Raw genomic sequence first — 56,382 nt, forward strand, 5'->3', positions numbered from 1 at the left:
GGCTTCGGCCGGGTTTTTTTATTGCCCACTCGAACCCCAGCTTGCCCCCTCGTTCAGCGGCTTGCCCAACGAGCAGCAGACAGAGCCCCCCACGCAAGCCGCCAGCAGATCAACGCCCTCCACCGTAGCACTTAGCATCCTGTACGCCACCAGCCACGCGCCGTACAATGCCGAGCCATAAAAATCCCTTTGCAAACGACAGAACGGCCCATCATGCGTACCAGTCAGTTCCTGCTTTCGACCCTCAAAGAAACGCCCTCCGATGCCGTGGTGATCAGCCATCAGTTGCTGCTGCGCGCCGGCATGATCCGCAAGCTCGCCTCAGGCCTGTACACCTGGCTGCCAATGGGCCTGCGCACGCTGCGCAAGGTCGAAAGAATCGTGCGCGAAGAGATGGACGCAGCCGGCGCACTGGAGGTGCTGATGCCCGCCATCCAGCCTGCCGAGCTGTGGCAGGAGTCGGGCCGCTGGGTGCAATACGGGCCGGAGCTGCTGCGCGTCAAGGATCGCCACGACCGCGAATTCTGCGTAGGGCCGACCCACGAGGAAGTGATCACCGATCTGGCCCGCAACGAGCTGAACAGCTACAAGCAGTTGCCGCTGAATCTGTACCAGATCCAGACCAAGTTCCGCGACGAGATCCGTCCGCGTTTCGGCCTGATGCGTGGCCGCGAGTTCATCATGAAGGACGCCTACTCCTTCCATGCCGACCAGGCTTCCCTGCAGCAGACCTATGACCGCATGCACCAGGCCTACTGCAACATCTTCACCCGTCTGGGCCTGAACTTCCGCCCGGTGGTGGCGGACAACGGCTCCATCGGCGGCGCCGGCTCCCACGAGTTCCACGTGCTGGCCGAATCCGGTGAGGACGATATCGTGTTCAGCAACGCCTCCGATTACGCTGCCAACATCGAGAAGGCCGAAGCCATTCCTCGCGAGTCAGCCCGCCCGGCGCCGAGCGAAGAGCTGCGCCTGGTCGACACCCCGAACGCCAAGACCATCCAGCAACTGGTCGAGGGCTACGACCTGCCCATCGAGCGCACCATCAAGACGCTGATCGTGCATGCCGAAGAAGAAGGCAAGCTGATCGCGCTGATCGTTCGTGGCGATCACGAGCTGAACGAGATCAAGGCCGCCAACCAGCCTGGCGTCGCCAGCCCGCTGGTAATGGCCTCGGACGCCGAGCTGCGCGATGCCATCGGAGCGGGCGCAGGCTCCCTGGGCCCGCTGAACCTGCCGCTGCCGATCATCATCGATCGCTCCGTAGAACGGATGAGCGATTTCGCCATTGGCGCCAACATCGACGACAAGCACTACTTCGGCGTCAACTGGGAGCGCGACCTGCCGGTACCGACCGTCGCCGACCTGCGCAACGTGGTGGCAGGCGACCCGAGCCCGGACGGCAAAGGCACCCTGGAAATCAAGCGCGGCATCGAAGTCGGGCACATCTTCCAGCTGGGCACCAAGTACAGCGAAGCGATGAACTGCCAGGTGCTGGGTGAGAACGGCAAGCCGGTCGTGCTGAGCATGGGCTGCTACGGCATCGGCGTATCTCGTGTGGTGGCCGCTGCCATCGAGCAGAACAGCGACGAGCGCGGCATCATCTGGAACGATGCCCTGGCACCCTTCCAGATCGCCCTGGTTCCGCTGCGCTACGAAACCGACGCGGTACGCGAAGCGACCGACAAGCTGTACGGCGAACTGACCGCAGCCGGCTTCGAAGTTTTGCTCGACGACCGTGACAAAAAGACCAGTCCGGGCATCAAATTCGCAGACATGGAACTGATCGGCATTCCGCATCGCATCGTGGTCAGCGACCGCGGACTGGCCGAGGGTAACCTGGAGTACAAGAGCCGCCTGGAAACCGAGGCTCAGCCAGTCGCCGTCGGCGAGATCCTGTCGTTCATCCAGAACCGTATCCGCCGCTGACCCGCAAAGAGCCGTCATGTTCAAGCGAAGCACCCTACGCCTTTTCGGCGCCACCACCTGTGGCGCCTTCTTTCTCGCTGGCTGCGCCAACCATCTGCCGCAGCGCAGCGAGCATGAGGAACGCGTCGAACGCAAACTGCTGAGCCACAGCCTGCAGATCGACGTAGGGCAGCCCGAAGTGCTGGAGCTGCCCCAGCGCAGGGTGCGCGTGCATGAGCAGAAGGTCTTCGAGGTGACGCCGTTCGAGGTCACCCGCCATTACGACCGCTACACGCCTTACCAGCCGTGGCGCGAGATTTATGAAATCCCGTTGGGCGCGGTGGCCATCGTCGGTGGCGTCGGCGCCAACGTGCTCAACGTGGTCGCGCTCGGGCGCATTCCGGACACCGCCACCAAGGATTGGATCAGCTATGGCGTGGCGGGCATCAACCCGTTCATGAACGTCGAGTCCAACGGTCGCTCCCAGCAGAACCTGGCCGGCATCGACGAAAAGCGCCAGGAAACCCGTACGGACTACTCCAGCCTGCCCTGGGCCGAACGCCCCGTCACCATAAAGGCCGGCGCGCAAACCCACGAGCTGCTCACCGACCGCAATGGCGTACTGCGCCTCAACCTGCTCGATGGCCCGTTCGCCGACCAGGACATCGCCCGCGTCGGCACCCTGCTGCTGACCGTGACCGACGAGCAGGATGCCACCAGCGCCGAGGCGACCCTGATGGTCAGCCGCACCCTGCGTGGCAAGCTGCGCGAAGCCCATGACCTGATCTACGACGACCTGGAGGGAGCCGAAGTCGAACAATGGGTGCATCGCGTCAAGCGTCTGTCCGACCTGGGTCTGGAGGAAGAAGCCAGCGAGCTCGAGCAGAGCCTGATCGAACTGACTCGCAACGACCCGGAGCTGCAGACTGAATTTCTGCGCTCGCTGACCCAGAACGCCGGGCGCCTCGCCGCCGACCCAGGTGAAGACTGACACCTAGCGCTGCACGATGAACCCCTGAGCGCCCTCGATCGGGCGCTCCTGCAGCGTCACGGCAAGTACGCGGGCACCGGGCGGCCCATGCTCCAGCCATTTGGCCAGCGAGCGGACTGCATCGCTTTCACCCTCGAACAGAACTGCCACGCGACCGTCAGGCAGATTGCGCACCCAGCCCGATAACTGCAAACGCGTGGCCTCTGCGGCCGTACTCTGGCGAAAGCCGACACCCTGCACGCGCCCTTCGACATATCCGTGCAGACAAACGCTGGTCATGAAATCAGCTCTCCTGGCGCAGCGCTGCAAGCCGCGCCTTCAGGCCTTCGGCGTCCTGCTCGCCGAGTAGGCGCTCACGCACCTTGCCCTGATCATCAACGATGTAGGTGACCGGCAGCGCATCGCTGGGCGGCAGTCCGTAACGCTCCGCCGGGTCCTTGGCCAGCACCGTGAACTCGATGCCCAGCGCCTCGGCCGCCTTGCTGAGCTCCTCGCCCTGCAGGCCATCGAAGTTCACGCCGAACACACCGATCGACTGTTTCTCCAGTTCCGGCGCCAGGGCGTTCAACTCGGGAATCTCGGAGCGACAGGGGCCGCACCACTCGGCCCAATAATTGATAACCAGCCACTGGCCTTCAAGGCGCTCAACCGCTACCTTCTGCCCATGCTGGTCGACACCGACGTCATCCGTGCAACCTGCCAGCACCACGCCGGCGATGAGCACCATCATGAGCCGAATGACTGACGGAAGTCGCTTTACCATGGAAATGGTCCTCGTACCGATAAGGTTGCTATGACACTGGATGCACTGCAGCTCGATGTACCCGACGCTATTGACGCTGACCCGCTCGACCAGGCAACCCTGGGCAGCAGCCTGAGCGCGGCTCGCCAACTGCCAGCCGAGGCTGGCCTGCTGGAGCTGACAGCCCTGCTCGCGCGCTTCAATCGCAGCGCGATGACCTTACTCGAAAGACAACGGGCGCTGCAAAATTTCAGCGATGAGTATCGCCACTATAGTGCGCAGCGCTCTCCTGCAGCAGCCGCCGAACAAACGCAGCTGTGCAGCGAGCTCGCCATCGGCTACAAGCGCCTGCTGCTGCAGATATTGCAGGGCCACAAGCCCTCCCAGCCGCACTTGGCCTGGTGCCTGTACATGGCTCAGCACTTCATCGCCCAGACTCTGCTGCGACATTTTCAGCAATACCGTGAGCCGAATGCCGACCTGTGGCGCGACAGCCATCTGCTGTACTGGCTTGGCGAGCGCCATGGCTGCCTTGACGAACCGGTGGCGGCAGCATTCACCCCCACGCCCGCCGACACCTTGCGGGGGCTCTATCAGCAGACGCTGCTGCTGGCGCTGAGCAATCCCCCGCACCTGCACCCGGATGAATGCCTGCGACTGTTCGCTGCTCTGGCGCCGCTGGCCGCTCTCGCGCGCCTGCTGCCCTGGGACGCGGAGGACAAATCCGAAGGCCCGCTCATCGACCTGCAACGTGCACAGGCATGCCTGACCTACCAGCAACGCCCCCAGGCAGGCAGCGAAACCGTGCGGCGCCTGGAGCTGGGCGCGCTGCTCGTCGCGCTCGGCGAGCCCGCACCACTGCGCAGCGCTGGAGAGCGCGACCTGCTCGAACGCGTGCACCATCACTGGCTGGGTACCGAACAGCGCCGACATTCGCGCACCCCGCAACAAAGCGACTGCCGGCTGGCCATCGGCATCCCGGCCATCCACGCACAGCTTCTCGAGCAGCGACCGCAGTGCACAGCAGCGCAGATTCTCGATATCGGCCCGGGCGGTGCCCGCCTTCTGTGCCCAGCTCACGCTGCCCACAGCTTACCAATCGGCCAACTGGTGCTACTGATCGCCGACAGCGACGTGCTGGCATTGGTGTGCTGGCGTCACCTCAATAGCGAGGGCCTTCACCTGGGCCTGCGTTACCTGAAGGGTCTAGCGCAGCCGACCTGGCTCAGGCGCGCCCCCAGCAGCCAGCCGCACCTGGGCATCCTGCAGAGCACACCCAAACCTCGGGAGGGCTGGCACCACGGACTGTGGGTGCCGCACAACCAGTTCAGCGACGGCGAAAACCTTTGGCTGCAGTTGCCCAACGCGGTCAACCAGAACCGCCTGCAGTTGCCCACATGCAACCTGGCCAGTGCCACGGTAAGCCGCCACCCCCTGGAACTGCCCTGATTGAGAACTCGATCACGCGCAAGGGCGGCCTGGCGCACAGTTTGATCGAGAGCATCCTTCTTATACTTCCCCGCTGACGTTCTTCGCCAGCCAGGGAATTCGCATGCCTAACGCCCACGACACACTGATCGGCCAAGTACCCGCGCACCTCATTCAGAGCGCTCAACTACAGTTGACCGAGTACGACGGGCGGGTCGCGGAGTTCAACGTGGCCGCCTGGCTGCACCTGCCGGGCCAGGCAGGCAGCCTGGTATCCCTGCAGGTTCGCTATCGCGATGGGAATCAGCTGCGTTCGATCAATCTGGATCACGCCAAGGTAGGCGTTCAGGACAGGATCCTGCTTTCCGGCATCGCGCGCCTGCCGGTGACCCAGCGCATCGAAGACATGCAGATACGCCTGCGCTCAGCGCAGTCCCAGGTCGAAGTGAAAGTCGAGGAGCTTTTCGTGCAGGCCGCCGAGCCCACGATCGCGCAGACGCGCGCCAGTCAGGCCAACGCCTGACCAATTCTCGCCGGCGACTCGCACGGCTCGCGCGGCGCCTCGCCTGTTAGCGGAACATCATCCACTGTGCCTGCCAGCGACTCGGGCCAGCTGCTGAAGCGCAGCCCGGTGATCCGGTTGAGATTCTCCAGCGCCCGCTCGCTATCTCGCCCATGGAGCATCACGACCTTGGAGGATGGTTTTGGCATTGCACGTACTCTTGGTGAGGCGAGATCGACTGCACGTAGCATAGCCAGAAACATGCCATGTTACTGACGCCAACACGCCGGCACCAAAGGATGGCATCGGGCTATCAACCTGACATCCGTGAGTGACGATAAACGTCACTTCCTGTCACTGCCCCGCCCCTCCAGCCAATGGGCCAAGCTGTCACCGAATAATAGGCTTTGCTCTTCATGCAGGCGCTTTAACGCTTCACGCAGTGCCGGATACCAGGGCTCATCCAGCTCGTCGGGCAGCTGGCTCAAGTGCGGCAATAGCCACGGGCTGCGCTCGAGCAACTGCTGCAGCGAGTAATGCGACAGATCGCGACTGAGCATCCAGCTATCGCCGCCGGTGCTGGCGACCAGGCGCTGGCTTTCCAGAAAGCTCAGCACCTCTTCCCACTCATGCTCGGGCAGCAACCAACCCTGGCGCTGTATATCCCGGTGGCGAACCTTGAGCCCGGTGCGCTGGCGCGCGTGGAACACCCGCAGGATGCCCAGCAACACCAGCGCCCTGGGCATCGCGCGCTTGCGCCATTGATGGGAAACGCCGAGGTTGCACACCAGCTCGGCCCCCAGCAGCACGATCAGCCAGCACAAGAAGATCCACAGGAGAAACAGCGGCACCGTGGCGAAGGCACCGTAGATCAACTGATAGCCCGGGAAGAACCGCACGTAGAAACCGAAGATGGCCTTGGCCAGCTCCAGCAATATCGCCGTGAACAAACCGCCCCACAGGGCGTGACGCAACGGCACCCGGGCGTTGGGCACCGCCGCGTACAGCAGAGTGAACGCCGCAACGCTGAATAAAAGAGGCGTGAAGCGCAGCAACGTCTGGGCACCGACCACCGCATCCGGACCGCTGAGCAGCGACAACGAGGCAACGTAGGTGCTGATCGCGAAGCCGGCGCCCAGCAGCATCGGCCCGAGGCTGAGAATCGCCCAGTACAACAGGAAGGTGGCGATACCGCGACGCGGCTGGCGCACCCGCCAGATGGTGTTGAAGGTGCGCTCGATGGTGACCAGCATCCAGAAGGCGGTGACCGCCAGCACCGCCACCCCGATCCAGGTCAGCTGCCGCGCCTGGGTGGTGAAATTGCGCAGGTACTCCTGCAGCGTCTCGCCAGCAGACGGCACGAAATTATGAAAGATGAACGCCTGGATCTGCTCGCCAGTTCCCTGGAAGGCCGGTACTGCGGAAAGCACGGCGAAGGTCACCGTCATCATCGGTACCACGGCGAACAGCGTGGTATAGGTCAGCGCCGCCGCGTTATCGGCACCGCGATTGTCGAAGAAGCGCTGCCAGAGGAATCGCCAGAATTCGAGCCAATCGTGCAAACGCTGCTGCATACCCACCTCACAAGGGCAGTCGGAAACGTGCGCATCATCGTCAGGCCGGCGCCATCAGGGCCGCAGGCAATGCAGACGAGCGGGAGAAGCTGGCCACAAGCCATTGTGACCGACGCATTACAGACGCTGGCTCGACACTTAGGTTCGCCCTGATTGCCGCACCCCGTTCAGCGCGAGCCGCCGACGCGGTTAGAATAGCCGCCATCTGCCGCCAGAAGCGACGACTGCCATGACTGAATTGACGCTTTATCACAACCCGCGCTGCTCGAAATCCCGCGCTGCCCTGCAACTGCTCGAAGAGCGCGACCTGCAGCCGGTCGTCGTGCACTACCTCGATACGCCGCCCAGCGCCGCAGAACTGCGTGAGGTTCTGAACAAACTCGGCCTGCCGCCCCGCCAACTGCTGCGCAGCGGTGAGGACGAGTATCGCGAACTTGGCCTGGCCAACCAGGCGCTGAGTGACGAGGACCTGATCGAGGCCATGGCCGCCCATCCGCGCCTGATCGAACGCCCGATCCTGATCGCCGGGGAACGTGCCGCGATCGGTCGGCCGCCGGAAAACATCTTGGAGCTGCTGCCATGAGCACGCCTTACATTCTGGTGCTGTACTACAGCCGCCACGGCGCCACCGCCGAGATGGCCCGACATATCGCCCGTGGCGTAGAAATGCAGGGCCTCGAAGCGCGCCTGCGCACCGTGCCGGCGGTTTCTGCCGAATGCGAAGCGGTCGCCGACGGCATTCCTGCCGAAGGCGCCCCCTACGCCAGCCTCGACGATCTGAAGAACTGCGCCGGTCTGGCGCTGGGCAGCCCGACGCGCTTCGGCAACATGGCCGCGCCCATGAAGTACTTTCTCGACGGCACCAGCAACCTGTGGCTGACCGGTAGCCTGGTCGGCAAGCCCGCGAGCGTCTTCACCTCCACCGCCAGCCTGCACGGCGGCCAGGAGAGCACGCTGCTGTCGATGCTGCTGCCGCTGCTGCACCACGGCATGCTGGTCGCCGGCCTGCCCTACAGCGAATCCGCGCTGGTCGAGACCCGCGGAGGTGGCACGCCATATGGCGCCAGCCACCATGCCGGCGCCGACGGCAAGCGCGCCCTAGATGAGCATGAGATCACCCTGTGCCGCGCTCTCGGTCAGCGGCTGGCGAGCATCGCCCTCAAGCTGAGCGACGGCCGTGGCTAAAACCGCCAGAGCGCTGCCGAACGTGGACTGGCTGCTGCCGCGCCTGCGCATCAGTCGCTACCTCAGCCTGGCCAGTTTCGTGGCGTTGGCGGCGCTGCTGCTGATCTGGAACCTGGGCTACGCCGCCGTTCCCAATTCGCTACTGTGGGCTGTGCTGGCCTTCCAACTGCTGCCGTTGCTGCTGCTCGCCCCCGGCCTCATCGGCGGCCACCCACGTACGCACTCGTGGGCCTGCTTCGTGGTGAACCTGTATTTCATCCAGGGCGTGCTAGCCGCGTTCGATCCTTCCAAGCGGCTGTTCGGCTGGCTGGAAATCCTGCTCAGCCTGACGTTGTTCATCAGCGCGCTGCTGTATACGCGCTGGTGCGCGCAGTACCAGCGTGTCGGCAGCGTTGAAGAAAGCGGCAAACAATAGAAACGATCCTAGACGGTAACTGAACTACCAGTCCAGGGTTTCCTTGAGGAAGGGAATGGTCAGCTTGCGCTTTTCCTGCAGCGAAGCCTGATCCAGGCGCTCGAGCAAATCGAACAGCGCGTTCATGCTGCGCTCGCCGCGAGTGAGGATGAAACGCCCCACGTCGTCACTCATATGCAGGCCGCGCCGCGACGCTCGCAGCTGCAGGGCACGCAGCTTGTCCTCGTCGGACAGCGACTGCAGCTGGAACACCAGGGCCAGGGTCAGGCGCGATTTGAGGTCGGGCAGCTTGATCGACAATTCGCGGGGCGATGCATTGGCGGAAAGCAGCAGACGGCGACCACTATCGCGCAGGCGATTGAACAGATGGAAGAGCGCTTCTTCCCAGGCGCGCTGGCCGGCAGCAGCCTCCAGATCATCCAGGCAGACCAGCTCGAACTGCTCCAGATTGTCGAGAATCGCCGGGCCATACTGCACCACCTCGGCCAGAGGCAGGTAGACGGCGCGCTCGCCGAGCTGCTCGAAGCGCAGGCAGGCCGCCTGCAGCAGGTGGCTGCGCCCGACACCCTCGCCACCCCACAGGTAGATCAGGCTCTCCGTCCAGCCCGCCTCGGCCTCGCACAGACGCTCCACGTACCCAAGGGCAGCGGCATTGGCGCCCGGGTAGTAATTGGCGAAGGTGGCGTCGTCGCGCAGACGCACACCCAGAGGCAGTTGAATCGGCTTCATGCTGGAGAGGATGGCTCGTCGGAGCCCGCTTGGCGCTCTGAATAAAGGTGGCGCAGTTTATACCCTTGGCGGCCGCCTGTCATTGCCGCACTTTCCAAGGCAATACAACAGGTTAGCCGCCCACGGCGGGTATCAACGCGCTTTGCGGCCCGGCTTTGGCTGAACCGTAGCCTGCCCCGCGTAAGCGTCGGACCGTTTGTAAAGTTCATGCACGTGGCGCAGCAGCACCATGATCACCGCGGCCACCGGCAGCGCCACCAGGATGCCGGTGAAACCGAACAGCTGGCCGCCGGCCATGATCGCGAAGATCACCGCCACCGGATGCAGGCCGATGCGGTCGCCGACCAGCAGCGGCGTCAGCAGCATGCCTTCGAGCAATTGACCGACCACGAACACGCCGGCAATCATCAACAGCGGATAAGGGTCGCCGCCGAACTGGAACAGCCCCGCCAGCAGCGCACTGCCGATACCCACCACCACACCGAGGTACGGCACGATGCTCGCCAGGCCAGCCAGCAGGCCGATCAACAGCCCCAGTTCCAAGCCGATGGCCATCAGGCCGACCGCATACATCGCACCGAGCGCCAGCATTACCAGAAGCTGACCGCGCAGGAACGCGCCCAGCACCTCGTGGCATTCACCGACCAGTTTCACCACCACGCCCTCGTTGTCGCGCGGCACCAGGCCGCGCAGCTTGCTGACCAGTAGGTCCCAGTCGCGCATCAGGTAGAAGCTGACCACCGGAATCAGCAGCAGGTTGGCCACCCAGGCCACCAGGGCCAGGCTCGACGCGGTGACCTGCGACAGCACCAGCCCGGCGATATCGGTGGTTTGCCCCAGGTGACCGGACAATGCCTTTTTCAATTCATCGAAGCGCCAGAAGCCCTCGTTCAGGCCGAGCTTGACCTGAACCCACGGCAAGGCCTGGTTCTGCGCCCAATCGAGCATCTGCGGTAGCAGTTCGTATAGCCGTACCAATTGCTTGCCGAGCATCGGAATCAACACCAGCAAAGCCAGGGCCATCAGCAGGGTGAACAGGCCGAATACCACGATCACGCCCCAGGTACGCGACAGCTTGAGGCGCTCCAGGCGATCGACCAGTGGATCGCCGAGGTAGGCGATCAGGATGCCCATCAGAAACGGCGAAAGAATCGGATGCAGCACGTACAGGAAGCCGCCCAGCACCAGCACGGCAGCGATCCACAGCCAGCGAGACGAAACGGGCATGCTCGATCCTCAGAAGCGAAAGTCAGGTCGGTGCGCACTCGCAAAACGACCTCGGCCATGGCCGAGGTCGTCGAAAGCGAAGCGGTTCAGTTGGCGGGCAGTCTACCAGCGAAAGTACAGAACATCGCCAGATGCATTGGCCGGTGCCGTTGGTGGCGCAGCCTGAGGTTCCACCGGCGCCTGACTGGCATCGACGGGTGCCTGGGGCTCGGCGGGCGCCGGCGCCTCGACGGCCAGTTCGGCAGCCGACACCTCGTGCAACTGCAGCAGGCCCAGTTGGGTGCGCAGCTGCTCGGCACTGGCGTTGACCTTGTAGATCAGCCGGTCGGCCTGCACCGACTGCAGTTGGGCGCCAAAGGGTTCGAGCACCCGCTGCAGCTCGGCGTAGCGCGACAGATCGGCGCCGATGATTTCCACCGTCTGCGTCGAACTGGCGCCCGGAGCGACGACGAAACGTGGAGCCAGGCGCTCGCTCACCGCCAGCAACACCGCATCGGCCAGCGCGGCCTGATCGGCGCCCTCGGCCTTGCCCTGCTCGCGCTCGTCGCCCAGCCACAGTTGCCAGCTGGCTTGCCACTTGCCGTCCGCTTCACTGGCGCGCACGGCCAGCAAGGCGTCGGCCCCGTAGCGCTCGGATGCCGAACGCAGCTCACCCGGATCCTTGGCACCAAGTGCCTCCTTGGTCGCCACCAGTTGCTCGCTGAGGTCGGCCAACGGCAGGCGCAACGGCAGGCCACGGTGCTGGGCCGCCTCGCGCAGCGGCTCGGCAGCGGCCTGGCCGTCACCGACCATGTTCGCGCCATCGACCGTCTCGTTCAGCCACCAGGCGAGAATCGCCGGGCGGTTGACGCCCCAGAGCGGCAAACCGGCCTGACGCAGGGAGCGATCGGTGGACACCGCATCGAAATCGACCACCAGGTGATCGCCCTCGTAACCGTACTGGCTGATGATCTGCTGCGGATCCTTGCGCAACTCCGCCAGCGTCGAGCCCTTGGCCGCATCCGGTTTGCCGGTCAGGCGCAGTACCAGCGTCTCGACCGCCCGCTGCAGGGCGGCATCGCGCTCCTCGGGCTGCTGGCTGGCAACCGTCTCGCGCACCTGATAGAGGTCACTCACGGTCGCTGCCAGGGTCGGCAGGCTCAAGAGTGACAGGCAGAGAAGCAGGGGGCGGAAGCTCGGGCGCATGAACGGAAAACTCTCGGCTTAAGAAGGCGGCGCGCGGTAACAGGCCGTGGCGCTATACCTTAGGGGCTGTTGCCATGGCATCGCAAGCCACGCGGCCATCAGCACTCAGGTAGGCTTGCGTGTGACCCGCCAGGGCCGGCCAGGTTTCACGCCGCCTGGCGACCCGTACTCGGCACGGTGGCTGGCCGCTGCCGGGCAAGCCTGATAAAATCGCGCGCCTTCGCAGAACGGCCCCAAGGGGCCGACGCTATTCCGACTTTCCCCTTCCAAAGGCCTGGATCTATGAGCAAGCAACCCTCCATCAGCTACAAGGACGCAGGTGTGGACATCGACGCAGGCGAAGCCCTGGTCGAACGCATCAAGGGCGTAGCCAAGCGCACCGCCCGTCCTGAAGTCATGGGTGGCCTGGGCGGCTTCGGCGCCCTGTGCGAGATCCCGGCCGGCTACAAGCAACCGGTGCTGGTGTCCGGCACCGACGGCGTAGGCACCAAGCTGCGCCTGGCGCTGAACCTGAACAAGCACGACAGCATCGGCCAGGACCTGGTCGCCATGTGCGTCAACGACCTGGTAGTCTGCGGCGCCGAGCCACTGTTCTTCCTCGACTACTACGCCACCGGCAAGCTGAATGTCGACGTGGCCGCCACCGTGGTCACCGGCATCGGTGCCGGTTGCGAACTGGCAGGCTGCTCGCTGGTCGGTGGTGAAACCGCCGAGATGCCGGGCATGTACGAAGGCGAAGACTACGACCTGGCCGGTTTCTGCGTGGGTGTGGTCGAGAAGGCCGAGATCATCGACGGTTCCAAGGTCGCTACCGGCGATGCACTGATCGCCCTGCCCTCCTCGGGCCCGCACTCCAACGGCTACTCGCTGATCCGCAAGATCCTCGAAGTATCCGGCACCGATATCGAAAACACCCAGCTCGACGGCAAGCCCCTGGCCGACCTGCTGATGGCGCCGACGCGCATCTACGTCAAGCCGCTGCTGGAGCTGATCAAGAACACTGGCGCAGTCAAGGCCATGGCCCACATCACGGGCGGCGGCCTGCTGGACAACATCCCGCGCGTACTGCCGGACAACGCCCAGGCAGTAATCGACGTGGCCAGCTGGCAGCGCCCGGCAGTGTTCGACTTCCTGCAGGACAAAGGCAACGTCGACGAGCATGAAATGCACCGCGTGCTGAACTGCGGCGTGGGCATGGTCATCTGCGTCGCTCAGGATCAGGTCGACACCGCCCTGCAGAGCCTGCGCAGCGCCGGTGAGCAGCCCTGGGTGATCGGCCAGATCGCCGCAGCAGCCGAAGGCGCCGAGCGCGTCGTGCTGAACAATCTGAAAACCCACTGATAGGCACCTAATGCCGCGATCCTGCAATGTAGTGGTGCTGCTGTCGGGCACCGGCAGCAATCTTCAGGCGCTGATCGACAGCACCGCTGACGGCGAGAACCCGGTGCGCATCGCCGCGGTGATCGCCAACCGCAGCGACGCCTACGGCCTGCAACGTGCGCAGGCCGCCGGCATCGCCACCCGGGTACTCGAGCACGGCGATTATCAGGGCCGCGACGCCTTCGACGCCGCCCTGATGGAGGCCATCGACGGATTCGATCCGCAACTGGTCGTGCTCGCCGGCTTCATGCGCATTCTCACCCCTGCCTTCGTGCGCCACTACCATGGTCGCCTGCTGAACATTCATCCCTCACTGCTGCCACGCCACAAAGGCCTGCACACTCATCAGCGCGCGCTGGAGGCCGGCGACACCGAGCACGGCTGCAGCGTGCACTTCGTGACCGAGGAACTCGATGGTGGCCCTCTGGTCGTACAGGCAGTAATCCCGGTACATTCGCAAGACACGGCCGCCAGCCTGGCGCAACGGGTTCACGCCCAGGAACACCGGATCTACCCGCTGGCCATACGCTGGTTCGCCGAGGGGCGTTTGCACCTCACGGAGGCCGGTCCCCAGCTCGACGGTGTTGCTCTGCCGGCCACCGGTTACCCCATCAATAGCAAGGAGACTCCATGCGCCGCGCCTTAATGCTTGCCCTGGCGTTGTTCAGCCTGCCTGCCCTCGCCGCAGAGCCGAAGCCCTTCTCCGCCAGCTACACCGCCGACTGGAAACAGGTTCCCGTCAGTGGCTCCGCCGAACGCAGCCTGCAGAAGCTCGAAGACGGGCGCTGGCAGTTGGTGTTCAAAGCCTCCATGCTGGTCGCCGGCTTGACCGAGCAAAGCACCTTCTCGGTCGAAGGCGATACCTTCCTGCCGCAGAGCTACAAGTTCGAGCGCAGCGGCCTGGGCAAGAGCAAGGACGTCGAGTTCGATTTCGACTGGTCGCAAAAGCAGGTGATCGGCAGTGATCGCGGCGACCCGGTGCGCTTCCCGCTCAACCGTGGCATGCAGGACAAGTCGACCTACCAGCTGGCCCTGCAGCACGACGTGGCCGCTGGCGAGAAAAGCATGAGCTATCAGGTGGTCGATGGCGACGAAATCGAAACCTACGATTTCCGCGTGCTCGGCGAAGAAGTGGTGCGCACCGCTGCCGGCCTGATCGACGCCATCAAGGTCGAGCGCGTACGCGACCCCACGCAAAGCAGCCGCAAGACCATCCTGTGGTTCGCCAAGGACTGGGATTACCTGCTGGTTCGCCTGCATCAGGTCGAGAAGGACGGCAAGGAATACCAGATCATGCTCAAGTCGGGCACCGTCGATGGCAAGACCGTGGAAGGTCGCCGCGACTGACCTGACCGCCACACACCAAAAAACCGGGGCTTGCCCCGGTTTTTTTATGCCTGGGATTCAGCTGCTGTCATCGAGAATTTCCAGAAAGCGAAGCGGTCGGGAACTTGTAACCAATTAATACAGTCACAAAATATGTCGTTGCTTAGCAGGCTAAGCACGAGCGCAACCGCCTTGCGCAGCATTTGTCCGGCAATACTGGAGAAATAGAATGAGCGTACTAGTAGTGACCGAGCGTGACGAACACCATATGTCCCACGAAGCCCAGGCCGAGGGCCTGCGGGTCTGGGATGTGTACCAGAACGATCAGCTGGTCGGCATCTTCCCCTCCGAGGAGGAAGCGGTCGCGTATCAGGCAGAGCTGAAAGCCCATGACCATGAGGCAGCTCATTCGGAATAAATCGAAATCCCATGAAAAAGCCCGCGATCGCGGGCTTTTTCATGCCTGGAGGTTCACCACATCAGGTCATCGGGCACCTGATAGGCTGCATACGGATCGTCCTCGTCAGGCGCCTCGGTTGGCGTGTTGAGCAGCAGCACACGCTGCGGATCACGCTCCTGAATGCGCAGCGCCGCCTCACGCGGGATCACTTCGTAACCGCCGCCATGACGCACGATGGCCAGCGAGCCGCGACTGAGCTTGTCGCGCATCAATGCGTTGACCGGCAGGCGCTTGACCTTCTTGTCATCGACGAAGTTGTAGTAATCCTCGGTGGTCAGCTTGGGCAGGCGCGACGCCTCGATCAGTTGCTTGATCTGCGCAGCACGGGCTTTCTGCTCGGCCTTTTCCTGCTGCTGACGATTGAGTTCCTGATCACGCGCGGCCTTCTCGGCCTTGGCCTGCTGGGCCGCGAGCTGGCTGCTGTTGTCTTCTTCAGCCTGGCCTTTCTTCACCATGCGCTGCTGTTTGTGCTGTTGCTTGCTGGCCTGCTTGACCTGCTTCTCGTTGACCAACCCGGCTTTGAGCAACTGGTCACGTAGTGAAATCGCCATAACCTACCTATGCGCAGACAATTTAACGGGATGGGACAAACCCATCTGACTTGGGGCTTTCAGCAGCCTGACTGCCGCTCACTTTTCTTGGCCTCGCCCCACAGGGCATCGAGCTCATCCAGGGTGCAATTCTCGATGGGCCGCCCGGCTTCGCGCAATGCCTGTTCGATGAAGCGGAAGCGCCGCTCGAATTTGCCATTGGCCGCCCGTAATGCGGCCTCGGGATCGACTTTCAGGTGGCGGGCCAGATTGGTGGCGCTGAACAGCAGATCACCGATCTCCTCGGCGACGGCTTCAGGGTCGTTCTCGCTGATCGCTTCGAGCACTTCATCGAGCTCTTCGCGCACCTTGTCGAGCACCGGCAAGGCATCCGGCCAGTCGAAGCCGACGCGGGCCGCGCGGCCCTGCAGCTTCTTGGCACGGCTCAGGGCCGGCAGCACGTTCGGCACGTCATCGAGCAACGACAACTGCTGCGGCGCCGCAGCACGCTCTGCGCGCTCCTCGGCCTTGATCGCTTCCCAGCGCTGTTTGACCTCGGCTTCGCCGAGGCGTGGCTGATCAACCGGCCCATACAGATCGCCATCGGGAAACACGTGGGGGTGGCGGCGCACCAGCTTGCGGGTGATGCCATCGACCACCGCGGCAAAATCGAAGCGCCCCTCCTCCTCTGCCAGTTGGCTGTAGTAGACGACCTGGAACAGCAGGTCGCCGAGCTCGCCCGGTAATTCGTCGAAAGCGCTGCGCTCGATGGCATCGGCCACTTCGTACGCTTCCTCAAGGGTGTGCGGCACGATGCTGGCGTAGGACTGTTTCAGATCCCATGGGCAGCCATGCTGCGGGTCGCGCAGGCGCGCCATCAGATTGAGCAGGTCAGGGAGTTGGTACATAAAGGGTCCAGTGAATGCGGGCACGAAGGTTCGTCACTTCGTGCCCGTTTACGACTCAAGGCGCTCGGTGGCGACGTGCCTCGATGATATTGGGCAGTTGCGACAGGCGGCCCAGCAGCCTGCCCAGCGCGTCCAGCCCTGGAATTTCCACGGTCAGCGACATCGACGCCGTGTTGTCTTCCTTGTTCGAGCGGGTATTGACCGCCAGCACGTTGAGCTTCTCGTTGAGCAGCATCTGCGTCACATCGCGCAGCAGACCGGAACGGTCGTAGGCACGAATGATGATGTCCACCGGGTAGGTCTGCACCGGCACCGGCCCCCAGCTGACCTGGATGATCCGCTCCGGCTCGCGGCTGCCGAGCTGCAGCACCGCCGCACAATCCTGGCGGTGAATGCTGACGCCGCGGCCCAGGGTGATGTAACCGACGATGGGGTCGCCCGGCAGCGGCTGGCAGCAGCCGGCCATCTGGGTCATCAGGTTGCCCACGCCCTGGATCTGGATATCGCCTCGCTTGCCCGGCTTGAAGCCCTGGGCCTTGCGAGGAATCAGCTCGAGCTGCTCGTTGCCGCGCTCCGGCTCGACCAGTTGCTGAGCCAGGTTGACCAGCTGCGCAAGGCGCAGATCCCCCGCGCCCAGGGAGGCGAACAGATCCTCGGCGGTGCGCAGGTTGGCCTTCTCGGCGAGCTTCTCGAAGTCCACCGGTGGCAAGGCGACGCGGGCCAGTTCACGTTCGAGCATGGTCTTGCCGGCGGCGACGTTCTGGTCGCGGTCCTGCAGTTTGAACCAGTGGACGATCTTCGCCCGCGCCCGGGAGGTGGTCACGTAACCCAGGTTGGAGTTCAGCCAGTCACGGCTCGGCGTGCCCTGCTTGCTGGTGATGATTTCCACCTGCTCGCCGGTCTGCAGACTGTAGTTGAGCGGCACGATGCGCCCGTTGATCTTGGCACCGCGGCAGTTATGGCCGATCTCGGTGTGTACGCGGTAGGCGAAGTCCAGCGGCGTGGCACCCTTGGGCAGGTCGATGGCGTGACCGTCCGGGGTGAACACGTAGACCCGGTCAGGCTCGATATCGACGCGCAACTGCTCGGCCAGGCCGCCGATGTCGCCCAGCTCCTCGTGCCACTCGAGCACCTGACGCAGCCAGGAAATCTTCTCTTCGTAATGATTGGAGCCGGATTTGACGTCGGTACCCTTGTAACGCCAGTGGGCGCAGACACCCAGCTCGGCTTCTTCGTGCATGTTGGAGGTGCGGATCTGCACCTCCAGCACCTTGCCTTCGGGACCCAGTACCGCCGTGTGCAGCGAGCGGTAGCCGTTCTCCTTGGGGTTGGCGATGTAATCGTCGAATTCCTTGGGGATGTGCCGCCACAGGGTGTGCACGATACCCAGCGCGGTGTAGCAGTCGCGCACCGCCGGGACCAGCACGCGCACTGCGCGCACGTCGTAGATCTGGCTGAACTGCAGGCCCTTGCGCTGCATCTTGCGCCAGATCGAATAGATATGTTTCGCCCGGCCGCTGATGTCCGCCTTGATGCCGGTGGCTTCGAGTTCCTCGCGCAGTTGCTCCATCACTTCGTTGATGTAGTGTTCGCGGTCCAGGCGGCGCTCGTGCAGCAGGTTGGCGATCTGCTTGTACTGCTCCGGCTCCAGGTAGCGGAAGGACAGATCTTCCAGCTCCCACTTGATATGGCCGATGCCCAGGCGGTGAGCCAGTGGCGCGTAGATGTCGAAGACCTCGCGGGCCACGCGCTGGCGGCGCTCCTCGTCGGTGTCCTTGACGGCGCGGATCGCGCAGGTACGCTCGGCCAGCTTGATCAGCGCGACGCGCACGTCGTCGACCATGGCCACCAGCATCTTGCGCAGGTTGTCGACCTGGGCCTGGGAGCCCAGCACCGTGGATTCACCGCGCGGGTTGAGGCTGGCGCTGATGGCCGCCATGCGCAGCACGCCCTCGATCAGCTTGGCCACCACCGGGCCGAAACGCTGACGCACGTCAGCCAGGGGAATCTTGCCTTCGCGCACGCCGCGGTAGATCACGGCGGCTACCAGGGAATCCTGGTCGAGCTTGAGGTCGGCGAGGATCTCGGCGATCTCCAGACCGGCGCTGAAACTGGACGCGCCTTCGGTCCACAGATTCTGCGCGGCATTGGCCTGTTGCTCGGCCGCCCGGGCGAATTCACAGGCGGCGCGCAACGCATCGCGATCGAGCGCCGGGTCGACACTCGTGACGTGCTCCAACCAGGCCTCGAGATTGATACTGCCATCGTCGTTGATGGGCTGGTGCACTCTAACCTGAACCATCTTTACCTTCCCTATCGCGGGGCACGCCCCGCTGAATGTCGCCAGGCTTCTGCGAGCCGGTCGGTTGACCAATCGGCGCAATCCCTATGCGCCACATCACTTGCCTTCAGCGCTCGAACAGCGCCATCGCTTCCACATGGGCCGTCTGTGGAAACATGTCCAGAATACCGGCTTTTTTCAACCGGTAACCTTGCTGCAACAATTCGCCACTGTCACGCGCCAGGGTGGTCGGGTTGCACGATACATAGACCAGCCGATCGGCGCCAAGACTGGCCATCTGCTTGACCACCTGCAGCGCACCGTCACGCGGCGGGTCAAGCACGATGGCATCGAAACCGCCGGCCGCCCAGCCAGTTCCGGCCAGCGGGTTGGACAGGTCGGCCTGGTAAAAGTGCGCATTGGCCAGGCCATTGCTACGGGCGTTTTCCGCCGCCCGCTCGACCATCGCCTGCACGCCTTCCACGGCAATCACCTCACGAGCGCGCTGGGCCAGCGGCAGGGCGAAGTTGCCCAACCCGCAAAACAGATCCAGCACTCGCTCGTCTTCACGCGGCGCCAGCCATTGCAAGGCCTGGGCCACCATGGCGGCGTTGACGGCCGCGTTGACCTGCACGAAATCGCCCGGTCGGTAGGCCAGCTCCAGGTTCCACGCGTCCAGCCGGTAGCCCAGCGACTGGCTGGCGCCTAGGGGTTGCGGCTCACCCTCGCCCTGCAGCCACAATTGCGCCTCGTGCACCGAACAGAACGCCTGCAGGCGCGCCGTGTCCACTTCGCTCAAGGGCTCGGTGTGGCGCACCAGCATGGCACTGGCGGTGCCCTGAAACAGTTCCACATGACCAATGGCACGCGGCGCCTGCAAGCCACCGAGCAGCGCCGGCAGTGCGCGCAGGATCGGTTGCAGCGGCTCGACCAGCACCGGGCACTCACTGATGGCGACGATGTCCTGGCTGGCCGCGGCGCGAAAGCCCACATCCAGGCGCTTGTTGCGTGCATCCCAGCGCACCGCAATACGGGCGCGGCGGCGGTAGGCGAACTCCGGGCCGGTCAGCGGCTCGGCCCAGATCTCAGGCTGCTGGCCGCCAAGGCGCTCGAGTTGTTCGGCGAGCTGGCGCTGCTTGAGCGCCAGCTGATCGCGATGGGAGATATGTTGAATGCTGCAACCGCCGCAGATGCGCGCATGTACGCAGGGCTCGGCGCGCCGCTCCGGGCTGGCCTGGAACACCCGTTCGGTGCGTGCGTCGATCACCTTGCTGCGGGCATCCAGCACCCGGGCTTCGATCTCTTCACCCGGCAGCGCGCCGCTGACGAACCAGGTGCGCCCGTCGATGAAGGCGATACCGCGTCCGTCGTTGGCCAGGCGCTCGATCTTCAGGCGCTGCTTCTTGCCCACCGGCACCTGGGCGGCACGGGTGCCGCCGCTGGGTTGAAAGCGCAGGCCGCCGTTCTTGCGGGCCATCAGTTCGCCACGGCGTCGTATACGCCGGTGGACAGGTAGCGGTCGCCGCGATCGCAGATGATGGCGACCAGCACGGCGTTCTCCAGTTCCCGGGACAGGCGCAACATGGCCGCCACCGCGCCGCCGGACGACACGCCACAGAAGATGCCCTCTTCGCGCGCCATGCGGCGCATCACGTCCTCGGCCTCGGCCTGGGCCATGTCGACGATACGGTCGACGCGCTCGGATTCGAAGATCTTCGGCAGGTACTCTTGCGGCCAGCGACGGATGCCCGGGATCGCCGCACCTTCCATCGGCTGCAGGCCGACGATCTGCACCGCCGGGTTCTGCTCCTTGAGGTAGCGCGACACGCCCATGATGGTGCCGGTGGTGCCCATGGAGCTGATGAAATGGGTGATCTGCCCGCCGGTCTGGCGCCAGATTTCCGGGCCGGTGCTGGTGTAGTGGGCGACCGGGTTGTCGCCGTTGGCGAACTGGTCGAGCACCTTGCCGCGGCCATCGGCCTGCATGGCCAGTGCCAGGTCGCGGGCGCCTTCCATACCCTCTTCCTTGCTGACCAGAATCAGCTCGGCGCCGTAGGCGGTCATCGCCGCCTTGCGCTCGGCGCTGGAGTTGTCCGGCATGATCAGGATCATTCGGTAACCCTTGATCGCCGCGGCCATGGCCAGGGCGATGCCGGTATTGCCCGAGGTGGCTTCGATCAGCGTGTCACCGGGCTGGATGTCGCCGCGCAGCTCGGCGCGGGCGATCATCGACAGCGCAGGGCGATCCTTCACCGAACCGGCCGGGTTGTTGCCTTCGAGCTTCACCAGCAGGGTGTTGCTGGTAGCACCGGGCAGGCGTTGCAGGCGAACCAGCGGCGTGTTGCCGACGCATTCGGCGATCGTGGGGTATTGCTGGGTCATGGCGTCGATCGGGTCCAGACGGCTGCAGGGGGCGGCCATGATACCGGCAAATCGACGCAACCCCTACTCCCCGCTGCGCGTGATAACGGGGCGCCGAACGGCGACCCGCTCGCGGCAAAGCCCGCACTCATCGGCCTTTGCGGCCACCGCACAGGAGCCAGCGAACCAGGCGATCTAAGCTGATAACCGAATCATCTAACGCCGCGTGATGCCGGCGATCACCGGTGTCCCGCTGACCGGGTCGCACATCAGCGTGCAGCGCACGTCATATAGCCGTTCGACCAGCTCCGGCGTAACGATCGCACCTGGCGCACCCTCGGCGATGATCTGCCCGGCCTTCATTGCCACCAGATGGTCGGCGTAACGGCAGGCGCTGGACAGGTCGTGCACCACCATGACCACCGTCTTGCCCGCCGCGGCGAGGTCGCGAATCAGCTCGAAGACCTCGATCTGGTGGCCGAGATCCAGCGCCGAGGTGGGCTCGTCGAGCAGCAGCAACGGCGTCTGCTGGGCCACCGCCATGGCGATCCAGGCACGCTGGCGCTGGCCGCCGGACATCGACTCCAGCGGGCGCTCGGCCAGCGCCTGCAGGTCGGCCACGCGCAGCGCTTCGTCGACGATCGCCTGGTCCTCGGCCGACCACTGGCGCAGCAGGCTCTGGTGCGGCTGGCGGCCGAAGCGAATCAGCTCGGAGACGGTCAGCCCGTCCGGCGCCGTGGCGTCCTGGGGCAGCAGCGCCAGTTGCCGGGCCACCTGTTTGGACGGCAGGCTACCGATAGCCTTGCCATTGAGCAGCACCGCGCCGGCCGTGGGCTTGTGCAGGCGCGACAGCCCCGCCAGCAGTGTGGACTTGCCGCAGCCATTGGGGCCGACGATGGCCGTAACCTGCCCCGGCGGGATGCGCAGGGACAAGTCGTCGATGATCGCCGCCTGCGGGTAACCCAGGCTCAGGCGCTCGGCCTGCAGGGTGACCGCGGCCTCGGGACGCGTGGCGAACAGGTTGGAGGTGGTCATTGGTTCAGCTCCACAGCAGCCGCACCCGCGGGGCGACCTTTCATGACAATTTGCGCGCGGGCTGGCGCAACAGGATCCACAGCAAGTAAGGCCCGCCCACCACCGCGGTGATCACCCCGACGGGAATCTCGATGGGCGCCAGCCACGTGCGCCCGACCCAATCGGCAACGGTCATCAACAGCGCGCCCGCCAGTGCCGAACAGAGCACCGGCACGCCACGGTGGCCGCCCAGGTAGCGGGCCATTTCCGGTGCGGCGAGCGCCACCAACCCCACCGGACCGGCCACGGCGACCGCCAGGGCGGTGAGCAGCACCGTGGTGATCAGCGTCAGCAGGCGCATGGCCTTCAGGCGCACGCCCAGGCCTACTGCCACGCTGTCGGAAAAGCGCATCAGCTCCAGGCGCTGGGCCAGGTACTTGACCAGCGGCAGGCTCAGCAGCAGGCCGGCGCCCAGCAGCCACACCGCCTGGGCGGGCCGCGCGTTGAGGCTGCCGACCGTCCAGGGATAGGCGACGTTGGCAGCGTCGATATCGGCTCGTGCCAGCATCAGGTTGGTCAGCGCGCCGAACACCGCGCCCACGGCGATGCCGACCACGATGAAGCGATAACCCCGCGCACCGGCGCCAGCGCTCAACCCGAAGGCCAGCACCGCGGCCGTGGTGGCGCCGGTCAGCGCCAGGGCGGAAGGCGCCAGGGTGGTCGGCACGGCGACGATGGACGCCACCGCGAAGGCCGTGGCGCCGTCATCGATGCCGATCACCCCAGGTGTGGCCAGACGATTGCGCGCCAGGGTCTGCAGCAGGCAACCGCCGATGCCGAACGCCGCGCCGGTAAGCAGGCCGGCGATCAGACGCTGCAGGCGCAGTTCCTGCACCAGAAACACATGCATCGGCTCGCCCTGACCAAAGGCAGCGGCCAGCGCCGTCCACGGCGACAAGCCGGCGGCGCCGGATGCCAGGCTGATACCGGTGATGATCACGATGACCAGCGAAAGGCCCAGGGCGGCGAACACGCCGCGGCGGTCGAGCAGCACGCGCAACGAGCCGAGCGCCAGCAACCAGTAGCCGTTGGGCGCTTTGAGTGCAGTCGCTGCTTTCATAGGGTCGGCAACCTGTGGCTGCGCACCACCGCGATCAGCACCGGCGCACCGATCAGCGCGGTCACCACGCCGATCGGCAGTTCGTAGGGGCTGACCAGCAGACGCGAGAGGATGTCGGCGAACAGCACGATGATCGGCCCGAGCAGCAGCGACAAGCCGATGGTGCGGCGGATGTCCGGCCCCACCAGGCGGCGCGCCACGAAGGGCACCACCAAGCCGACGAAGGCCATGGGCCCGGCCGCCGCCGTTGCGGTGCCGACCAGCACGGCGACGCCGAGCAAGGCGCCCAGACGGGTCAGACCGGGGTGATGGCCGAGACCGGTGGCCATCTTCTCGCCAAGGGCCAGGGCCGCCAGTGGACGAATCAGCGGCGCCAGCAGCAACAAACCGAGCAGCAGGCCAGGCGCGCTCCAGGTCAGCACGTCCTGGGGGCGACCTGCCAGGGCACCGATGATCCAGAAGCGGATCTCGTCGGAGCTGCGCTGGTCGTGCAGCAGAATCAACGTGCTGATCGCGGTGAGGATGCCCGAGAACGCGGCGCCGGCCAGCACCAGGCGTACCGGGTCGTCACCAACGCCGCGCACCTGGGTGACCAGCAATACCAGCAGGCAACCGGCCATGGCGCCAGCGATGGCCACGCCGAGGTTCAAGGTGGCCGCGCTGGCGCCCAGGCTGATCGCAACGACCACGGCGAACGAGGCTCCGGCGCTGACGCCGAGCAGACCGGGCTCGGCCAATGGGTTGCGGGTAGCGGACTGCAGCACCACGCCTGCTGCACCCAGGGCCACGCCGACCAGCACACCGAGCAAGGTACGCGGCAGGCGCAGTTCGAAGAGCACGAAGCGCGCCTCGTCATCCACGGCGCCAGCCAGCGCCGACAGGCTACGCAGGATGCCCACCTCCCCCGCACCGATCAGCAGGCTGGCGACGCACAGCAACGCCAGGGCAGCACTCACCCACGCCAGCGCAGCGGCTAGCGTCAGTCGAGCGGTTTTTGCCGCGTTGCTCATTGCGAGGCGACGGCCTTCTCCACGTCATCGAGAATCACGTTGGCAGCCAGCGGGCCTGCGCCGCTGCTCCAGATCTGCCCGTCGACGCTCTGCACATGGCCACTGCTGACCGCCTTGAGGCGCGCGAACGCCGGCTGCTGGCGCGCCTGTTCCAGCGCCTTGTCACCGTCGGCGTTGAGGGTGGCGAGAAACAGCCAGTCGCCGTCGATGCGCGACAGGTTCTCCAGGCTCAGGGCATCGCTATGGGGCTTGCTGGTCAGCTCGGCGGCCATGGCCGTGCCCTTGAACCCAAGCTGGCTCAGCAACTGGCCGACGAACAGATGTTGTGACATCACGCCCGGCCCCTGCGGGCTCCAGCGCACCACGGAAGCGACCTGGCCCGGCTCGATCTTGCCCTTGAGGCCTTCGATGCGGGCATCCACCGCGGCGATGGCGGCCTTGGCCTCGGGCTGCTTGCCCAGCGCCTGGCCATAGAATTCGACGTTGTGGCGCCAGTCGGAGAAGGAATTGCCCTTTGGCACCAGGGTCGGCGCGATCAGGCTGAGTTTCTGGTACTGATCCCGGGTCAGCTCCGGCGCCGCCAGGATCAGATCCGGTTGCAGGGCGAACACCGACTCCAGGTTGGTTTCCCGTGCGGTACCGACGATCTTCATGTCGCCTGCCTTGTCTTTCAGGTACGTCGACACATCGCTGCCGCCGCGGGTGGCCACGCTGCCCTGCGGTTTGACGCCGACCGCCAGGGCTACGTCCAGCGCATTCTCGCTCAGGGTCACCACGCGCTGGGGCGTGCCGTCCAGCTTGATCTCGCCGTAGGCGGTATCCAGGCTGCGCGACTCGGCCAAAGCAGCGCCCAATGGCAACAGGGCGAACAGGCCAGACAGCGCCAGCAGGCGCGAGCATCGAGATAGGCGAGCGATCATCAACATATCCTTTCTTCAACGGTAAAACGTGCCACCGCGTCTAATGACCGTGGCACGGCAGCGGCAATACTGCCGCACAAATGCGTGGGATTTTCATTTACATATGTAAATCCCGGGCGATTCACTTCGAGATCCAGCGGGTAATCACCTCGTCATCCCCGGCACTCAGGCGCAGCGCCGGGCCCAGCGAGGCAGGCAGCATCGGCCCATGGCCCAGGTCGGCGTAGCGCTTGTAACGAACCGGGCCGTGGCCGGCAGTCGCCAGTTGCTCGGCGAGCCGTTCGGCGGCATTGGCCGGCAGGGCCGCAACGGCTTCACGGCGGGCACGTACCTGCGGGTCTTCGTTCTTGCCGGCTGGCGGGCGTTCGCGAACTGCGCCACCGGTCAGCAGCGTCAGGTCGAACGCTTGCGGGCGGGTGAGAAACGCCCGGGCTTCCTGAAGAATGAAGCCGCCCTGCCACCACAACGACGGATCGGCGGCGATATAACGCTGGAAGCTCGCCGGCCGGGTGAACAGCGCGTGCAGCGTCAACAGGCCACCATAGGAATGCCCCCACAGGCTCTGGCGCATCAGGTCAATGGGAGCCTGCGCCTGCACCAAGGGCTTGATGCGTTGCTCGATCAGGTCGAGAAACACGTCCGCCCCGCCGCCCAGTCGCTGCCGGGCGATGTCGTCGATCACCGGCTCGCCACCTGGCAAAGGCGGCGTGTAGTCGTAGGCGCGCGCCGTCACGTCGAAGCGCAGGTCGGTGGCGTAGCCGATGAACACCAGTACCGGCGGCCCGCGCCTGGCGAGATCGGCCAGTTGCGCCTCCTGCAAGGCGCCCAGCGCCGCATTGCCATCGAGCAGATACAGCACCGGATAACCTGCCCGGGGCGCTGCCTGCACGGGAGTGGCGATCCAGATACGGTAGTGGCGCTGGCCATCGGCCGAGGCGAGTTCGTGCCGGCTGAACCGGTAATGGGGCGAACCACGATCAGCCAGGGTCGGGCCCAATGGCTGGGACAGATCAGGCTTGGCCATGGCGGCTCCGCTGATCGCCAGCAGTACCAGGATAATGCTGAGCCATCGGTTCATGAGCCCACCACGCCGAGCTGTTGCCAGATTGGCAAGGTATCGCGTTCGAAGCGGCTCAACTGGGCTTGCAAAGACTCGGCCGGGTTGTCCAACGGCTGCCAGCCGACCTTGCGCACCAAAGCGTCCACGGTCTGGCACAACAGCGCGCCGCGCAGCGCCGGATGGTCGAGCAGCACACGCGCGGCAGCCATTTCGAGGAAACTCGCGGCCAACCCAGAGCCTAGGCTCGGCGCCGCCAAGTGGGAATAGCGAGCGCCCGCCAGCACACGCTCACTGATCACTCGGTTGAAGGCCTGACAGCCTGCCACATTGATCTGCCCAGGCAGCAATGGGTGCACATAGCCTGCCGCCGTCAGCGCCTGAAGCGCCGGACTGATGCTACCTGCCTGCCCAGCCAGCGCCGGCAGCCGTAACAAACCGGGAAAACTCTGTGGCCGCTCGGCCAGCGCTTGAAGGATCGGGGAAAACAGTGACGCCGCCCCGTCGACCGCACCGATGCGCGTCTCGAACGTCACGCCACCTTGGGCTGGCGCACCAGGTAACGCAGCCACCACCTGATCGAACAACGCAGCCTTGTGGGCGTACTCGTCCAGCTCCTGTGCATCGCGCTGGTAGAGATCCCGGCGCTGGGTCTGGTTGCGAGCGAGATCCTTGAACGTCTCCCGCAACGCAGTGCCCTGAAGGCCAGCCAGTTGCTGGGTCACATTGGCTGGCAGGGACAGATCGTCGATGTTGTCCATCAGGCTGGCGCTGCCCATGTACCCAGTGCCACAGGCTTGGAATGCGGCCATCACCTCAGCGACCGGCAGCGTGTGCCAGTGTTCGTTGAGCAACTCATGGGCGAGGTAATGTGGATCATCCCGCAGGCTGCGCTCCACATAGGCCGCCACCTGCCGGTCATGGGCGAACAATCCTGCGCCACTCGCCGCTAGGCGCTGCAGCGCGCGCAGCGACTCGACGACGCGCTGCGCCGAAGTGCCTGACAGGGTCTGGGCGTATTGCTGGACGAAACGCCGCGGCGCCGCAAAGAAATCCAGCCCCGGCTGGGCCATGTAGCCGACGAAGGCGATGCCGCCAGGCTTGAGCTCGCGCTCGACGAACTGGCGCAAGCGCTGCTGATCCGCTGTCGACACCCAGGAGTAAATGCCGTGCAGGATGACGAAGTCATAACGCGGCGTTGCCGCAGCTTGTTCGAGCATGCCCTGGAAACTGTTTTCGACGAATTCCACATTGGCCACACCGGCAGCCTGGGCCAGCGCCTTGGCATGGGCGATATGTTCAGCGTTGAAATCCACGCCGACGAAATGGCCCTGGGGATTGGCGACAGCTTGTAGCAGCGTGGCGAACCCCTGGCCGCAGCCCAGCTCGCAGGACACGAAAGGCTGGCGCAGATCAGGGCTCGGGCGCCCCAGCGCACGCGCGGCGAAACTCAGCCATATCGGCGTGGTTTCGCGCTGGAAGAAGTGTGGATAGGCGACGTCGGTGATGTAGTCGGCAGTCATCGGGCTCAATCCGTTTCGATGCAAAAAACCACCGCCCTGATCGGGGCGGTGGCCTGGGTACCGCTAATCAGAACGAGGCAGTTGCCGACACATAGAACGCCCGGCCCGGCTCGTTGTAGGTGTTTGCACCTTCACCGCCGGCAATGCTTTCACGACGAATCTGTTTGTCGAGCAGGTTGTTGATACCGGCGCCGAAACGCCAGTTATCGTTCAGCTCGTAGTTGGCGCTGAGGCCCACCAGCGTGTAAGGATCCCTCGCCCGCAATGCATCACCGGTGGCGGCACTGCCCTGACTGGTCAGGCGCCGGGGTTCCTGTTTGCCGTAGTGGGTGACGATCAGCGAGAGATCCAGGGCTTGGGTCACGCTCCAGTCGAGCATCGAGTTGACGGTGTACTTGGGAATCACCGACAGCGGTTCCCCGGTGCTCTTGTTCTTGTTCTGGATCATGTAGGTGAAGTTGTTGCTCCAGCTCAGCGTCTCGCCCTGGTTGCCCAGCAGCGGAATGGTGAGGTTGCCCTCCCAACCCGAGACGATTGCCTTGGGCGCATTGACCCACTGGTAAACCTCGGCGTAATTGCCTGCGCCCGGAACCACCTGAATGGGATCGGAGCCGTCGCCCATTCCAGCCACGACCTTGTTCTTGTAGTCGTTGTGGAAATAGGTCAGCCCTGCAATCCAACCGGCGTCGTCGAAGGCGATGCCCAGTTCCTTGTTGATACTGGTTTCAGCTTCCAGGTTGGGGTTGCCCAGGATGTAGCAGCCACCACCACCGCCCGAACCGTCCGGGCAACCGTTGCCCTTGGTAAAGTAGATATAGTTGGGGTTGGACTGATAAAGATTGGGCGCCTTGAACGCCTTGGCAACGCCACCCTTGAGGGTGATGGTGTCGGTCAGCTTGTAGGCGCTGTTGAGACTGGGGCTCCAGTTATTGCCGAAGATGCTGTTGTCGTCGAAGCGCAGCCCGGGGGTCAACGTCCAGTCGGGGGTCAGCTCGATGTTGTCTTCGATGTAGAGCGCGTAGTTGTCGGCATCCGACTCGCCACTGCGGGTACCCGCAGCGAAGCCCGGCAGCGTGACACCGCCGAACGACGAGGCCTGGCCATTGGAGTACGGGTCGTTCAACTCTTCACGTACATATTCGCCGCCGATGGTCAGCGTCTGGTGGAAGCCCAGCTCCAGCGGCAGGTTGAGCTCGCCGTGCAGGCGGTAATTGTCCAGCTCGGAGGTCGATTTGTCTTGCCCGCTGATACCGGTTTCCGGCCCGCCGGCCAGCGCCTCGGCCATCCGCCGGTTACGGGTGTTCTCATAGGAAATGCCGACCTGCGAAGTACCGATGTCCCAGTCGCCACGGTGGGTGATCGCCGCAGTCTGACGGTACATGGTGTTGGTTTCACGGCCCAGCAGCGTATTGGTGTTGCCCACCGTGCTGGGGTGATCCTGGGCACGCTCACCTGCGTAGATGTTGCCCTGGCGACTGAAGCCGGTTTCGAATTCGAGGGTCTGCTGCTGGGTGACGTCCCAGCGCAACAACGTGTTGATGTCCTTGTTGCGCACCCCTTCACGTCCCGCTGGCGCGGGGTTGGAGCCCACGGCGTAGCCGTCGTTCAGCGCGGCATCATCGGCGTCGGTCTTGTTCAGGTTGCCGTAGACCCGAAACGACAGGTTGTCGGTCAGCGGCCCTGCGGTATTGAAGCTCAAGCGCCGGGTAGCGCCCTCGTCACTGTTTTCAGGAATGTTGGTGTAGGCAGTGACCGACCCCGATACCGTCTTGCCGGGCGCCTTGGTGATGATGTTAACCACCCCGCCAGCCGCGCCCGAACCATAACGGGCAGCTGCCGGGCCACGCAGTACTTCGATACGTTCTATCGCCTCGGCCGGCACCCAATTGCTGTCGCCCCGGCCGTTGCGCTCACCGGAGCGACCCATGCGCACAGCGTTACGCGAGGCAACGGGTCGGCCGTCGATAAGAATCAGGGTGTTTTCCGGGCCCATGCCGCGCAGGTCGATCTGTCGGCTGTTGCCGAACTGCCCGCTGGCGCTGTTGCCGGTCAGGTTGACGCCCGGCATGCGGCGGATGATTTCGGACAGGTCGTTGGCCGGCGGGTGGCGCTGAATATCGTCAGCCGTGATGATCGATACCCCGGAGGCCTGCTTGAGCTCCTGCTCAGCGGTGCCAACGATCCGCGTTTCGCCGATCTCCAACCCGTGGCTGCCCTGCTCCACCTGCAGCCCTTCGCTGGCCGCCGCTTCATCGAGGGTGATTTCGGTGGTTTGCGCAGTCACTGCAGCCGGTGCACTGAACGACACCACGATGGCCGTGGCCAGCAGACTCGGTTTGTATTTCGGATTCATCGACGTCCCCATACCGCATATTGTCAGGCCCAGATGGGCGAAAACGGCGGTAGTGAATCTCCTGAAGGCGCTCCCTAGAACCTTCCCGCCGCGATAACGGCGCAAATGATAGTTAATGTCATATGAGAGTAAACTTCATTTACAGTCTATACATTTTGTTGCGGCACTTCCCTCGCTGGCAGCAACAGGTGCATCTGCAGCCCGCTGCCTGGTGGGCTTTGCGCCCACAGGCGACCGCCCTGCAGGGCGATGGCACTGCGCGCGATGCTCAGGCCGAGACCGAAGCCACCGTCACCGGGGCGGGCGCTGTCGAGCCTCGCGAAGGGTTCGAAGATGGTTTCCAGGTAGCGCTCATCGATACCGGGGCCTTCATCGACCAGGCACAGATGCCAGCAGTCGCCCTCTCGAACGCCGGTCAGGCGCACCGTTCCTGTGGGGGGTGAATGGCGAACGGCGTTACGCAGCAGGTTTTCTAGGGCCTGGGCCAGGCTGGTCAGGTTGGCGTACACCGTGCAGTCTTCATCGACCTCGAACAGCAGGCGCTCGCCAGGCCAGCCGGCTTCGAAACAGGCGTCCTCGACCAGCATGTCCCAGAGTTGCAGCACGCGGATCGGCTCGCGGGCGAACTGCGGGCGCTCGGAATCCAGCCAGGCCAGCTCCAGGGAATTCTCCACCAGGGTCTGCATGATGGTGATTTCCCGATCGAGCCGCTGGCGCAGCACCTGCGGGTCGCTCTCGCCATCGCTGGCCACGCGCAGACGGCTCAGCGGCGTACGCAGCTCGTGGGACAGGTCGCGCAGCAAGCGCCGCTGATACACCACGGTGCCCTGCAAGCGCTCGGCCATGTGGTCGAAGGCGCGCCCCAGTTCACCCAACTCATCCTGGCGGGAAGCCACCGGCGCACCCACCCGCGCACTCAGATCGCCAGCGCTCAGGCTGTTGGCCTGACGGCGCAGGATCACCAGCGGTGCGATGAGCCAGCGATACAACAGGGTGCCCAGCAGAATCGCCAGGCCGGCCGGCAGCACGCTGCGCAGGAAGACATTCCACAATGGGCTGGCGTTGCGCGGGTCCAGGCGCGGCGGCAACTCCATCACCAGGCGCCCGTCGCCATCACTGAAGGGCACGTAGAAAACTGGCTGTCCGCCGGGACGGCCGACCTTCTGGTCGAGCCGGCGCACGAAACTCAGGCGCAGTTCTTCCTCCTCGCTGAGCGGCATGGAAGACAACGGCCGATGCTGCTCATCGACCACCACGACCCAGACCCGTTCGCGCTGATGGAGGTCTTGCAGAAACGCGTCCAGCCCGATCCGCCCCCGCTCACGCCAGGCCGCTTCCGCCTCGTGGGCGAACTCGGTGAGTTCCTCCCGGCTGCTGGTGGAAAGCGTGGACATCGAGTCGTACACCCGCTGTTCCAGGTCCAGGTGCATGCTGACGATCAGCAGGCAGAACAACGCCAGACCGACGATCAGTTTCCAGAACAGCGAATGCCGGCCCGGCACCTCAGGACTCCCGGGCCGTCAGCACGTAGCCCTTGCCCCACACCGACTCCAGGCGCTTGCCGCTGTAGCCGATGCCCTTGAGCTTGCGGCGCACGTTGCTGACGTGCATGTCCAGGCTGCGGTCATGCTGGGAATAACCGCGGTGCAGCACGTGCTGATAGAGAAAGGCCTTGCTGAGCACCTCCTCGGCATGTCTGGAAAAGGTTTCCAGCAGCCGGTACTCGGTCGAGGTGAGCGTGGCCCACTGGCCGTCATGGCAGACGTCACAGCGATCCTCGTGAAAGGTCAGGGCATCGGCCGGCAGCGGTGGTTGCCCGCGGCGCTCGTAGGCCACCCGACGCAGAATGGCCTCGATGCGCACGCTGAGCTCGCCCAGGCTGAATGGCTTGGGCAGGTAGTCGTCCGCACCTTTGCTGAAGCCGGCGATGCGATCCTGCTCGGCACCCAGGGCGGACATCAGGATAACCGGCACGTGGCGCTGCTCGCGCAGGCGTTGCAGCACGTCAAGACCGTTGCTGCCGGGCAGCAGGATGTCCATCAGGATCAGATCGAAGTGCTGCTCCTGGGCCAGGCGCAGGCCTTCGCTGCCGTCGCGACTCAAGGTCACGTCGAAACCGCAGCCGTGCAGGTGCGCTTGCAGGTGGGAGGCCAGGGCGGGGTCGTCTTCGACCGCAAGAATACGGGTGGCAGGTGTGGCGGGAAGCGTCATGGCAACGTGGCTCTGAAAAGCGAATGCGAGCGATTCTACCTTTTGCCCAAGCGCCCGTAACCCGCCTCACGACGGGCAAGCGTCGCCCGGCCGGAATCGCTACACTGCCTGGCATCGTCGAAAGGGGGCATTGCGTGTTCAAGGATATCGGCATCAAGGGTCGGGTACTGATGCTTACCCTGCTGCCCACCAGCCTGCTGGCACTGGTACTGGGCGGCTACTTCATCTGGATGCAGCTCTCCGGCCTGCAGGCGCAACTGCTGCAGCGCGGCCACATGATCGCCGAACAACTGGCGCCGCTCGCCGCCCCCGCCCTGCTGCACGGCGACAAGAGCTTGCTGCAGCGCATCGCCACCGAAGCCCTGGAACAACCGGACGTACGCGCGGTGACCTTCCTGACCACGCAAAGCGATCGCCTGGCCCATGCCGGCCCGAGCATGCTCAACGAGCGCCCGGTGATCGACAGCGACACCGTGGACATCGCCGAACACAGCAGCCAGGACGCGACCCGTTTCCTGCTGCCGGTGATGGCTCAGCACCTGACCCTCAGCGGCGAGGAGCGTGCCAGCACCGAGGCCGAGCCGATCGGCTGGGTGGAGCTGGAACTGTCGCACCACAACACCCTGCTCAGCGGCTACCGCAGCCTGCTCACCAGCCTCCTGCTGGTGGTTACCGGGCTGATCATCACCGGCCTGCTGGCGCTGCGCATGAGCCGCAGCATCAACGACCCGCTGCTGCGCATCAAGCATGGCGTGGCCCTCCTCAAGGACGGCCATCTGGAAACCCGTCTACCGCCGCTGGGCAGCCACGAACTCGACGAACTGGCCTCGGGCATCAACCGCATGGCCGAGTCACTGCAGGCCGCCCAGGAAGAAATGCAGCACAGCATCGACCAGGTCACCGAAGACCTGCGCCAGAACATGGAAAACATCGAAATCCAGAACATCGAGCTGGACTTCGCCCGCAAGGAAGCCCTGGAAGCGAGCCGCATCAAGTCCGAGTTCCTGGCCAACATGAGCCACGAGATCCGCACGCCGCTCAACGGCATTCTCGGCTTCACCAACCTGCTGCAGAAAAGCGAGCTCAGCCCGCGCCAGCAGGATTACCTGAGCACCATCGAGAAATCCGCCGACAGCCTGCTGAGCATCATCAACGAAGTGCTCGATTTCTCGAAGATCGAGGCCGGCAAGCTGGTGCTGGAAAACATCCCCTTCAACCTGCGCGACCTGCTACAGGACACCCTGACCATCCTCGCGCCGACCGCCCACGAGAAGAAGCTCGAACTGCTCTCGCTGGTCTATCGCGACACGCCGGTATGGCTGTCGGGCGACCCGCTGCGCCTCAAGCAGGTGCTCACCAACCTGGTCAGCAATGCCATCAAGTTCACCCGCGAAGGCAGCATCGTCATCCGCGCCATGGTCGAGGAAGAAACCGCCGACCGCGCCCAACTGCGCATCAGCGTGCGCGATACCGGCATCGGCCTCGGTGAGGAAGACTTGCGCGCCCTGTTCCAGGCCTTCAGCCAGGCCGACAACTCCATGTCGCGCCAGGCCGGCGGCACCGGCCTGGGCCTGGTGATTTCCAAGCGCCTGATCGAGCAGATGGGCGGTGAAATCGGCGTGGACAGCACGCCGGGCGAAGGCTCCGAATTCTGGGTCAGCCTGAACCTGCCCAAGGCGCGCAGCGAGGCCGACGAACAGCCCCGGGCCCTGGCCGGCCGCCGGGTGGCGATCCTCGAAGCCCACGAACTGGCCCGTCAGGCGCTCCAGCACCAGCTGGAAGATTGCGGCCTGCAGGTCAGTGCGTTTGCTGATCTCGGCAGCCTGCGTGAAGCGGTCGACTCGGCCGCCGGCAGCGCTCAACCCTTCAGTTGCGCCGTGCTCGGCGTCACCAGCGACGACCTGCCGCCGACGGCGTTGGGCAGGCAGGTCTGGGCGCTCGAGCAGCAGGGCTGCAAGAGCGTGATGCTCTGCCCCACCACCGAACAGACGCTCTACCAGGACAGCGTGCCGGACTGGCACGGCCAGCTGCAGGCCAAACCGGCCTGCACGCGACGCCTGCAACGCGCGCTGATCGAGCTGGTGGCGCCGCGCCAGGCCCGTCAGGCGGCGCGCCATAACCTGATGCGCTCGCCGGCCATCCTCTGCGTCGATGACAACGCCGCCAACCTGCTCCTGGTGCAGACCCTGCTCGACGACATGGGCGCCAAGGTCACGATTGCCAGCAGCGGCTTCGATGCCCTGGCGATCGCCCAGGAACAGGACTTCGACTTGGTATTCATGGACGTGCAGATGCCTGGCATGGACGGTCGCCAGACCACCGAGGCGATCCGCCAGTGGGAGCATGACAACGCCCGCACGCCAATGCCCATCGTCGCCCTCACCGCCCACGCCCTGGCCAACGAGAAGCGCACCCTGCTGCAAAGCGGCATGGACGACTACCTGACCAAACCGATCAGCGAGCGCCAACTGGCCCAGGTGGTGCTCAAATGGACCGGCCTGACCCTGGCGGGCAACACCCAGGAGCCGCAAGCGGACACCACCGCGGCGCCTGCCACGGCGGTGCTCGACCAGGAAGAAGGCCTGCGCCTGGCCGCAGGCAAAGCCGACCTGGCCGCCGACATGCTCAACATGCTGCTGGCCGGCCTGCCGGGCGACCTGCAAGCCATCCGCCAGGCACGCGCCGACGGCGATCGCAACGCGCTGATCGAACGCATCCATCGCCTGCACGGCGCCACCCGCTACTGCGGCGTGCCGCAGCTGCGCGCCGCCTGCCAGCACAGCGAAACCCAGCTCAAACAGGATCAGCCGATCCGCAGCAGCGGCCTGGACGAACTGGAACAGGCCATCGAACGCCTGCAATGGGAGGAGAAGGATGACGCCTGCTGATTCTGCAACCCTGATCGCCGATGCGGCGGCCGCCGAGCAACTGCCGCTGAGCAAACAGCTCAAAGCCGGCACCCGCCGCAACCACGACACGGTCGACACCCTGGTCATGCAGGCGCGCCCGTTCGAAAGCCTGGTGCGCTACGGCTGCTTCCTGCACGTGCAGCATCGCTTTCACGGGGCGATCAACACGCTGTATGACGACATCACGCTCAATCGCCTGTTGCCAGGCCTGAGCGAGCTGCCACGTTTCGAGGCAGTGTGCGCCGATATCACTGACCTGGGCCTGCCACTGCCACCAACGCCGCCTGCCGTTGCGACCACCAGCACCCACGCCGCGCTGGGCTGGCTGTACTGCAGCGAAGGCTCCAACCTGGGCGCTGCGTTTCTGTTCAAGGAAACCCAGCAGATCGGCCTGAACGGCGAGAACGGCGCTCGCCATCTGGCGGCTCACCCGGATGGCCGGGGCCTGCACTGGCGCCAGTTCGTCGCGCTGCTCGATGGCCTGGAACTGTGCGAAAGCAAACGCGACGAAGCCGTCAGCGGCGCCGTGGCGGCATTCGACTTTTACCGTGCGGCCCTGCGCGAACTGTTTCCCACCATCTAAGAATCTGTTCACGATTTTTTTGGCGACATCAAAAGGCTGCTGCAAGGCAAAAGCGGACATCGATGCATTAGCTGTGGGAGCGGGCCATGCCCGCGATTTTTTGCGCGCATGAACTAGGCGTCCCCGCCCGCTCCCACAGTGAATCGGCGAACGGCCGTTCCCACCACTTAGCTGCCAAAAATCGACGAACCTGTACGCAAGGATTCTGAACAGGTTTTAGCTATCTCGACGCGACGCCGGGCTAACCCCAAGCGTCGCCACCCCGCCCGCCCCGGTCGCGGCCTGTTAGAATGCCCTCCTCAACCGGAGGACCCATGGCCGAACACGATTTTCGCTACAATCTGCTCAACCCCGAACACACCCTGATCGAGTGCCGTGCCCTGGCCCCCGGCCGCTATCAGGTCACCGGTAATGGCGGCTCGATCAAGGGCAACGACACCCTGGTCGTCAGCCTCAAGGGCAGCCGCGACCTGAGCATGCGCCTGTTGGTCGACAAGGTCCGCCATCTGATCAACCCGCCCGGCCAATGGGTCGCCGTCGCCCACGGGCCGGCGTTCACCGAACTGTCGATCTTCAATTGGCAGGTCACCTGCGACAGCTGCGGCAAGCAGCTGGACTTCGAATTCGCGGTAGACAGCGCACTGGGCAAGAAAGCCCAGGCACCTGCCGCCGATGCGCGCCTGGCCGAACTCGGCTGGCGCAAACAGCAGGACAAACACCTCTGCCCTGCGTGCCTGAACAAGGAGGCCTGATGAAACCGCTTCTCGCCCTGGGCCTGCTCGCCGCAGCCTTGGCTGGCTGCGCCGGCAAACCGGTGCACCTGGAAACCGAGCGCACCTACAGCGTGGAATGGATCGGCGAACGCCCGCTGATCGACAACAGTCACCTGACCATCATTCTTGGCGAGGATGGCCGCGCCTACGGCAACGCCGGCTGCAACCACTGGTTCGCCAGTTATCAGCGTGACGGCGACAGGTTGACCTTCAGTGACGCCGGCAGCACCCGCAAACTGTGCGCTCCGGCATTGATGGAGCAGGAAAACCGCTTTCTGCAGAGCCTCGCGACCATCCAACGCTGGGACGTTTCGCCGCTCGACCAGCTGCGCCTGTGGCCGGCCAGCGGCAAACCGATCCGCCTGTGGCCTGACGAATAAGAAAGCGCTATGACCAGGTGAGCAGCCCCGCGCGCCTGGCCATATTCGTTTCTACCGCTGAGGCGTGGTGAACAGATCCAGCTGTTCATGCTTGCCGCGCAGGTCCTGCAAACGCACGCCGACGCCCAGCAGCCGCACCGGCCTGTTGCCACGTGCGTGGGCACTGGTCATCAGCACCCGGTAACTCTCCAGGTCACGCCCAGCGCCGGCCTGCTCCATCGTGGTCTGGGTGAAGTCGTGGAACTTGACCTTGACGAAGGGCTTGCCCGCCCGATAGCTGCCATCCAGGCGCGTCATGCGTCGCTCCAGTTCTTCCAGCAATGCCGGCAGTTGCGCCAGGCAAGCGTCGAGGTCTGGCAGGTCCTGATCGTAGGTGTTCTCCACGCTCATCGACTGACGGCGACTATCTGTCTGCACGATACGCTCGTCGATGCCATGGGCCAGGTTCCACAACCGCTCACCAAAACTGCCGAACTCGCGCACCAGACGCAGCTTGTTCCACTCGCGCAGATCACGGCAGGTGCGTATGCCCAGGCGGGTGAGCTTGTCCGCAGTGACCTTGCCGACCCCATGGAGCTTGTTGACCGGCAACTCGGCCACGAAATCCTCGACCTGATCCGGCGTGATCACGAAGATGCCGTTGGGCTTGCGCCAGTCGCTGGCGATTTTGGCGAGGAACTTGTTGGGCGCCACCCCGGCGGACACGGTGATATGCAGGTCGCTGGACACGCGCCGGCGGATGTCTTGGGCGATACGCGTGGCGCTACCACCGAAGTGCTCGCAATTGGAGACATCGAGAAAGGCCTCGTCCAGCGACAACGGCTCGATCTGGTCGGTGTAATCGCGAAAGATCCCGTGAATCTCCCGAGATACGGCGCGGTAAACGTCGAAGCGCGGCTTGACGATCAGCAGATCCGGGCACAGCTTGAGCGCATGCCCCGAGGCCATGGCCGAGCGCACACCGTAGGCCCGCGCCTCGTAATTGCAGGTGGCGATCACCCCACGCCGATCAGCCGAGCCACCGACGGCCATGGGCTTGTCGGCCAGTGCCGGGTTGTCGCGCATTTCGACCGACGCATAGAAGGCATCGCAATCTATATGGATGATCTTTCGCTGCGCCATAAACCTGAGAGGGCCAGCCGACGGCGGGCGCGGTCGGCAAGAAGGGATGGGAAGCGCACCTTACTGTATATAAGAACAGCCTTCCAGCCCGAGGCTTGCCGTTCATCGTCATCAGACACCGTCACGAAAATGCCATAAAACCGCCCGAGACGCCCGTATGGCAGGGCCTCGGGCGCTTGAAAATGCGCGATTCGCATCGCTAACCAATTGACTGCAAAACGATTTTTCCCAGATAAGCGTTGACAGCACGTCTCATATGAATAGAATGGCGACCGCGGGATGGAGCAGTCTGGTAGCTCGTCGGGCTCATAACCCGAAGGTCGTCGGTTCAAATCCGGCTCCCGCAACCAGATACCCAGAAAGGCCACTCAATCGAGTGGCCTTTTTGTTTTTCTGCTTCCTCGATTTAACTAATTGATTAAAAAGTAGAAATCGATTGACAGAAGCCTCATCCCGTATAGAATGGCCGCCGCGGGATGGAGCAGTCTGGTAGCTCGTCGGGCTCATAACCCGAAGGTCGTCGGTTCAAATCCGGCTCCCGCAACCAGATACTCAAAAAGGCCACTCAATCGAGTGGCCTTTTTGTTTTTCCGCCCTGCCGATTTAACCGATTGATTGAAAACGCAAAAGTCGGTTGACAGTATTCTCTCCATCCATATAATGGCCGCCGCGGGATGGAGCAGTCTGGTAGCTCGTCGGGCTCATAACCCGAAGGTCGTCGGTTCAAATCCGGCTCCCGCAACCACCTTCGAAACGAAAGCCCTGACAGTTCGCTGTCGGGGCTTTTGTTTATGGGCGTTGAAAAAACCGCCTTACCACACGCCCCACGCTGATGGACTAATCTTTCCAAGCGCCTGCCATAGACACCTTGAAGCGGTTCGCTCAAGCTCATACATTGCTTGATACAAAACGGAACTTGGATTCCGCCCTTCAATCTGAGCCGCACTGCCCAAGAGGTATCCGATGCGCGCCAGCTCCGACGCTACTGCCCCACCTTCACTGCCCAAATCTCAACTTCTGCTCTGGCGCCAACGCCTGGATCGATACCGCCAGCCGCTGGGCCTGAGTGTCGCCCTGGCGCTGTTCGTCATCGCGCTACTGGCCTGCCGCCACCTTCTCGATGAGCTAGACCCCAGCGCACTGCATGCCTCCATCCTGGCGGTACCGACCGCGAACCTGTTCGGCGCCGTGGGCCTGACCGTCATCGGCTTCATCGCCCTGCTCGGCTACGAATGGTCGGCCAGCCGCTATGCCGGCGTCAGCCTGCCCGGCCGCACCTTGGCCACTGGCGGTTTCTGCGCGTTCGCCATCGGCAACGCCGTGGGCCTGTCGATGCTCTCCGGCGGCTCGATCCGTTACCGACTCTATGCCCGCCATGCCATCGGCGGCGTGGAAATCGCCCGCATGACGGTATTCGCCAGCCTGTCGTTGGGCTGCGTGCTGCCGATTCTCGCCGCCCTGGCGGCACTGGCGGACCCTGCCGACGCATCCGCCGCGCTGCGCCTGCCGCAACCGATCCTGATCGTCATCAGCCTCGTGCTGCTGGCACTCGGTGCGGGCCTGCTGCTCGTGCTGCATCGCGCGCGCCTGGGCGAACGCCCGAACGCCGATTGCGTGACCGTTCGCGTGAGCCGCCACCTGCTGCGCATGCCAGGCGCACGCCTGACCCTGCTGCAGGTGCTGATCACCTTGGTGGACGTCAGCGCCGCGGCCGGCGTGCTGTATTTGCTGCTGCCCGAAGCGCCGCCGTTCACCACCTTCCTGCTCGTCTACCTGCTGGCCCTGGCCGCCGGTGTGCTCAGCCATGTGCCGGGCGGCGTCGGGGTGTTCGAGGCAGTGCTGCTGGCCGCCTTCGCCAGCGAGCTGGGCGCCGCGCCCCTGGCGGCTGCGCTGCTGCTCTACCGCCTCATCTATATCGTGCTGCCGTTGCTGGTGGCCTGCCTGCTGCTGCTGGGCATGGAGCTGCGCCGGCTGATCAACGCCCGCCAGGCGATCCGCGCTGCCAGTGGCCTGGCCGCGCCGATCCTCGCGCTGCTGGTGTTCATCTCCGGCATGGTGCTGCTGTTCTCGGGCGCTACACCGAGCCTGGACGAGCGGCTGGAGATTCTCGACTTCCTCATACCCCACCGGCTGATCGACGCCTCGCACTTCGGCGCCAGCCTGATCGGCCTGCTCTGTCTACTGCTCGCTCAAGGCTTGCGCCGCCGCCTGTCAGCGGCCTGGGCGATGACCCTGGTCTTGCTGGTGACCGGCGCGATCTTGTCCCTGCTCAAGGGCTTCGACTGGGAAGAAGCACTGCTGCTGAGTATCACCGCCGGCCTGCTGGCGCTGTTTCGCCCCTACTTCTACCGCCCCAGCCGGCTGATGGAGCTGCCCCTCTCGCCCTGGCACCTGGCGGCCAGCGCCTGCGTGCTCGGTGCGTCGATCTGGCTGCTGTTCTTCGCCTACCAGGACGTGCCCTATGAAAACCAGCTGTGGTGGCAATTCGCGGTAAATGCCGATGCGCCACGGGGCCTGCGTGCCGCGCTGGGCTGCGTACTGGTGCTTGGCGTGGTGTTCCTGGCCTGGCTGCTGCGCGCCGCGCCACCGGCCATTACCCTGCCGAGCAGCGAGGAGCTGGACCGCGCGGCACGGATCGTCAAGGCCTCCGACCAGGCCGATGGCGGCCTCGCCCTGACCGGCGACAAGGCCCTGCTGGTGCACCCGGACGGCGACGCCTTTCTGATGTACTCACGGCGCGCCCGCAGCATGGTCGCGCTGTTCGATCCCATCGGTACCACGCAACGGCGTGCCGAACTGGTCTGGCAGTTCCGTGACCTGTGCGACCGCCACCACACCCGCCCGGTGTTCTACCAGGTGCGCGCCGAGAACCTGCCGCTGTACATGGACATCGGCCTGACCGCCATCAAGCTCGGCGAAGAAGCGCGGGTCGATCTCAACCGCTTCGAGCTGGAAAGCACCGGCAAGGCCATGAAGGACCTGCGCTATACCTGGAACCGCGGCCAGCGCGACGGCCTGGTGCTGGAGTTCCATGAGCCCGGTCAGGCGCCGTTCGACGAGCTGCGGGCCATCTCCGATGCCTGGCTGGGTGGTAAGCAGATGCGCGAGAAAGGCTTCTCACTGGGCCGTTTCGATCCGGCCTACCTGAACCGCTTTCGCATCGTCATCGCCCGCGTCGAGGGCCGCGCCGTGGCCTTCGCCAACCTACTGGAAACCGACAGCCGCGACCTCGCCACCCTGGATCTGATGCGCGTGCTGCCCGATGCGCCGAAGCTGACCATGGAGTTCCTCATGCTCGGCCTGATCCTGCACTTCAAGGCCGCCGGTTTCGCCCGCTTCAGCCTCGGCATGGTGCCGCTCTCGGGCCTGCAGCCGCGGCGCGGCGCGCCACTGGCCCAGCGTCTCGGGGCACTGGTGTTCAAGCGTGGCGAGGCGTTCTACAACTTCCAGGGCCTGCGCCGCTTCAAGGACAAGTTCCAGCCTGACTGGGAGCCGCGCTACATGGCTGTGCCGGCCGGGCTCGACCCGCTGGTGGCACTGACCGACACCGCCGCACTGATCGCTGGCGGCTTTACCGGACTGGTGAAACGTTGATGACCCGTACTGCAAAACGTCTATTACCGATCCTCGCGTTGCTGCTGGCAGTGGTTGCCGGCGGCCTCTACCTCTGGCTGCGCCCTCCAGCCGCTGCCAGCCTTGCGCATCATGCGCTGGTGTCCGGCGCTGACCTGCAGGTCGCCACGCCGGGCGGCAAGGTGCAGCGCCGCGTGCTATTGGTGCTGCCGAACGATCAGGTGCTCGATGAAGCCGAACTGCTGGAACTGGCCCAATCCAACCACGCGCTGATCGGTCAATACCCGGCTCAGGCGCAAAGCTGCGACGCACAAGCCAAGATCCTGCAGGACGCCGCCGCGCAACTGGGCGGCCCGCTGAACTTGGTCGCCGGCAGCGAGAACACCGCCATGCTCGCCTGGCGCTGGCTTGCCACGCAGAACGACGACAAGGCCCAGGCGCTATCGGTCGGCTTTTCCCTGGAGAAGCCCGATTGCGCCACGCCGCCACCAACGGGCAGCGCCCATGGCCACTGGCTGGCCGCCTGGAACGACAACCCGGATGACGCCAGCGCCCGCTTCGTACGCGAGCAGGCCAACGCCGAGACCCTGATCGGTGATTACGACACCGCGCCCAAGGCGCTGCTGATCACCCAGGTGCGTCGCCTGCTGCAGGGCGCCAGCGATGATCTGCCGGTAGTCGAGGTGCCGTCCACGCCGCCCGGCGATACGGTCAGCCTGTTCTACTCCGGCGACGGTGGCTGGCGTGATCTGGACAAGGCCGTGGCCGAACAGATGGCTGAGCGTGGCTACCCGGTGGTCGGCGTCGATACGCTGCGTTACTTCTGGCAGCGCAAGAGCCCGGACCAGGCCGCCAGCGACCTCTCCGAGATGATGCGCGAGTACCGTGAAAAGTGGCACGCCAAGCGCTTCGTACTGATCGGCTATTCCTTCGGTGCCGACGTGATGCCGGCGCTCTACAACCGCCTGCCCGACAGCGACAAGAAGCAGGTCGATGCCGTGCTGCTGCTAGCCCTGGCGCGCAGCGGCGCCTTCGAGATCCAGGTAGAGGGCTGGCTGGGCAAGGACGCCGACGAAGCCGCCACAGGTCCCGAGCTGGTCAAGCTGCCCGCCGCGAAAGTGCTGTGCGTGTACGGCACCGAAGAGGCGCCGGAAAGCGGCTGCACTCAGTTGCAGAGCGTCGGCGAGAAGCTGGAGCTGCCTGGCGGCCACCACTACGACAAGGATTACCCGGCGCTGGCCGAACGCCTGATCGCTGCGATCAACAAGCGCCAGCCTGCGGCGCAGTGACTTCGGTGCTGCCGGCGCCCGCCGGCAGCACGCCTCGCTCACACCAGAAAGTAGAACGCCCCGCCGATCACCACGCCTGAATACAGCAGCATGATCAGGCAGTAGCCCATGATGTCCCGCGCGCCCAGGCCGGCAATGGCCAGCAGCGGCAGCGCCCAAAAGGGCTGGATCATGTTGGTCCAGGCATCACCCCAGGCGATCGCCATGGCGGTAATCTCCGGCGCCACGCCAAGCACCTCACCGGCCGGCAGCATGATCGGCCCCTGCACTGCCCACTGGCCGCCGCCAGACGGGATGAACATGTTCAAGAGCCCGGCACTGAGGAAGGTCAGCAGCGGAAAGGTCTCGGCCGACGACCAGTCGATGAACAGGTCGCTGATCAGCTTGCCGAGCGTCTGCCCCTCGGCGTTGGCACCGACCATCATGCCCATGATCCCGGCGTAGAACGGGAACTGAATGATGATCCCGCTGATACCACCGACGCTGTCCTGAACCGCCCGCCCGTAGCGCTCTGGCGAGCCATGCAGCAACAAGCCGGCGAACAGGAACATGCCGATCACCAGGTTCAGGGTCAGCCCGAAGCCGTTGCTGGCGAAGTGGTAGACGAAGTAGATGGCCGCCAGGGCGACGATCAGAAGGCCGAGGATGCGGCTGTCGTCCAGGCGTTGGGCGCCGGTTTCGCGAGGAATGGCCGGCGCTGGCGGATCGATCAGCAGCTCGGGCGCGGCCACCGTGGGCGTTCGCGGCATCATCGCCCGGTTGAGCAGCGGCGCGCCGATTACCAGCAAGGCGATGATGGTCAGGTTGAGTGTGGTGAACAGCGTGTGCTCGACGCCAATGGCAGCGGTCAGTACGCCGCCGCTGATACGTTCCAGATCCGCACCACCGGTGGCCAGGGACAACGGCACCGAGCCCGACAAGCCGCCATGCCAGACCAGAAAGCCCGAATAGGCTGCCGCCACCAATAATGGGTAATGCACGCCCTGCACCTGCCGCGCCAGCGCTCGCGCGAACACGGCGCCGACCACCAGGCCGAAACCCCAGTTGACCCAGGATGCGGCCATCGCCACCAAGGTGACGAACACGATCGCCTGCCCGGGGGTGCTGGGAATGCGCGCCAGGCGATCCAGCAGCCGGGCCACCGGTGGCGCATTGGCCAGGGCATGACCGGTGACCAGTACCAGCGCCATCTGCATGGTGAAGGTCAAAAGATTCCAGAAACCGCCGCCCCAGTGCTGGGCCATCTGCGGCAGGCTCTGGCCGGTGGCGAAGATGCCAAGCGCCAGCACCACCAGGGTCAGCAGCATGGCGAATACGAAGGGAGAAGGCAGGAAGCGCTGAACCAGATTGACGCTCAGCAGCGTGATCCGTGAAAACATCAGGTAGCCCTTTTGTCATTGTTATGGGGATGCGCGGCGGTGCTCGCCGGTCGCTCGGGAACGCTAACAGGCCCTGGCGCGGCGCAGAGGCGGAGTCTGCAACAGCATCTTTCAGAGCAATGGGCGCAGCCCACCCTTACTTCCTGTCGGCAGTGCTGGAAAAGTGCCTCACACGCCGCTAGAATTGCGCACTTTTTGACCAGAGGCGCCCAAAGCGCCCGGCCCGTCTTAGCCCTGAGGTTCACCTGCATGACCACCACCGCCACCCCCAAAGTTGGGTTCGTTTCCCTTGGCTGCCCGAAAGCCCTGGTGGACTCCGAACGCATCCTGACCCAGCTGCGCATGGAAGGTTATGAAGTGGTGCCGACCTACCAGGACGCCGACGTGGTGGTGGTCAACACCTGCGGCTTCATCGACAGCGCCAAGGCCGAGTCCCTGGAAGTGATTGGCGAGGCCATCAAGGAAAACGGCAAGGTCATCGTCACCGGCTGCATGGGCGTCGAGGAAGGCAACATCCGTGATGTGCACCCCAGCGTGCTGTCGGTCACCGGCCCGCAGCAGTATGAGCAGGTGGTCAACGCCGTCCACGAAGTGGTGCCGCCGCGCCAGGACCACAATCCGCTGGTCGACCTGATCCCACCGCAAGGCGTCAAGCTCACTCCGCGCCACTACGCCTACCTGAAGATTTCCGAAGGCTGCAACCACAGCTGCAGCTTCTGCATCATCCCCTCGATGCGCGGCAAGCTGGTCAGCCGCCCGGTCGGCGATGTGCTCAGCGAGGCCGAGCGCCTGGTCAAGGCCGGGGTCAAGGAACTGCTGGTGATCAGCCAGGACACCAGCGCCTACGGTGTCGACCTCAAGTACAAGACCGACTTCTGGAACGGCCAGCCGGTCAAGACGCGCATGAAAGAGCTCTGCGAAGCGCTCTCCAGCATGGGCGTGTGGGTACGCCTGCACTACGTGTACCCCTACCCCAACGTCGACGACGTGATCCCGCTGATGGCCGCCGGCAAGCTGCTACCGTACCTGGACATCCCGTTCCAGCACGCCAGCCCGCGCGTCCTCAAGCTGATGAAGCGCCCGGCTTTCGAAGACCGCACCCTGGCGCGCATCAAATCCTGGCGCGAACAGTGCCCGGACCTGACCATCCGCTCGACCTTCATCGTCGGCTTCCCCGGCGAAACCGAAGAAGACTTCCAGTACCTGCTCGACTGGCTGACCGAAGCCCAGCTCGACCGCGTCGGCTGCTTCCAGTACTCGCCGGTCGAAGGCGCGCCCGCCAACGACCTGGACGTGGACATCGTGCCCGATGACGTCAAACAGGATCGCTGGGACCGCTTCATGGCCCACCAGCAAGCGATCAGCACCGCCCGCCTGCAACTGAAGATCGGCCGCGAGATGGACGTGCTGATCGATGAAGTCGACGACCAGGGCGCCGTCGCCCGTTCCTGGGCCGACGCTCCGGAAATCGACGGCAGCGTGTTCATCGAAGGCACCGACTTCCAGCCGGGCGAGAAGGTGCGCGTGCGCATCGTCGATGCCGACGAATACGACATGTGGGCCGAGCGGGTTTAAGCCCCTCGCCTCAGCAAACGCCCACTGCGTCGCCTGACCCAGTGGGCGTTTTTGTATTGGCGCGATGGACATGGCCAGTACAAGCCGAGTAGTGTCTTGCCAGCCACAACTGGCGCTGACGATCTTCAGAAACGCCAAACGCTCAAACCGGATCTGAGCTGTGAGAAAACAAGGAATGTCACCCACCCGCTCTCTCTGCACCGCCAAGCGGTATCGCTTGCCCCCATGCCTGCGCACTCGCCCGACCGCCCTTCTCGCGCTGCTCATCACCTGCTACCCGCCCTTCGCTATCGCCGCCAACCCGAACATGGCAGGCGACTATGTAGGCCAGGTCGAAAACGCCGGCAAGCTGGATAAGGTTGTCACCTCCCTGCGCTGGAGCGGCAAAGACACCCTCTCGGGCACCTATGTGCTGACTGACCAGAATGGCGAAACCAAAGGCCGGCTCAAAGACTGCAAGCGCCTTCGCAGCCAGCTTTTGAAGTGCGTATGGATAGATAAATACGGCTACGGAGATCTCGAACTCAACTTCGATGACCGCTTCGCGGAGTTTTACGGCGAGTGGCGTTATTTTGGTGGTGCGGAGCGGTATGTATGGGATGGTGCCAAGAAGCACCGGCAGTGACCTTCTGAACAGCGCTGCACATGGGAGTACAACCCTAGAGGCATCGCGAACTTGGCCGAGAATTGGAGCAGTGGCAACTTGGAAGTATTTTGGATACCGCAGCTTGCGAAGGCGATAGAAAATGTCATTGGCCTACTCGTTAACTACGCAGATGCGAGAAGCTCATAGGGGGCGAACCTCGAAGGCGACAAGTTAAAACTATCAAAGGAGCAGTATATGGGATGGGATATTACTTATCACCCGGTCGAGGCCGAAGAAATTCGTTCACTTTACTTTCAAGGGCTTACCGATCCGAATCATATCAACTCCATTATTGAGATGTTCAGCGTCGATGAATTCTATGCTGAGCAACTGAGAATGAGATTTGAAGAAGCGCGTACCCTAGAAGAAGGCACCCCCTTTAACAAAGGGCATGCCTTTTATGTAGCGATCATTTTAGGTTTTTTAAGAAAGCACCACTACATAAGGGGCGGCGCATTTTCATTCCTTGCAGACGACGCTGTAATGGCGACGTATTTAGGCGACTGGAAAACGCTGACTCCCGAAACCTATTGGAAAAAAAAGATCGAAAACCAGCTAACAGAAAATTACTGCGGTGGCGTTTATTTGCCTCACGCAGCACTTATAAGATTACGCGCAGACTACCAAACGGCACCACATGTAAGAGCAAAAATGGATGAAACCTTCTCACATGGACGTTTGGATATTTTCTGGAAAGCGGTAGATGATGCGATTGAGAATGGCTTTGGCCTTATCGAAGCATCTGAGATTGTCGAACCCAACCCATTGAATCTAGACGCAAGCCGCAGTTTATCGAATCTTCTCAACTGCAACCCAGAGGGAGCCCTTCTTTATAGTAAAGCTGTCGCGGTACAACTGAGCGAGGCAATTGAAAAGCAAAAAATGGAATCACAGCCTTCCAAAAAAGGTTTCTTTTCCCGACTCTTTGGGAAATGAACGCCGTACGTGGCACATGCGCGTTCATCTTATAAACAGCCCCATGACCAACAAACAGCAACCATATGATGAAAGAGTGGCAAACCAGACGTTGGTTTAACTCATTGTTTTCGCTTATTCGCGGAAAAAATCCATTCAACTCGTTATCGCATACACCTAACGGATCGATAACTGGCTACGACCGCATTCAATGCGACGAGTGTGGCAGCATGATCTTGCTGGCAACAGCAATTAAGAATGAAGGCGCGTGCGCAATTTGCGCTAAACTTTCAGTTGAGTCACGCCAAGCCATAAAAACGCATCGAAACCAGATAGCAACCGGCGACATTTATCACGCTAGCAACAACGATCTACTCGCTGCCAAGGGCTCTGACAAGATCATGACACCCGATTCACCCTGGACACTCGAACCAAACTTCTATGACGGCCATGCGGCTACCAGCATCGATGAAGCAATAAAGCTGGCCATGCGCGAACCGAACGGTTATGTTTTTTTGGTAAATGACTTAGGTGAAAACCTAAATTTCTCATTTACCGAAATTTATGCCGTATGCACGCTCCAAACACTAGGGAGCGATAGCGGGTTTTACGCAAGGACACCTGACTGCCTTGGCACTCAAGTTGAAGCTCGGTACCATGCGCCCGAGGCCTGTCCCTGCTGTGGTGAAGGAATAGGTTGGTTCCCCAGCCGGTTCCATCTACCTAGAAAGACGGCATTTGAATTACTACAGCGCCTAATCAATTCTAAATCAGGCTCAGAGATATGGATACCAACAGGCGATTATGCCTTTACGACCGCAGGAGAAGGATAGTCGTCATTCAGATATCGGATCTGCCCCTCACATTGCTCCCAATTTGTTTGCAGCGATACCTTAAATCTCTATCATTCACAGCGAGAACTCATGCGCCTCACACTTATCATACTGGCCGCCCTCCTAAGCAGCTGCACCTTCTATGACAGGCTAGGTAACAAACCCTATATATTCCCCAAAGACAATGAGCCTTCCGCTGAAGTCGTCGTAAATTTTAGCGGAGGCTCATGGTTTGACATTTACAACATGGATGAGAACGGTTGTTTCGCAGGCACGTCGTCGATTGGATCTTCTGGAGAAACAGTAAAAATCCATGCCAACAGGACCACATACCTGTCATTGGAAAATCAATCATCCGGTTCATTCTGCAGAATATTTTTCTCATTCACCCCTGAAGAAAATTCAAAGTACATTTTCAGGCAAGGCACGCACATCGAAGAAAAGTCTGGTGTCTCTGGTTTTCTTTCAGGCCCAGACGTTTATTGCACTGTTAGCGGAGAAAAGGTCCTTGCCGATGGAAAAACAGAGCCGCTGCTCCTTAAAAAGATGAACCTTCGCCCTTCAGGCTTAGCGTGCCTTCGAATGAAGGAGGCGTCTGGGTCCAAGTGGTAATAATGGTTCGCCGGAATCAGGTTCCGGCCACCCCTTAATCAAACGTTAGGCTCCATGATGAATTGGCGTCCACTTACAACCTGTGTGAAAGACTCATTTGGGAGGGGTGTAGTATTTCGCTTCCCGGCAAAACAACCATTCGAGAAAGTCGTCGACTTCATGATCATTGAAGAACATGACTCACCAACTTTTTATAAAATTATATGTTCTTCTGGCTATCACGCAGGTCAAACAGAGCTAGTATTTCCAGCAGAAGCAAAGTATGAGTCCGGCGGAATATCAGTAGACTGGCTAAAGAAAAACTGGTCGTTTTGGGTGTACGCGGAATGCGAGCTTGTAGACGTCAATTACGTTGATTGCTATCCTTCCGGGTATAGCGTAGAAACCTAACTAGTGGTTCAAATCGCTCGCTTCGCTCACTGAGACGGGCTAAAGCCCGCTTCTCAACCAAACATTAGGTTTCTGAATATGATCACAAAAGAGCAAGCTCATAAACTTGTCGCAGAAGCCATCGGAGGAAAGCGTGATTGGCTGCCTGAAGGCGATGAGATAATCATTATTGAAAAAGAAACCATTGAAAGGTCGTGGGGCTGGGCCATCTTCCATACATCTAAGTTATGGTTAGAAACTAACGACACTAAATATTCCTTGGCCGGCAATGCTCCGACGCTCGTAGAGCGTGAAACTGGAAAGCTCATACCGACTGGCACAGCTTTTAGCATTGACCGATACATTGAAAACTATGAGGCAACTGGCAATCCCCATACCTAACCAGCCAGGCAGGGTGGATAATGCGAAGCTTATCCACCGTAATCCGCACTGACTGAACATTGACGGTTCAGACTCACAGCGGTGGATGGAAAGAGCGCCATCCACCCTACTTGCTGAGTCTGCAATCCACACGATTGCAGATGCGGTGTTCGCAAAGCCCGATCCGTTCGTTGCAGAGGCATACTCCGAGCACGGCCGAAAATCTCGCGTGTTCAATACAGCGGCGGATTTGGCCGATTACATTAAAGGTCAGCTCGCAGGCCCTGAAAAACTGGCTTATATCTTCATTGTCTACTCCGATATGGGTGGCAGCCCGGTACGGCGGACCATTCATTTAGATCCAAAGCACTGCCCCGGCCAGAAGTTTCGTTTCACATGGGACGGTTTTGGACTGATCTCGCTGCAGTTGTATGGCTCCGATCGGCTCCAAATGTCGCGAATTTGCTCGAACTCACCAGCTCGAGCGAAGGCTTGGGCATCTACTTGCCCGGACTGGAGTCCACCCGACGCTTGGAATTGGAGGGCTGTTGAAAGCCATACTCGGCGGCTGCAGAGAGTCCTCAAGAAGGTCATCTAACAGCCAAGCAGGGTGACTAACGCAAAGCTTATCCACCACAATCTGTACTGTCTGAACATTGACGACTTAAACCCGCAATGCAGGTTGGAGAAACGCCATCCACCCTCCCCACTAACGAAACGGTTAAAATCATTCTCATTCCTCACCAAGATGAACCACACGGCCCCTTGACTGAACGTTAGGAATAGCATGGCTAATCAACTTACAGTTCTTAAATACATCCTTTGGCTTAGCCTGCTCATAGGCTGCGCTTTCTTATTTTTCTCGGGCGCCAACAACAATGCTTTCCTTTCAATACCGATCGAAGCATTCCCTATTCCACTGGCCGTTTCATTAGTTCTAGCAGCATACCTGCTGAACCTTAAGAGCAAAGTATTCAGGTTCCTGCTTTGGGCTGGGCTATTAGCATCTACAGCATCAATCGTATGGTTCATTCTTCTCTACATCGCAACCCCATATGGAACGGAAGCAACACTTGCACTGTATTCAATAGCCATAACAATCATGGCCTGGCTACAGCTCAAAAATTATCGAACGAATCCTAACTAATGGTTCAACTGCTTACTTTGCCCACAGGGGCAGACTGAAGCCTACCGAGCACTCGCTTGAGTATTTATAGTGGCACTATCCTGCGCCAAGAAGCCAACAGCATTATTTTCTTGCCTGACCTACAACCTATTCAACCTGGCTGCACTTTCTCTATTCTTCAGAGAAGCACTGATCATCCGCGGTGACGGCCCCGTCGGTTTTGGTGAGTTGATTCTCAAGTTACTGATGTCGCAAATTGCGCTCGCGCTGCTGGCGATGGGGTTGATCGCCTCCTTCAAGGCATACCGTGCCGATAAGTTTGGCTGGCGGTCGATCACGGCCTGCGTCATGGCGACCTCGATCCTTGTAGGCTTCTCGGCAATCGCGGTCATGGAAGCCTGTATGGATGATCGCGGGCATTGCCGGGACTGGCACTGGTATAGCTAGCCTCGACGGGTAAGCAGTCGCCAAACCGGTAAGTCAGTTCCCCTTACCACCTCGAGTTCCCACACCAAGCGACCACGCTGTCTTACTTTGTCCAACCTTTACGCCCATGGATGCATACGATTCGCGCCTGCAAACGATTCGTAAGGACTATTCCATGCACGCACCCTTCCCTCGCCGCCCTGTCGGCACGCTGATTCGCCTGGCGACGCTTTGCCTGGTCACCGGCAGCACCCTCGCCCATGCCGAGCCTCTGGAGCTGGACGATATGGTGGTGACCGCCTCCGGCTTCGCCCAGAATCTGGAAGACGCGCCAGCCTCGGTCACCGTGATCAGCGGCGACGACCTGCGCAAGCGCTCGGTGCAGAACCTGGCCGATGCCGTGCGTGATGTGGAAGGCGTGGTGGTCAACGGCGGCGCTAACGAGACGGATATCCAGATCCGCGGCATGCCGGGCGATTACACGCTGATTCTGGTCGACGGCAAACGCCAGAGCGGACGCGATTCGCGCGTCAATGGCAACCGCGGTTACGAGCAGAGCTTCGTGCCGCCGGCCGCGGCCATCGAACGTATCGAGGTGGTGCGCGGGCCGATGTCTTCGCTGTACGGCTCCGATGCCATCGGTGGGGTGATCAATATCATCACCCGCAAGGTGTCGCCCGAGTGGGGCGGCAATGTGTCCTACGACTATTCGGCACGTCCGAACAGCGACCAGGGCAATGCCCGCAACACCCAGTTCTATCTCAATGGCCCGCTGGTCAACGAAGTGCTGGGCCTGCAGGTATGGGGCAACTACCTCGACCGCCAGGCCGATGACGATTTCGAAGCCAATGAAGGCTTCGCTAAGTCCGACAACAAGAGCCTGACCGCGCGCCTGGCCCTTACGCCGACCGAGAATCATGACTTCCTGCTCGAAGCGGGCGCCTCGCGCCTGAAGAATGGCGACGGCCTGAGCGCCAACTGGTCGACCCGCGAACAGAAGAACAACCGAGATCACTGGTCGCTGACCCACGAAGGCCGCTGGGGCTGGGCGGATTCGACGCTGTCTTTCGCCGAAGAAACCACCAGCCGCGAGGGCAAGGCGACACCAGCGCAGACAGACGTGTTCGGACGCAAGCCGGAGATCCGCAACCGCGTGCTGGACGGCAAGCTGGTGATCCCCACCGACTACCACGTCACCACCACCGGCGTGCAGTGGAACGAAGCCACGCTGACCGACTGGAACCAGGCCAACCGCGGCACCGCTCGCGAGCGCGAGAACGAGCAATACTCGGTAGTGCAGAAAGCCCTGTTCGCCGAAGACGAATGGTCGATCACCGACGATTTCGCCCTGACCACCGGCGTGCGCCTGGACCACCACGAGCAGTACGGCAGCCACGTAAACCCTCGAGTTTATGGCGTATGGCACCTGACCAACGAATGGACGCTGAAAGGCGGCGTAGCCCGCGGCTTCAAGGCGCCGGAACTGCGCGCGGTGATCGACGATTACGCGGTGGTGCGCCGCAACCGCTTCGTGCAATTCGGCAACTCGAACCTCAAGCCCGAGAGCAGCACCAACTACGAGCTGAGCGCGATGTGGTCGAACCGTGACGACCTGTCGGCCGGTGCCACGCTGTTCTACAACGACTTCAAGGACAAGCTGTCCACGGTCACCACCACCGAACAGTGGCAGGGCCTGACCGTGATGGAGCGGGTCAACGTCGACAAAGCGGTGATCCGCGGTCTGGAGGTGAGCGGCAGCTGGCAGGCGCTGGCCAACGTGGCGATCAAGGGTAACTTCACCTACCTGGATTCCGAGCAGAAGAGCGGCGCCGACAAGGGCCGGCCGCTGTCGCTGACGCCCAAGCGCAAGGCGAGCCTGCGTGCCGACTGGGATATCAACGACAGAGCCCTGGCCTGGGCTGCCACCCACTACAGCGGCGAGGAATATGGCGCCACGCTGACCGGCCAATCGTCCCGCGCGTACACCACTGCCGATATCGGCGGCTCGTACAAGCTCACCGAATCGCTGACGCTCAACTCGGCGATCTACAACCTGGGCAACAAGCGCCTGAATGACGAGGACGACGGCACGGTCAATTACGGCCGCACCTATTGGCTCGGCGCGTCGCTGGACTTCTGATCCGATGTGTCGGGACGGCAATCGTCTCCCGGGTTTCGCTGCGCTCTACGCCAGGCGACGCAATGGCGTGCAGCGCAGACCGTAGCCTGTCACTGAGCGCCGCGCAGGAACGCTTGAGTACTGCAACGCTAGCTGCTGGCAGGCGCCACCCTGGTGTCCTCTTTCGCCTCCAGCATGGCGCGCTTGCTCATCTCGTCGGCCTGCCTGCCCAGATACCAGCCAAGCGCCGCCCAGACCAAGGCGCAGCCCGCGCCCACCAGCGCCACCAGCACCGCACCCTGCCCGAGCAGATCGAGAAAGCTCTTCACCCAACCGCTGAGGGCATCGCCGGCGCGGTAGACCACTGTGTCGATGAAGTTCTTCGCCTTGTATTTGCTCTCCGCGTCCAGCGGCGCGAAGAGCATTTCCCGGCCGGGGCGCACGAAGGCGTATTCGCCGATGCGCCTTACGATCATCAGCGCGGCGAGCATGGCGAAGGTGGGCGCCAGGGCGAGGCCGATAAAGCCCACGCAGACCAGCAGCGGCACGATGGCCAGTAGCACCCGCACGCCCAGCTTCTGGGCAATGCGCCCGGTGATGAACAGCTGCGACAGCAAGGCGCCGGCCTGCACGATCACGTCGATGATGCTGAACACGCGGATCTGCGCATCGCGATTCGGAAAGCGCTCGGCCACCAGGCGCGCCTGCTCGAAATACAGAAAGGTGGTCACCGTGGCGAGCAGCACCACGAACCCGGCGATGGCCAACAGATAAGGTGATTGCAGTACCCGCGTCAGGCCGCTGAACGGGTTGCCGGCCACCGGCTTGCGTGAACTCTCGGCCTTCACGGCGCCTGGGCGGCCCGCGCCGCCGACTTCCCGCCAGCGCATCAGCGGTGTCTTGAGGGCCAGGGCGATACCCAGCAGCACGCCAGCCAGCAGCACCAGGCCGCTTTCGCCGACAACGCCGACCAGCAACGCGCTCATGGCCGGCCCGACCAGGCCGCCGACACTGGCACCGGCGGCGATGAAGGCGAACAGACGCTTGGCCTGCTGGCTGTCGAACACATCGGCCATCAGGCTCCACGCCACCGACACCACGAACAGGTTGTAGACCGAGATCCACACGTAGAACACCCGCGCCAGCCAGACGCTGTCGTCATTGAGCTGAAACAGCACGGCAAAGGCCAGCAGGTTCAGGCAGAAGAACCCGTAGACCCAGTCGACGAAATGAATACGTGGCACCCGTGAGCTGAGCCAGGCGAACAGCGGCACAGCCACGAGCATCACCACGAAGGTAGCGGTGAACAGCCATTGCAGGTTCTCGACCCCGGCCATGATGCCCATCGATTCGCGAATGGGCCGCAGCATGAAATAGCCGGAGAACAGGCAGAAGAACAGTGCGAACCCGGCCAGTGCCGGCCCCAGCTCGTGGCGCTCGGCATTGATGGCGGCGCCAAGGCGCCGCACCAGAACAGTGGGAAACATGATGGGCGCTCCTGGCGGTTAGTCAGCGGTAGGTGACGCCGGTCAGTTGCTCGGCAATCGTCCACAGGCGTGCGACGGCCTCGGCATCCTGAGCAACCGTCGGCACCGTAGCGAGGCCCAGCGGCCCGCGCTTTTCGTCCTCGCCGGTCGGCCCGTAATAGGCACCGCCCTGAGCCTGACCGGCGGTGGCGGCATACAGCGTCGGCAGTGCGCCCTGGGCAGCAGAGTGGTACTCGTCGCGATCCTTGGCCCAGTTGCGGCCGAACTCGCTGTCCAGCCCTGGCCCACGGGCAATCAGCTCGGTCACGGCAACGCCAGGGTGCGCGGCGATGCTCTGGATGCCCCAGCCCTGCTGCTCGCTGCGCCGTTGCAGCTCGAAGGCAAACATCAGGGTCGCCAGCTTGGACTGCGCATAGGAAGCGTAAGGGTTGTAGGCCCGCTCGGACTGCAGGTCATCGAAGTCGATGTTGCCACGCAACACCGCGATGCTCGACAGCGTGACCACCCGTGGCGCAGTGCTTTTGCGCAGCAGCGGCAGCACGTGGCCGGTCAGCGCGAAATGGCCCAGGTAATTGGTAGCCAGCTGAAGCTCATGGCCGTCAGCCGAGGTTCTGCGCTCAGGCGGCGCCATGACCGCGGCATTGTTGATCAGCCCATCGAGGCGCGGCAGTTTGGCATTCAGCCGGTCACCGAGGGCTTTCACCGAAGCCAGGTCGGCCAGGTCGACTTCCTCGAACTGCACCTGAGCGCCGCGGATTTCCTCCTTGATGCGCGCCATCGCCTCCCTGCCACGCTGCGGATTGCGGGCGGCGATCACCACTTCGGCGCCGGCGGCAGCCAGCGCCTTGGCATCCTCGAAGCCCATGCCGCTGGTGCCGCCGGTAACCAGGAAGATGCGCCCGCTCTGGGATGGCATATCGGCCAGGGTCCAGTCCGGCTTGGGTGCGGTTTGCTGGGCGGGGGCACTGTTCGCCTCGAGGGCGAAGCCCAGAGTCAGGCTGAGGGTCGCCAGCCACTTGCGCCAAGTGGCGCCGGGGCTGGCCGAGGTGGCCGTTTGCAGGATGGTGGTTGTCATTGTTCGCTCCTCTCGTCGGTGGGAAGTCCGACGGCTCGCAACAGCGCGGCCCGTCGACGTGAACCATTGTTCAACGGGTCGCAGGCCACGATAAGCCGTATAAAACTGGACGCTGTGTACGCTCAGCCGTACGATCAGAACATCCCGTTCAAGAGTCATCGCCATGCGCCAGCCCAACCTGACGGACGTCGCCCTGTTCGCTGCTGTGGTCGAAGCCGGCGGTTTTCGGGTGGCGGCGCAGAAGCGCGGCATGCCGGCCTCGTCGATCAGCGATTGCGTGCGCCGCCTGGAAAGCGATCTCGGCGTACGCCTGCTCAACCGCACCACCCGCAGCGTGTACCCCACCGAAGTAGGTGCGCGCCTGTTGGAGCGACTCCGCCCGGCCCTCGATGAAATTGGCGCAGCCTTCAGCGATCTCGACGACGAGGCGAAACAGCCAGTCGGCACCCTGCGCCTCAACGTGCCGGTGC

53 protein-coding genes and 3 tRNA genes (1 of these 56 cut by a window edge) are annotated in these 56,382 nt (G+C 63.2%); 31 read left to right on the top strand and 25 right to left on the bottom strand.

Features of this window, described 5'->3' with window-relative positions; all coding sequences use genetic code 11:
* The first annotated feature begins 213 nt into the window (after positions 1-213).
* Together BVH06_RS14100 and BVH06_RS14105 are read left to right on the top strand one after the other, a co-directional pair.
* Positions 214-1,929 carry a proline--tRNA ligase gene (locus BVH06_RS14100; protein ID WP_075934446.1) on the top strand — a complete coding sequence of 572 codons (1,716 nt, stop codon included), beginning with the start codon at positions 214-216 and terminating at the stop codon, positions 1,927-1,929.
* A gap of 16 nt (positions 1,930-1,945) precedes the next feature.
* Positions 1,946-2,899 (top strand): hypothetical protein, encoded by a 954-nt coding sequence (locus BVH06_RS14105; protein WP_075934447.1) that lies wholly within the window; start codon positions 1,946-1,948, stop codon positions 2,897-2,899.
* 3 nt (positions 2,900-2,902) lie between these two features.
* Here BVH06_RS14105 and BVH06_RS14110 read toward each other — a convergent pair whose 3' ends face one another.
* Together BVH06_RS14110 and BVH06_RS14115 are read right to left on the bottom strand one after the other, a co-directional pair.
* Entirely contained in the window at positions 2,903-3,178 is a 276-nt protein-coding gene (locus BVH06_RS14110) for an acylphosphatase (protein WP_075934448.1), read from the bottom strand.
* A 4-nt stretch (positions 3,179-3,182) separates the two neighbouring features.
* A complete protein-coding gene (locus BVH06_RS14115) occupies positions 3,183-3,629 on the bottom strand; it encodes a TlpA disulfide reductase family protein (RefSeq protein WP_371915293.1) in 447 nt (148 codons plus the stop codon).
* A 63-nt stretch (positions 3,630-3,692) separates the two neighbouring features.
* On the opposite strand from BVH06_RS14115, the gene BVH06_RS14120 reads away from it, so the two are divergent.
* Both BVH06_RS14120 and BVH06_RS14125 read left to right on the top strand, forming a co-directional pair.
* Positions 3,693-5,090, top strand: a complete 1,398-nt coding sequence (locus BVH06_RS14120) for a PilZ domain-containing protein (RefSeq protein ID WP_075934450.1) — start codon at positions 3,693-3,695, stop codon at positions 5,088-5,090.
* 103 nt (positions 5,091-5,193) lie between these two features.
* The gene (locus BVH06_RS14125; RefSeq protein ID WP_075934451.1) at positions 5,194-5,592 is read left to right on the top strand and encodes a hypothetical protein; all 399 of its coding nucleotides are present in this window, start codon (positions 5,194-5,196) and stop codon (positions 5,590-5,592) included.
* Here BVH06_RS14125 and BVH06_RS14130 read toward each other — a convergent pair.
* Both BVH06_RS14130 and BVH06_RS14135 read right to left on the bottom strand, forming a co-directional pair.
* Complete coding sequence (locus tag BVH06_RS14130) at positions 5,577-5,780, bottom strand: hypothetical protein (protein ID WP_075934452.1); 204 nt, start codon at positions 5,778-5,780, stop codon at positions 5,577-5,579. The two genes, BVH06_RS14125 and BVH06_RS14130, sit on opposite strands and share 16 nt — an antisense overlap.
* Before the next feature lie 135 nt (positions 5,781-5,915).
* Positions 5,916-7,145, bottom strand: coding sequence for a YihY family inner membrane protein (locus BVH06_RS14135; protein WP_075934453.1), 1,230 nt, complete (start codon positions 7,143-7,145; stop codon positions 5,916-5,918).
* A gap of 229 nt (positions 7,146-7,374) precedes the next feature.
* Here BVH06_RS14135 and arsC point away from each other — a divergent pair, with 229 nt between their 5' ends.
* The 3 genes from arsC to BVH06_RS14150 are packed head-to-tail and all read left to right on the top strand — an operon-like array spanning position 7,375 to position 8,745.
* A complete protein-coding gene (gene arsC, locus BVH06_RS14140) occupies positions 7,375-7,728 on the top strand; it encodes an arsenate reductase (glutaredoxin) (RefSeq protein WP_075934454.1) in 354 nt (117 codons plus the stop codon).
* A complete protein-coding gene (gene wrbA / locus BVH06_RS14145; RefSeq protein ID WP_075934455.1) occupies positions 7,725-8,330 on the top strand; it encodes an NAD(P)H:quinone oxidoreductase in 606 nt (201 codons plus the stop codon). The genes arsC and wrbA overlap by 4 nt, the downstream gene beginning before the upstream one ends.
* Positions 8,323-8,745, top strand: a complete 423-nt coding sequence (locus tag BVH06_RS14150) for a DUF2069 domain-containing protein (RefSeq protein WP_075934456.1) — start codon at positions 8,323-8,325, stop codon at positions 8,743-8,745. The genes wrbA and BVH06_RS14150 overlap by 8 nt, the downstream gene beginning before the upstream one ends.
* Before the next feature lie 24 nt (positions 8,746-8,769).
* Here the strand turns inward: BVH06_RS14150 and hda are convergent, their stop codons facing one another.
* From hda to BVH06_RS14165, 3 genes are all read right to left on the bottom strand, one after another.
* A complete protein-coding gene (gene hda / locus BVH06_RS14155) occupies positions 8,770-9,474 on the bottom strand; it encodes a DnaA regulatory inactivator Hda (protein ID WP_075934457.1) in 705 nt (234 codons plus the stop codon).
* A 132-nt stretch (positions 9,475-9,606) separates the two neighbouring features.
* Positions 9,607-10,701, bottom strand: a complete 1,095-nt coding sequence (locus BVH06_RS14160) for an AI-2E family transporter (RefSeq protein ID WP_075934458.1) — start codon at positions 10,699-10,701, stop codon at positions 9,607-9,609.
* 102 nt (positions 10,702-10,803) lie between these two features.
* Positions 10,804-11,886: a DUF2066 domain-containing protein gene (locus tag BVH06_RS14165; protein ID WP_075934459.1), complete on the bottom strand. Its 1,083-nt coding sequence runs from the start codon at positions 11,884-11,886 to the stop codon at positions 10,804-10,806.
* Between the two features lie 282 nt (positions 11,887-12,168).
* Between BVH06_RS14165 and purM the strand changes: the two genes are divergently transcribed.
* From purM to BVH06_RS14185, 4 genes are all read left to right on the top strand, one after another.
* A complete protein-coding gene (gene purM / locus BVH06_RS14170; protein WP_075934460.1) occupies positions 12,169-13,227 on the top strand; it encodes a phosphoribosylformylglycinamidine cyclo-ligase in 1,059 nt (352 codons plus the stop codon).
* 10 nt (positions 13,228-13,237) lie between these two features.
* Positions 13,238-13,912: a phosphoribosylglycinamide formyltransferase gene (purN, locus tag BVH06_RS14175; RefSeq protein WP_075934461.1), complete on the top strand. Its 675-nt coding sequence runs from the start codon at positions 13,238-13,240 to the stop codon at positions 13,910-13,912.
* Positions 13,897-14,613 carry a DUF3108 domain-containing protein gene (locus BVH06_RS14180; RefSeq protein ID WP_075934462.1) on the top strand — a complete coding sequence of 239 codons (717 nt, stop codon included), beginning with the start codon at positions 13,897-13,899 and terminating at the stop codon, positions 14,611-14,613. Before purN ends, BVH06_RS14180 begins: the two co-directional genes overlap by 16 nt.
* 208 nt (positions 14,614-14,821) lie before the next feature.
* Positions 14,822-15,010 carry a hypothetical protein gene (locus tag BVH06_RS14185; RefSeq protein WP_075934463.1) on the top strand — a complete coding sequence of 63 codons (189 nt, stop codon included), beginning with the start codon at positions 14,822-14,824 and terminating at the stop codon, positions 15,008-15,010.
* Between the two features lie 53 nt (positions 15,011-15,063).
* On the opposite strand, the gene BVH06_RS14190 is transcribed toward BVH06_RS14185, so the two are convergent.
* The 14 genes from BVH06_RS14190 to BVH06_RS14255 all read right to left on the bottom strand — a co-directional run bounded on the left by BVH06_RS14190 (position 15,064) and on the right by BVH06_RS14255 (position 32,340).
* Positions 15,064-15,603, bottom strand: a complete 540-nt coding sequence (locus BVH06_RS14190) for a DUF2058 domain-containing protein (protein WP_070885463.1) — start codon at positions 15,601-15,603, stop codon at positions 15,064-15,066.
* Positions 15,604-15,662: 59 nt separating this feature from the next.
* Positions 15,663-16,490, bottom strand: a complete 828-nt coding sequence (gene mazG / locus BVH06_RS14195) for a nucleoside triphosphate pyrophosphohydrolase (RefSeq protein ID WP_075934464.1) — start codon at positions 16,488-16,490, stop codon at positions 15,663-15,665.
* Between the two features lie 55 nt (positions 16,491-16,545).
* The gene (gene relA / locus BVH06_RS14200) at positions 16,546-18,792 is read right to left on the bottom strand and encodes a GTP diphosphokinase (RefSeq protein ID WP_075934465.1); all 2,247 of its coding nucleotides are present in this window, start codon (positions 18,790-18,792) and stop codon (positions 16,546-16,548) included.
* Between the two features lie 106 nt (positions 18,793-18,898).
* Positions 18,899-20,248, bottom strand: a complete 1,350-nt coding sequence (gene rlmD / locus BVH06_RS14205) for a 23S rRNA (uracil(1939)-C(5))-methyltransferase RlmD (RefSeq protein ID WP_075934466.1) — start codon at positions 20,246-20,248, stop codon at positions 18,899-18,901.
* Positions 20,248-21,153 carry a cysteine synthase CysM gene (gene cysM / locus BVH06_RS14210; protein ID WP_075934683.1) on the bottom strand — a complete coding sequence of 302 codons (906 nt, stop codon included), beginning with the start codon at positions 21,151-21,153 and terminating at the stop codon, positions 20,248-20,250. The genes rlmD and cysM overlap by 1 nt, the downstream gene beginning before the upstream one ends.
* 195 nt (positions 21,154-21,348) lie before the next feature.
* Positions 21,349-22,167: an ABC transporter ATP-binding protein gene (locus tag BVH06_RS14215; RefSeq protein WP_075934467.1), complete on the bottom strand. Its 819-nt coding sequence runs from the start codon at positions 22,165-22,167 to the stop codon at positions 21,349-21,351.
* Positions 22,168-22,207: 40 nt separating this feature from the next.
* Positions 22,208-23,266, bottom strand: a complete 1,059-nt coding sequence (locus tag BVH06_RS14220; RefSeq protein WP_075934468.1) for an iron chelate uptake ABC transporter family permease subunit — start codon at positions 23,264-23,266, stop codon at positions 22,208-22,210.
* On the bottom strand, positions 23,263-24,276 hold the full coding sequence (locus BVH06_RS14225) for an iron ABC transporter permease (RefSeq protein ID WP_075934469.1): 1,014 nt from the start codon (positions 24,274-24,276) through the stop codon (positions 23,263-23,265). The genes BVH06_RS14220 and BVH06_RS14225 overlap by 4 nt, the downstream gene beginning before the upstream one ends.
* Positions 24,273-25,196, bottom strand: coding sequence for an ABC transporter substrate-binding protein (locus BVH06_RS14230; protein WP_083652041.1), 924 nt, complete (start codon positions 25,194-25,196; stop codon positions 24,273-24,275). Before BVH06_RS14230 ends, BVH06_RS14225 begins: the two co-directional genes overlap by 4 nt.
* Before the next feature lie 121 nt (positions 25,197-25,317).
* Positions 25,318-26,274 carry an alpha/beta hydrolase gene (locus BVH06_RS14235; RefSeq protein ID WP_075934471.1) on the bottom strand — a complete coding sequence of 319 codons (957 nt, stop codon included), beginning with the start codon at positions 26,272-26,274 and terminating at the stop codon, positions 25,318-25,320.
* Complete coding sequence (locus BVH06_RS14240) at positions 26,271-27,776, bottom strand: methyltransferase regulatory domain-containing protein (protein ID WP_075934472.1); 1,506 nt, start codon at positions 27,774-27,776, stop codon at positions 26,271-26,273. Before BVH06_RS14240 ends, BVH06_RS14235 begins: the two co-directional genes overlap by 4 nt.
* Before the next feature lie 67 nt (positions 27,777-27,843).
* A complete protein-coding gene (locus tag BVH06_RS14245) occupies positions 27,844-30,129 on the bottom strand; it encodes a TonB-dependent siderophore receptor (RefSeq protein ID WP_075934473.1) in 2,286 nt (761 codons plus the stop codon).
* 146 nt (positions 30,130-30,275) lie between these two features.
* Complete coding sequence (locus tag BVH06_RS14250; RefSeq protein ID WP_075934474.1) at positions 30,276-31,631, bottom strand: cell wall metabolism sensor histidine kinase WalK; 1,356 nt, start codon at positions 31,629-31,631, stop codon at positions 30,276-30,278.
* Between the two features lies 1 nt (position 31,632).
* Entirely contained in the window at positions 31,633-32,340 is a 708-nt protein-coding gene (locus BVH06_RS14255; RefSeq protein WP_075934475.1) for a response regulator transcription factor, read from the bottom strand.
* Between the two features lie 134 nt (positions 32,341-32,474).
* On the opposite strand from BVH06_RS14255, the gene BVH06_RS14260 reads away from it, so the two are divergent.
* The 4 genes from BVH06_RS14260 to BVH06_RS14275 all read left to right on the top strand — a co-directional run bounded on the left by BVH06_RS14260 (position 32,475) and on the right by BVH06_RS14275 (position 36,985).
* A complete protein-coding gene (locus tag BVH06_RS14260) occupies positions 32,475-35,228 on the top strand; it encodes an ATP-binding protein (RefSeq protein ID WP_075934476.1) in 2,754 nt (917 codons plus the stop codon).
* A complete protein-coding gene (locus BVH06_RS14265; protein ID WP_083652043.1) occupies positions 35,215-35,832 on the top strand; it encodes a biliverdin-producing heme oxygenase in 618 nt (205 codons plus the stop codon). The genes BVH06_RS14260 and BVH06_RS14265 overlap by 14 nt, the downstream gene beginning before the upstream one ends.
* A gap of 314 nt (positions 35,833-36,146) precedes the next feature.
* Positions 36,147-36,584 (top strand): hypothetical protein, encoded by a 438-nt coding sequence (locus BVH06_RS14270; protein ID WP_075934477.1) that lies wholly within the window; start codon positions 36,147-36,149, stop codon positions 36,582-36,584.
* On the top strand, positions 36,584-36,985 hold the full coding sequence (locus BVH06_RS14275; protein WP_075934478.1) for an META domain-containing protein: 402 nt from the start codon (positions 36,584-36,586) through the stop codon (positions 36,983-36,985). Before BVH06_RS14270 ends, BVH06_RS14275 begins: the two co-directional genes overlap by 1 nt.
* 51 nt (positions 36,986-37,036) lie before the next feature.
* Here the strand turns inward: BVH06_RS14275 and dinB are convergent, their stop codons facing one another.
* Positions 37,037-38,107 (bottom strand): DNA polymerase IV, encoded by a 1,071-nt coding sequence (gene dinB, locus BVH06_RS14280; protein ID WP_075934479.1) that lies wholly within the window; start codon positions 38,105-38,107, stop codon positions 37,037-37,039.
* A gap of 273 nt (positions 38,108-38,380) precedes the next feature.
* On the opposite strand from dinB, the gene BVH06_RS14285 reads away from it, so the two are divergent.
* The 5 genes from BVH06_RS14285 to BVH06_RS14305 all read left to right on the top strand — a co-directional run bounded on the left by BVH06_RS14285 (position 38,381) and on the right by BVH06_RS14305 (position 42,969).
* Positions 38,381-38,457 (top strand) — tRNA-Met (locus BVH06_RS14285).
* Between the two features lie 120 nt (positions 38,458-38,577).
* Positions 38,578-38,654: transfer RNA gene (locus tag BVH06_RS14290), tRNA-Met, on the top strand.
* Positions 38,655-38,775: 121 nt separating this feature from the next.
* Positions 38,776-38,852, top strand: a tRNA-Met gene (locus BVH06_RS14295).
* Between the two features lie 218 nt (positions 38,853-39,070).
* A complete protein-coding gene (gene mprF, locus BVH06_RS14300; protein ID WP_075934480.1) occupies positions 39,071-41,701 on the top strand; it encodes a bifunctional lysylphosphatidylglycerol flippase/synthetase MprF in 2,631 nt (876 codons plus the stop codon).
* Entirely contained in the window at positions 41,701-42,969 is a 1,269-nt protein-coding gene (locus BVH06_RS14305; protein WP_075934481.1) for a virulence factor family protein, read from the top strand. The genes mprF and BVH06_RS14305 overlap by 1 nt, the downstream gene beginning before the upstream one ends.
* Before the next feature lie 38 nt (positions 42,970-43,007).
* Here the strand turns inward: BVH06_RS14305 and BVH06_RS14310 are convergent, their stop codons facing one another.
* Positions 43,008-44,348, bottom strand: a complete 1,341-nt coding sequence (locus BVH06_RS14310) for a short-chain fatty acid transporter (RefSeq protein WP_075934482.1) — start codon at positions 44,346-44,348, stop codon at positions 43,008-43,010.
* Between the two features lie 249 nt (positions 44,349-44,597).
* Here BVH06_RS14310 and rimO point away from each other — a divergent pair, with 249 nt between their 5' ends.
* The 10 genes from rimO to BVH06_RS14350 all read left to right on the top strand — a co-directional run bounded on the left by rimO (position 44,598) and on the right by BVH06_RS14350 (position 53,371).
* Positions 44,598-45,923 (top strand): 30S ribosomal protein S12 methylthiotransferase RimO, encoded by a 1,326-nt coding sequence (gene rimO / locus BVH06_RS14315; RefSeq protein ID WP_075934483.1) that lies wholly within the window; start codon positions 44,598-44,600, stop codon positions 45,921-45,923.
* A 175-nt stretch (positions 45,924-46,098) separates the two neighbouring features.
* Positions 46,099-46,548 carry a hypothetical protein gene (locus tag BVH06_RS14320; RefSeq protein ID WP_139315643.1) on the top strand — a complete coding sequence of 150 codons (450 nt, stop codon included), beginning with the start codon at positions 46,099-46,101 and terminating at the stop codon, positions 46,546-46,548.
* A gap of 216 nt (positions 46,549-46,764) precedes the next feature.
* Positions 46,765-47,505 carry a hypothetical protein gene (locus tag BVH06_RS14325; protein WP_075934485.1) on the top strand — a complete coding sequence of 247 codons (741 nt, stop codon included), beginning with the start codon at positions 46,765-46,767 and terminating at the stop codon, positions 47,503-47,505.
* A gap of 68 nt (positions 47,506-47,573) precedes the next feature.
* Positions 47,574-48,317, top strand: coding sequence for a hypothetical protein (locus tag BVH06_RS25445; protein ID WP_139315644.1), 744 nt, complete (start codon positions 47,574-47,576; stop codon positions 48,315-48,317).
* Positions 48,318-48,407: 90 nt separating this feature from the next.
* A complete protein-coding gene (locus BVH06_RS25450; protein WP_139315645.1) occupies positions 48,408-48,929 on the top strand; it encodes a hypothetical protein in 522 nt (173 codons plus the stop codon).
* A gap of 57 nt (positions 48,930-48,986) precedes the next feature.
* Positions 48,987-49,319, top strand: a complete 333-nt coding sequence (gene imm45 / locus BVH06_RS26335) for an Imm45 family immunity protein (RefSeq protein WP_075934685.1) — start codon at positions 48,987-48,989, stop codon at positions 49,317-49,319.
* Between the two features lie 78 nt (positions 49,320-49,397).
* On the top strand, positions 49,398-49,700 hold the full coding sequence (locus BVH06_RS14335) for a YrhB domain-containing protein (RefSeq protein WP_083652048.1): 303 nt from the start codon (positions 49,398-49,400) through the stop codon (positions 49,698-49,700).
* A gap of 766 nt (positions 49,701-50,466) precedes the next feature.
* Positions 50,467-50,826: a hypothetical protein gene (locus BVH06_RS25455; protein WP_139315646.1), complete on the top strand. Its 360-nt coding sequence runs from the start codon at positions 50,467-50,469 to the stop codon at positions 50,824-50,826.
* A 69-nt stretch (positions 50,827-50,895) separates the two neighbouring features.
* A complete protein-coding gene (locus BVH06_RS14345) occupies positions 50,896-51,252 on the top strand; it encodes a hypothetical protein (protein ID WP_075934487.1) in 357 nt (118 codons plus the stop codon).
* 154 nt (positions 51,253-51,406) lie between these two features.
* Entirely contained in the window at positions 51,407-53,371 is a 1,965-nt protein-coding gene (locus BVH06_RS14350; RefSeq protein ID WP_075934687.1) for a TonB-dependent receptor domain-containing protein, read from the top strand.
* Between the two features lie 128 nt (positions 53,372-53,499).
* Here BVH06_RS14350 and BVH06_RS14355 read toward each other — a convergent pair whose 3' ends face one another.
* On the bottom strand, positions 53,500-54,837 hold the full coding sequence (locus tag BVH06_RS14355) for an NTP/NDP exchange transporter (RefSeq protein WP_075934488.1): 1,338 nt from the start codon (positions 54,835-54,837) through the stop codon (positions 53,500-53,502).
* Between the two features lie 22 nt (positions 54,838-54,859).
* Complete coding sequence (locus BVH06_RS14360; RefSeq protein ID WP_139315647.1) at positions 54,860-55,912, bottom strand: SDR family oxidoreductase; 1,053 nt, start codon at positions 55,910-55,912, stop codon at positions 54,860-54,862.
* A gap of 163 nt (positions 55,913-56,075) precedes the next feature.
* On the opposite strand from BVH06_RS14360, the gene BVH06_RS14365 reads away from it, so the two are divergent.
* Positions 56,076-56,382, top strand: the start of a protein-coding gene (locus tag BVH06_RS14365; RefSeq protein ID WP_075934489.1) for a LysR family transcriptional regulator. It continues 593 nt past the right edge of the window; only the first 307 of its 900 coding nucleotides appear in the window; its start codon is at positions 56,076-56,078; its stop codon lies beyond the right edge, outside the window.

The organism is Pseudomonas sp. PA27(2017) (genome assembly GCF_001945445.1).
Classification (GTDB): Bacteria; Pseudomonadota; Gammaproteobacteria; order Pseudomonadales; family Pseudomonadaceae; genus Aquipseudomonas.

Bases quoted from the DNA above. Each gene is read 5' to 3' on its own strand.
- BVH06_RS14100 (WP_075934446.1), top strand. From the start codon at position 214: ATGCGTACCAGTCAGTTCCTGCTTTCGACCCTCAAAGAAACGCCCTCC.
- BVH06_RS14105 (WP_075934447.1), top strand. From the start codon at position 1,946: ATGTTCAAGCGAAGCACCCTACGCCTTTTCGGCGCCACCACCTGTGGC.
- BVH06_RS14110 (WP_075934448.1), bottom strand. From the start codon at position 3,178: ATGACCAGCGTTTGTCTGCACGGATATGTCGAAGGGCGCGTGCAGGGT.
- BVH06_RS14115 (WP_371915293.1), bottom strand. From the start codon at position 3,629: ATGATGGTGCTCATCGCCGGCGTGGTGCTGGCAGGTTGCACGGATGAC.
- BVH06_RS14120 (WP_075934450.1), top strand. From the start codon at position 3,693: ATGACACTGGATGCACTGCAGCTCGATGTACCCGACGCTATTGACGCT.
- BVH06_RS14125 (WP_075934451.1), top strand. From the start codon at position 5,194: ATGCCTAACGCCCACGACACACTGATCGGCCAAGTACCCGCGCACCTC.
- BVH06_RS14130 (WP_075934452.1), bottom strand. From the start codon at position 5,780: ATGCCAAAACCATCCTCCAAGGTCGTGATGCTCCATGGGCGAGATAGC.
- BVH06_RS14135 (WP_075934453.1), bottom strand. From the start codon at position 7,145: ATGCAGCAGCGTTTGCACGATTGGCTCGAATTCTGGCGATTCCTCTGG.
- arsC (WP_075934454.1), top strand. From the start codon at position 7,375: ATGACTGAATTGACGCTTTATCACAACCCGCGCTGCTCGAAATCCCGC.
- wrbA (WP_075934455.1), top strand. From the start codon at position 7,725: ATGAGCACGCCTTACATTCTGGTGCTGTACTACAGCCGCCACGGCGCC.
- hda (WP_075934457.1), bottom strand. From the start codon at position 9,474: ATGAAGCCGATTCAACTGCCTCTGGGTGTGCGTCTGCGCGACGACGCC.
- BVH06_RS14160 (WP_075934458.1), bottom strand. From the start codon at position 10,701: ATGCCCGTTTCGTCTCGCTGGCTGTGGATCGCTGCCGTGCTGGTGCTG.
- BVH06_RS14165 (WP_075934459.1), bottom strand. From the start codon at position 11,886: ATGCGCCCGAGCTTCCGCCCCCTGCTTCTCTGCCTGTCACTCTTGAGC.
- purM (WP_075934460.1), top strand. From the start codon at position 12,169: ATGAGCAAGCAACCCTCCATCAGCTACAAGGACGCAGGTGTGGACATC.
- purN (WP_075934461.1), top strand. From the start codon at position 13,238: ATGCCGCGATCCTGCAATGTAGTGGTGCTGCTGTCGGGCACCGGCAGC.
- BVH06_RS14180 (WP_075934462.1), top strand. From the start codon at position 13,897: ATGCGCCGCGCCTTAATGCTTGCCCTGGCGTTGTTCAGCCTGCCTGCC.
- BVH06_RS14185 (WP_075934463.1), top strand. From the start codon at position 14,822: ATGAGCGTACTAGTAGTGACCGAGCGTGACGAACACCATATGTCCCAC.
- BVH06_RS14190 (WP_070885463.1), bottom strand. From the start codon at position 15,603: ATGGCGATTTCACTACGTGACCAGTTGCTCAAAGCCGGGTTGGTCAAC.
- mazG (WP_075934464.1), bottom strand. From the start codon at position 16,490: ATGTACCAACTCCCTGACCTGCTCAATCTGATGGCGCGCCTGCGCGAC.
- relA (WP_075934465.1), bottom strand. From the start codon at position 18,792: ATGGTTCAGGTTAGAGTGCACCAGCCCATCAACGACGATGGCAGTATC.
- rlmD (WP_075934466.1), bottom strand. From the start codon at position 20,248: ATGGCCCGCAAGAACGGCGGCCTGCGCTTTCAACCCAGCGGCGGCACC.
- cysM (WP_075934683.1), bottom strand. From the start codon at position 21,153: ATGACCCAGCAATACCCCACGATCGCCGAATGCGTCGGCAACACGCCG.
- BVH06_RS14215 (WP_075934467.1), bottom strand. From the start codon at position 22,167: ATGACCACCTCCAACCTGTTCGCCACGCGTCCCGAGGCCGCGGTCACC.
- BVH06_RS14220 (WP_075934468.1), bottom strand. From the start codon at position 23,266: ATGAAAGCAGCGACTGCACTCAAAGCGCCCAACGGCTACTGGTTGCTG.
- BVH06_RS14225 (WP_075934469.1), bottom strand. From the start codon at position 24,276: ATGAGCAACGCGGCAAAAACCGCTCGACTGACGCTAGCCGCTGCGCTG.
- BVH06_RS14230 (WP_083652041.1), bottom strand. From the start codon at position 25,196: ATGATCGCTCGCCTATCTCGATGCTCGCGCCTGCTGGCGCTGTCTGGC.
- BVH06_RS14235 (WP_075934471.1), bottom strand. From the start codon at position 26,274: ATGAACCGATGGCTCAGCATTATCCTGGTACTGCTGGCGATCAGCGGA.
- BVH06_RS14240 (WP_075934472.1), bottom strand. From the start codon at position 27,776: ATGACTGCCGACTACATCACCGACGTCGCCTATCCACACTTCTTCCAG.
- BVH06_RS14245 (WP_075934473.1), bottom strand. From the start codon at position 30,129: ATGAATCCGAAATACAAACCGAGTCTGCTGGCCACGGCCATCGTGGTG.
- BVH06_RS14255 (WP_075934475.1), bottom strand. From the start codon at position 32,340: ATGACGCTTCCCGCCACACCTGCCACCCGTATTCTTGCGGTCGAAGAC.
- BVH06_RS14265 (WP_083652043.1), top strand. From the start codon at position 35,215: ATGACGCCTGCTGATTCTGCAACCCTGATCGCCGATGCGGCGGCCGCC.
- BVH06_RS14270 (WP_075934477.1), top strand. From the start codon at position 36,147: ATGGCCGAACACGATTTTCGCTACAATCTGCTCAACCCCGAACACACC.
- BVH06_RS14275 (WP_075934478.1), top strand. From the start codon at position 36,584: ATGAAACCGCTTCTCGCCCTGGGCCTGCTCGCCGCAGCCTTGGCTGGC.
- dinB (WP_075934479.1), bottom strand. From the start codon at position 38,107: ATGGCGCAGCGAAAGATCATCCATATAGATTGCGATGCCTTCTATGCG.
- mprF (WP_075934480.1), top strand. From the start codon at position 39,071: ATGCGCGCCAGCTCCGACGCTACTGCCCCACCTTCACTGCCCAAATCT.
- BVH06_RS14305 (WP_075934481.1), top strand. From the start codon at position 41,701: ATGACCCGTACTGCAAAACGTCTATTACCGATCCTCGCGTTGCTGCTG.
- BVH06_RS14310 (WP_075934482.1), bottom strand. From the start codon at position 44,348: ATGTTTTCACGGATCACGCTGCTGAGCGTCAATCTGGTTCAGCGCTTC.
- rimO (WP_075934483.1), top strand. From the start codon at position 44,598: ATGACCACCACCGCCACCCCCAAAGTTGGGTTCGTTTCCCTTGGCTGC.
- BVH06_RS14320 (WP_139315643.1), top strand. From the start codon at position 46,099: ATGTCACCCACCCGCTCTCTCTGCACCGCCAAGCGGTATCGCTTGCCC.
- BVH06_RS14325 (WP_075934485.1), top strand. From the start codon at position 46,765: ATGGGATGGGATATTACTTATCACCCGGTCGAGGCCGAAGAAATTCGT.
- BVH06_RS25445 (WP_139315644.1), top strand. From the start codon at position 47,574: ATGAAAGAGTGGCAAACCAGACGTTGGTTTAACTCATTGTTTTCGCTT.
- BVH06_RS25450 (WP_139315645.1), top strand. From the start codon at position 48,408: ATGCGCCTCACACTTATCATACTGGCCGCCCTCCTAAGCAGCTGCACC.
- imm45 (WP_075934685.1), top strand. From the start codon at position 48,987: ATGAATTGGCGTCCACTTACAACCTGTGTGAAAGACTCATTTGGGAGG.
- BVH06_RS14335 (WP_083652048.1), top strand. From the start codon at position 49,398: ATGATCACAAAAGAGCAAGCTCATAAACTTGTCGCAGAAGCCATCGGA.
- BVH06_RS25455 (WP_139315646.1), top strand. From the start codon at position 50,467: ATGGCTAATCAACTTACAGTTCTTAAATACATCCTTTGGCTTAGCCTG.
- BVH06_RS14350 (WP_075934687.1), top strand. From the start codon at position 51,407: ATGCACGCACCCTTCCCTCGCCGCCCTGTCGGCACGCTGATTCGCCTG.
- BVH06_RS14355 (WP_075934488.1), bottom strand. From the start codon at position 54,837: ATGTTTCCCACTGTTCTGGTGCGGCGCCTTGGCGCCGCCATCAATGCC.
- BVH06_RS14360 (WP_139315647.1), bottom strand. From the start codon at position 55,912: ATGACAACCACCATCCTGCAAACGGCCACCTCGGCCAGCCCCGGCGCC.